Annotated in this window: 31 protein-coding genes and 7 pseudogenes; 12 read left to right on the top strand and 26 right to left on the bottom strand. The window is 46.1% G+C overall.

The window, feature by feature from the left end; translation table 11 throughout:
* Positions 1–657, bottom strand: a pseudogene (locus tag TZ48_RS22655) (hypothetical protein); the annotation flags it as partial.
* A gap of 203 nt (positions 658–860) precedes the next feature.
* On the opposite strand from TZ48_RS22655, the gene TZ48_RS22650 reads away from it, so the two are divergent.
* Positions 861–1,310, top strand: a complete 450-nt coding sequence (locus tag TZ48_RS22650; protein WP_112480921.1) for a hypothetical protein — start codon at positions 861–863, stop codon at positions 1,308–1,310.
* Between the two features lie 80 nt (positions 1,311–1,390).
* Here TZ48_RS22650 and TZ48_RS22645 read toward each other — a convergent pair whose 3' ends face one another.
* From TZ48_RS22645 to TZ48_RS22605, 10 genes and pseudogenes are all read right to left on the bottom strand, one after another.
* The gene (locus TZ48_RS22645; protein ID WP_112480919.1) at positions 1,391–2,377 is read right to left on the bottom strand and encodes a glycoside hydrolase family 16 protein; all 987 of its coding nucleotides are present in this window, start codon (positions 2,375–2,377) and stop codon (positions 1,391–1,393) included.
* Between the two features lie 221 nt (positions 2,378–2,598).
* On the bottom strand, positions 2,599–3,888 hold the full coding sequence (locus TZ48_RS25605) for a glycoside hydrolase family 17 protein (RefSeq protein WP_239671042.1): 1,290 nt from the start codon (positions 3,886–3,888) through the stop codon (positions 2,599–2,601).
* Positions 3,840–4,697: a glycoside hydrolase family 17 protein gene (locus TZ48_RS25600; RefSeq protein WP_239671041.1), complete on the bottom strand. Its 858-nt coding sequence runs from the start codon at positions 4,695–4,697 to the stop codon at positions 3,840–3,842. Before TZ48_RS25600 ends, TZ48_RS25605 begins: the two co-directional genes overlap by 49 nt.
* Positions 4,655–4,993 carry a hypothetical protein gene (locus TZ48_RS22635; protein ID WP_112480917.1) on the bottom strand — a complete coding sequence of 113 codons (339 nt, stop codon included), beginning with the start codon at positions 4,991–4,993 and terminating at the stop codon, positions 4,655–4,657. Before TZ48_RS22635 ends, TZ48_RS25600 begins: the two co-directional genes overlap by 43 nt.
* Positions 4,994–5,465: 472 nt before the next feature.
* Positions 5,466–7,063 (bottom strand): annotated as a pseudogene (locus TZ48_RS22630) (glycoside hydrolase family 16 protein).
* Between the two features lie 335 nt (positions 7,064–7,398).
* A pseudogene (locus tag TZ48_RS22625) lies at positions 7,399–9,001 on the bottom strand (ABC transporter ATP-binding protein).
* A gap of 10 nt (positions 9,002–9,011) precedes the next feature.
* A pseudogene (locus tag TZ48_RS22620) lies at positions 9,012–10,033 on the bottom strand (ABC transporter permease).
* Positions 10,034–11,121: pseudogene (locus tag TZ48_RS22615) on the bottom strand (microcin C ABC transporter permease YejB).
* A 9-nt stretch (positions 11,122–11,130) separates the two neighbouring features.
* Positions 11,131–12,921 (bottom strand): extracellular solute-binding protein, encoded by a 1,791-nt coding sequence (locus TZ48_RS22610; protein WP_112480923.1) that lies wholly within the window; start codon positions 12,919–12,921, stop codon positions 11,131–11,133.
* Between the two features lie 226 nt (positions 12,922–13,147).
* Entirely contained in the window at positions 13,148–14,092 is a 945-nt protein-coding gene (locus TZ48_RS22605) for a sensor domain-containing diguanylate cyclase (RefSeq protein WP_112480915.1), read from the bottom strand.
* 368 nt (positions 14,093–14,460) lie between these two features.
* Here TZ48_RS22605 and TZ48_RS22600 point away from each other — a divergent pair, with 368 nt between their 5' ends.
* Positions 14,461–14,652, top strand: coding sequence for a hypothetical protein (locus TZ48_RS22600; protein WP_112480914.1), 192 nt, complete (start codon positions 14,461–14,463; stop codon positions 14,650–14,652).
* A 42-nt stretch (positions 14,653–14,694) separates the two neighbouring features.
* Here TZ48_RS22600 and TZ48_RS22595 read toward each other — a convergent pair whose 3' ends face one another.
* Positions 14,695–15,582 carry a MalM family protein gene (locus tag TZ48_RS22595; RefSeq protein WP_112480913.1) on the bottom strand — a complete coding sequence of 296 codons (888 nt, stop codon included), beginning with the start codon at positions 15,580–15,582 and terminating at the stop codon, positions 14,695–14,697.
* Positions 15,583–15,858: 276 nt separating this feature from the next.
* Positions 15,859–17,142 (bottom strand): carbohydrate porin, encoded by a 1,284-nt coding sequence (locus TZ48_RS22590; protein WP_112480911.1) that lies wholly within the window; start codon positions 17,140–17,142, stop codon positions 15,859–15,861.
* A gap of 788 nt (positions 17,143–17,930) precedes the next feature.
* Between TZ48_RS22590 and TZ48_RS22580 the strand changes: the two genes are divergently transcribed.
* The gene (locus tag TZ48_RS22580) at positions 17,931–18,938 is read left to right on the top strand and encodes a LacI family DNA-binding transcriptional regulator (protein WP_112480907.1); all 1,008 of its coding nucleotides are present in this window, start codon (positions 17,931–17,933) and stop codon (positions 18,936–18,938) included.
* Positions 18,939–19,057: 119 nt separating this feature from the next.
* Here TZ48_RS22580 and TZ48_RS22575 read toward each other — a convergent pair whose 3' ends face one another.
* The 6 genes and pseudogenes from TZ48_RS22575 to TZ48_RS22550 form a co-directional block, all read right to left on the bottom strand.
* Positions 19,058–22,513 (bottom strand): hypothetical protein, encoded by a 3,456-nt coding sequence (locus TZ48_RS22575; protein WP_112480905.1) that lies wholly within the window; start codon positions 22,511–22,513, stop codon positions 19,058–19,060.
* A gap of 64 nt (positions 22,514–22,577) precedes the next feature.
* Positions 22,578–23,552 carry an ABC transporter ATP-binding protein gene (locus tag TZ48_RS22570; RefSeq protein ID WP_112480903.1) on the bottom strand — a complete coding sequence of 325 codons (975 nt, stop codon included), beginning with the start codon at positions 23,550–23,552 and terminating at the stop codon, positions 22,578–22,580.
* A 7-nt stretch (positions 23,553–23,559) separates the two neighbouring features.
* Positions 23,560–24,513 (bottom strand): ABC transporter ATP-binding protein, encoded by a 954-nt coding sequence (locus TZ48_RS22565; RefSeq protein WP_112480901.1) that lies wholly within the window; start codon positions 24,511–24,513, stop codon positions 23,560–23,562.
* Positions 24,510–25,502 carry an ABC transporter permease gene (locus TZ48_RS22560; protein ID WP_112480899.1) on the bottom strand — a complete coding sequence of 331 codons (993 nt, stop codon included), beginning with the start codon at positions 25,500–25,502 and terminating at the stop codon, positions 24,510–24,512. Before TZ48_RS22560 ends, TZ48_RS22565 begins: the two co-directional genes overlap by 4 nt.
* 8 nt (positions 25,503–25,510) lie before the next feature.
* On the bottom strand, positions 25,511–26,485 hold the full coding sequence (locus TZ48_RS22555) for an ABC transporter permease (protein WP_042497360.1): 975 nt from the start codon (positions 26,483–26,485) through the stop codon (positions 25,511–25,513).
* Between the two features lie 50 nt (positions 26,486–26,535).
* Positions 26,536–28,178 (bottom strand): annotated as a pseudogene (locus TZ48_RS22550) (ABC transporter substrate-binding protein).
* Positions 28,179–28,705: 527 nt separating this feature from the next.
* Here TZ48_RS22550 and TZ48_RS22545 point away from each other — a divergent pair.
* Together TZ48_RS22545 and TZ48_RS22540 are read left to right on the top strand one after the other, a co-directional pair.
* The gene (locus tag TZ48_RS22545) at positions 28,706–29,461 is read left to right on the top strand and encodes a type 2 periplasmic-binding domain-containing protein (protein WP_162674697.1); all 756 of its coding nucleotides are present in this window, start codon (positions 28,706–28,708) and stop codon (positions 29,459–29,461) included.
* 58 nt (positions 29,462–29,519) lie between these two features.
* Entirely contained in the window at positions 29,520–32,294 is a 2,775-nt protein-coding gene (locus tag TZ48_RS22540) for a glycoside hydrolase family 3 protein (RefSeq protein ID WP_112480895.1), read from the top strand.
* A 90-nt stretch (positions 32,295–32,384) separates the two neighbouring features.
* On the opposite strand, the gene TZ48_RS22535 is transcribed toward TZ48_RS22540, so the two are convergent.
* A complete protein-coding gene (locus tag TZ48_RS22535) occupies positions 32,385–32,810 on the bottom strand; it encodes a PACE efflux transporter (protein WP_112462884.1) in 426 nt (141 codons plus the stop codon).
* A gap of 134 nt (positions 32,811–32,944) precedes the next feature.
* Here TZ48_RS22535 and TZ48_RS22530 point away from each other — a divergent pair.
* Positions 32,945–33,840 (top strand): annotated as a pseudogene (locus TZ48_RS22530) (LysR family transcriptional regulator).
* 126 nt (positions 33,841–33,966) lie between these two features.
* Positions 33,967–35,745: an ABC transporter ATP-binding protein/permease gene (locus tag TZ48_RS22525; RefSeq protein WP_112480893.1), complete on the top strand. Its 1,779-nt coding sequence runs from the start codon at positions 33,967–33,969 to the stop codon at positions 35,743–35,745.
* On the opposite strand, the gene TZ48_RS22520 is transcribed toward TZ48_RS22525, so the two are convergent.
* The 4 genes from TZ48_RS22520 to TZ48_RS22505 all read right to left on the bottom strand — a co-directional run bounded on the left by TZ48_RS22520 (position 35,742) and on the right by TZ48_RS22505 (position 38,037).
* Positions 35,742–36,293 carry a GNAT family N-acetyltransferase gene (locus tag TZ48_RS22520; RefSeq protein WP_112480890.1) on the bottom strand — a complete coding sequence of 184 codons (552 nt, stop codon included), beginning with the start codon at positions 36,291–36,293 and terminating at the stop codon, positions 35,742–35,744. The two genes, TZ48_RS22525 and TZ48_RS22520, sit on opposite strands and share 4 nt — an antisense overlap.
* Before the next feature lie 67 nt (positions 36,294–36,360).
* Positions 36,361–36,957, bottom strand: coding sequence for a class I SAM-dependent methyltransferase (locus TZ48_RS22515; protein ID WP_112480888.1), 597 nt, complete (start codon positions 36,955–36,957; stop codon positions 36,361–36,363).
* A 215-nt stretch (positions 36,958–37,172) separates the two neighbouring features.
* Positions 37,173–37,442, bottom strand: a complete 270-nt coding sequence (locus TZ48_RS22510) for a hypothetical protein (RefSeq protein ID WP_112462887.1) — start codon at positions 37,440–37,442, stop codon at positions 37,173–37,175.
* A 163-nt stretch (positions 37,443–37,605) separates the two neighbouring features.
* Positions 37,606–38,037: a MarR family winged helix-turn-helix transcriptional regulator gene (locus TZ48_RS22505; protein WP_112480886.1), complete on the bottom strand. Its 432-nt coding sequence runs from the start codon at positions 38,035–38,037 to the stop codon at positions 37,606–37,608.
* A gap of 100 nt (positions 38,038–38,137) precedes the next feature.
* Between TZ48_RS22505 and TZ48_RS22500 the strand changes: the two genes are divergently transcribed.
* On the top strand, positions 38,138–38,497 hold the full coding sequence (locus tag TZ48_RS22500) for a DUF3861 domain-containing protein (RefSeq protein ID WP_112480884.1): 360 nt from the start codon (positions 38,138–38,140) through the stop codon (positions 38,495–38,497).
* Positions 38,498–38,671: 174 nt separating this feature from the next.
* Entirely contained in the window at positions 38,672–38,938 is a 267-nt protein-coding gene (locus tag TZ48_RS22495; RefSeq protein ID WP_042470062.1) for a DUF5062 family protein, read from the top strand.
* 249 nt (positions 38,939–39,187) lie between these two features.
* Here TZ48_RS22495 and TZ48_RS22490 read toward each other — a convergent pair whose 3' ends face one another.
* Positions 39,188–40,714 carry an SgrR family transcriptional regulator gene (locus TZ48_RS22490; protein WP_112480882.1) on the bottom strand — a complete coding sequence of 509 codons (1,527 nt, stop codon included), beginning with the start codon at positions 40,712–40,714 and terminating at the stop codon, positions 39,188–39,190.
* A gap of 218 nt (positions 40,715–40,932) precedes the next feature.
* Here TZ48_RS22490 and TZ48_RS22485 point away from each other — a divergent pair, with 218 nt between their 5' ends.
* Positions 40,933–42,324, top strand: a complete 1,392-nt coding sequence (locus TZ48_RS22485) for a glycoside hydrolase family 1 protein (RefSeq protein ID WP_112480880.1) — start codon at positions 40,933–40,935, stop codon at positions 42,322–42,324.
* Positions 42,325–42,443: 119 nt separating this feature from the next.
* Positions 42,444–42,623 (top strand): hypothetical protein, encoded by a 180-nt coding sequence (locus tag TZ48_RS22480; RefSeq protein WP_112480879.1) that lies wholly within the window; start codon positions 42,444–42,446, stop codon positions 42,621–42,623.
* 46 nt (positions 42,624–42,669) lie between these two features.
* Here the strand turns inward: TZ48_RS22480 and cra are convergent, their stop codons facing one another.
* Positions 42,670–43,650: a catabolite repressor/activator gene (gene cra, locus TZ48_RS22475; RefSeq protein ID WP_112480877.1), complete on the bottom strand. Its 981-nt coding sequence runs from the start codon at positions 43,648–43,650 to the stop codon at positions 42,670–42,672.
* 352 nt (positions 43,651–44,002) lie between these two features.
* On the opposite strand from cra, the gene TZ48_RS22470 reads away from it, so the two are divergent.
* On the top strand, positions 44,003–44,164 hold a 162-nt coding region (locus TZ48_RS22470), incomplete at its 3' end, for a PTS sugar transporter subunit IIA (protein ID WP_162674696.1).

Raw genomic sequence — 44,164 nt, 5'->3', positions numbered from 1 at the left:
GTCAATGATGTGGACTTCACCGTTAATGATTGTAACGGTGAAGTCACGCTCTTCCATCTCTGGACGGTCATCGCCAAACTCTGGAGCTTCAACTTCAGGATGCTCTACTTGGTCTACCCAATATATAGTGTCACCATTGACACCAACTGTAACTCTTTTGTCATCAACGGTAATCGTCGCTGTGCCGTTGCCATTGTCTACAACATTCTTAGCGCTAACATAGATGTTCTCTCCGGCAACAGTCACAACATAACCGCTATCGTTGCTGTCAGTTTCCCACGTGCCTAAATGGTCCATTGCAAGCAGATCTGATGACAGTGTTGGTGGGACGTCTTTATCCCCGTTGCTGCCTGAAGAAGATGATGAACTCAACAAACCAGCCACTAATGCAGCAGACACAGCACCCAGTGTAGCCCAAGTGCCGTTCGATTGTTTCTCGTACGCTACGTCATCGACAACCCCGATAGTACCTGTAGTCGCGTTTGTATACTGAGCGTCTAGCTGAGCTTGGACGGAAGCATCAATACCATCCATTTGCTCTTTGATTATTTGGCTCGTGTGAAAATTTGCTAGTTCAACATCTACTTTCGGTGTTGAAGCAAAAACTTGTGCTGAGAGGAGCGAAGAGATAGTAACGGCTAAAATAGAAGCTTTCATTTATGAGTTCTCTTAATGTAAACATGGCATCTTGCGAGGGTATGCCTCTTGGCTAGTCATTACATTATGGTTATTGAAAGCTATCCGAACAATGCAGCATGCTAGTGTTCGAGTATAAATTTGATTTATGGATATCTGTTTGGCCAGTGATTACTTGATTTCCTATAGTGTGTTCTTAGCCGCTAAACTGCCAGATTACGTGAATGTCCTTTTCCCAAGCATTTGCAACCTACGGCAGAGCAGACTTAGTCGACATTTATAATCTTGGTGCGTTTGCAGGTCGTATGCTTAGCCACAATATTTTAGTCTTTGCTTCAACATCCTATGAGTGGCGGAAAAATGTCTTTCAAAGCGACGACTTCCCTATTCTGAGTCCAAATTTCAGCACGCACCGTGAATGGAAAGCTAGCTTAGGCGCCAGCTACACCCCAGTGACTTGGCTAACCTATAGCTACGCGCTCAACCACGACCGAATCATGTCCGACACCCATTTGGAGCCGAGTATCTTTCATGCCGACTTTACCCTGACCTTTAAACCCAAATATGTAGAGCCTTACGTGAAATACCGATATGGCCAGCACCGCGTCCGTCCGGGAGAGCCAAGAACGACAGAAGGGACGTTTGAATTTGGCTTTAACCTGAATTTCCGATAGCAAAAAGAGATTACGGCCAAATGCATTCAGCATTTGACCTATTGGCGGCGATCTTTGAGTGATTGCTAGCAGCAACCGACTTACCTTCGTGCTCTCGACTTGTGTTTTTTAATTGAGGCTAGGGTTAACAAAGCGAAGAACGTCAACATCGAAGCAGAGCCACCGTTGTTTTCCGCAGTAGCTGGTGCTGTTGGTAACTCTGGAGTCTCAATATTGGGGTCGATGCGGGGCGTAGATTCATCACAGCGATCATCGTCGCTGGTGTCTGCTAGCTGACAATGGGCGATGTAGTCCACTTCCATGGTGGCACGTTGCAAGTTAGGATCGATTTGCCCACCTAACATGCCTCCCATGGCGACATTAAGTAGAACGAACATTGGTTCTTTGTAGCGTGGACACTGGCTCACATCGTGACGAATGACTTCGTGATCATCGATGAAAAAAGCAATGGAGTCGCTATCCCATTCAATGGCGTATCGATGCCAATCCAAGACATCTTGAGCACCATTCGTGTATGGGTGACGATATTCAGCACCGCACCCTGCAGTATTGAAGAAATTGGTGATATAACTTTGCGGCTGATTAGAAAACCACTCCCAAACATCAATTTCGCTCGCACCAGAGTTTGGCCAGCCAACATTGTCGTTGTCACCTTTTATCGGCTGCTCCGCGATTCTATTTTCTAGCATCCAAAAAGCTGGCCATGTGCCGCCTTCTAAATCGTGAAAACGAATACGAGCTTCAATCCGGCCGTACAAAAACTCCCGTTTGTCTTTGCTATTAAGACGACCCGATGTCCACGTTTTGGTTTGCCCACCCAACGTCATACATTGGGTGGTTTGCTTTCTCGCGATGATTTTCAAAGTGCCTTCGGATACATCATAGTTACGCAACTCGCTAACATCATCGTCGGTGTAACACTGCACTTCGTTGTTATAGTTTGCTTGTGTTTGCGCCGTCCAGTTGTCCCAATTGACACCTTCCCCTTCAAAGGTATCAATCCAATGAACCTCCCATCCAGCATGCGCTTTAGGGGCGATAACGCCGGCAACTAAAACGCCAAACATCAAACCAAGCTGTAAAGCCTTTTGTTAACCATTTCATTTCTCCTGCATTTCAGGCAGCACAAAAACCACTTGCGACACGATGATCGAAGCAGAATTGTGCGTAGAGATTATTGAAAGTGGTGATGGCATGACTGCCATCACCTATCGGTAGTTAAGTTCTACTGTTCATTGAAGTAGGACTTATGTGACCGCTCCTAATAAGCGGCACTCATACTAGGCAATTATTCAAACCAAGAGATATTACGAACCTGAATATCTGCATCAGTCAGGCCTACTTTGGTGGTACCGTGTACAATAAACGGCTGAGTGACTTGGTTTAAGTTTGGATCGCTTGAGAACTCACTGATATCAACTTCAAACGATTGCCACTCGGTTGTGAGCTGGCGCTCGCCTTCGTTAAAGCGAATCGTGTGATTGGTTGACCATTGCTCCCCCTTATCCGATTGGAAACCAACGCCAAATCCAAATTCAGCAAGTGCCTTACCACCGTCCGTAGAGCCACGAATTTCAAACTTAAGCGTTTTCACCGAGGTAAAATCACGGCGACTGTCGTCACCAATGTGCGCTCCCCAGCCCCAATCTTTCGCAGAGTTCGGTGAAGTTGCGACCGTTAACACGCCTTCCTCGTCTACGCCAGCCCAAGCAGTGTCTTCCCAAGCATAGGCTCCAGCACCGCTGAATAGACCCGCACCAAGAACTTTGAATTCTCCTTCTACTGGCGGCTGTTCAACGGGAGCAAATGGTGGCGGTAGAACATCATCAAGAAGCGACGCATAGATCCCGCCGTAACTGGCAGTAAAGCCATTACAGTCACGAGTCAGACCTAGCGCATTGAGTGTGTCGACTTTGTCCCAAGCGACATACTTAACGTTGCAGTCGATATCGATAAGGCCAAAGTTCTTCTCTGAGTGACCAGGGTTGTCACCACCTTTCCATGGCTCGTCAAACGCTTGGAAGAAGAACAGCGATACGCCTTCGTTGTTAGCGAAATCACGCATGTCGTCATGGAACATCTTCTGTTTGTACTCATCAGCGGCTTGTGTGCCACCCTCGCCGTAGCCGTCGTTTGAGTTGGTAGACCAACCTGTCTCACCGATATGAATTGGTTTTGTTGGATCCACACTATTCACGAACTGCTGCGCCGCAGCATATTGTTCAAGTGAATGCTTGTACGCTTTCTGCATAGAAATGGCGATTTGTTGTTCTTTAGTCAGTGTTTGATCCGCTTCAGCCACCTTCCAGTCTTCCTTAAACTCTGGATGATAATGCGTATCGTGGTGGGCATAAGTGTGCAAAGATACATAGTCCACGGCCTGTATCAGTGCTTTCAGATCCGCTTGGTCACCGTAGTTACCATTGGCATCAATACCCGCCCAGACTGCCCAGTTATCGGAGGTGGTGATCCAAAGGTCTTCAGTATCACTGTTTTCCAGCTTCCAGTTTTGTAGGTCGTTGACGTGATTTAAGATGATTGAAGGATGAACCTTATACGAGGCAGCCCAATCAACCATGCTTCATTACCCACCGCAATTACTTTGACGATATCTGGGTAAGCCAATGCTAACTCTTTTGCTTTGGCAAGTTCTAACGCATTATTTGGCGAGTCCACAGATGAGTCGATAGGCTCACCCGTCCACGCGTTGTTTGCATCTATCCAAACGCCAAGCATGACATACATTTCAAAACTATTACCATCCGCGGCCGCTTCATCTTTAAGCTGGCGAATCGCTTCTAGCAAGTTCTCTGTATTGCTCTTGCCATCAGTGCCAATAAATCCTTGCGTGTTGTAGGTGCGAACCACTTTAATACCCATAGCATTAAGGATTTTCATGTCTTCTACATGATCAGAGACTGAAGGAACAAGGTCACCAGAGGCACGGGTATCGCTACGCCATGCGCCATAAGAGATGGCTTGATACTGAGGGTTACCCAAAAGCGGCTGACCCGTATCAGATACCGGGTAGCTCTCTGGCATCGGTTGCTCTGCTAGGCCATCCCCTTCAAGGCGAACATTGTCCCAATAAAACACTTTGTCGCTGCCCACGTTTCCAAAGTCGAAAAACAGACTCTTCTTGTCGTAGGTAATAGCCTCGCTCAACTCACCTTGATTCAAGTCGGTAAAGTCAAAAGTAAGCATCTCCCATTCATTCGCCTTAGTCGTTGTCACTAGCACTTCGGCAAACTGAGTACCATCGTTAGAATTTTCAACTTTAAGTAGAACTGGTACATCGACCTCTGGTGAATAAACCCATGCAGTGACAATGCTTCTTTCAGCGCTCAGATCCAGGCTAGTGCTGTCTGCAATCGTACTACCAGCCAAGTTTCTGCCCCAGCCACTTTCGTCGTTTTAAGTACTGAGCCTGTGACAGACATAGACGTTGGGTCTGGGTTAATCGCGTTCGTTTCTGTGAACGCATTACCAAAGTCGATTGGCGCTTGGGATTTCACATCCATTTGATAATCGGGCGTGACAGAAACGGTAATTTCGCTACCGCCACCGTTATCTCCACCCTGGTTACCACCATCCGTTGTCGTATCTGTAGAGTCTGAACCACAAGCCGCGAGCATCGCTGCAGCAGTGGCGAGGACAAGAGGTTTCAAACTGCTTTTGATCATTGTAACTTCCTTGCGTATTGGAATTTCTTATTGTTTAAGGCGCGTGGCACCATCATTGAACAGCTCAAAAAGATAGCACTATCTAGGTAAGCGCTTTCTTTTGGAAACAAAGAAAACACCGATAAAGCCTCTTTTAATTTCACCAACTTTGGCGAACTCACTATTGGCGAAAGCTTGTATAACTAGTATTAATCAACATTTTCTGAGTGTATAGCGGTTAAAAAAAGTTGTTTCCGTAAACAAGAAAACCATCACCACAAAGAAAGCGCTTACTTTTATGAGAAGTAAATCGAGGCTCTCTTCTAACGCGTAGTCATCTGCAAATTAACGATATGTGTTTTGCGTTTAGATAGGGAGCACGCTGCAGAAGTTCTCCTTTTTAAGGGGATTACTGGATTTAAACTGCATTTCTAAAACCAAAAAAGGAGCATACAAATATGCTCCTTTGATTCAGCTAAAATACTTCTATCAGCTATCTTTCGAATCGAATATTGTCCAGCTTAAACGTCATTGCACCTTGCGGTTCAAAGACTAAAAGATTATTCACCGCTTTAGGATCCGCCTGTGAGCCAGGAGCAAAGCTGTTATCACTGTCTAAGATATCAGCGATGGCTATCTTCACTTGTCCCCATTCGCCTTCTGCCGGCGTTGGTACGACATAGTCACTCGTATTTGGCCAGCCACTGTCCATCTTGATAAGTAGCTCAGTATCAGAGCCCTGCTCTACTTTGATATCAAAAATTAAGGTGCCGTTTTTCTTCCAATCTGTCATGTCAGTCACTGGAGAGCGGAAGTAAAGGTTACCCGCACCGTTTTGCTTGGTGATTTCGAGTACCGAGCCACGTCCGGCTTCTTCAACAACCGCATGTTCCACTAGGTTAACCGGGTCGTAACTTGCAAACGCCAGTGCTGCATTTAACGTGTCCGTGAAAACATCCAGCGTTGGGCCGTCGGCGTAGCTATCGTCTGCTGCCAAAATGGCTGGCGCAGCATGACCTTCTACAAGCTTCGCAAGTTCAGAGCGACTAGAGCAACCCTTGCCTTTCCAGCGGTCGACGCCACATCGGTATACTTTGACATAATCCACCAGCATGGTTTTCGGATAATCACTATCATCAACACCCTGTTGGTTCGCATTTGCAGACCATGAGCCGCCAATGGCAAGGTTTAACAGTAGATGAAACTTCTCATCAAACGGGGCTGCACCTTTTGCATTGACCAATAGGCCTTTTTCTTTTTCATACTGGCTATACCAACCATCTTGGGTCTGCGTGGCATAATGTAAGTTGTCTACGTACCAGCGGATTTCGCCTTCTTCCCATTCAATTGCGTAGGTGTGGAATCCGTCAGCCGGGTTCACGCCCTCTGGTAAGGTTGCGCCTTGACCACTGTACACATTGTCTGGCCACTTCTTACCATAGTGCAAGCTGCCATAAATACGGTTTTCCTGATCGCCAGGTTTAGCATTTGGGGCATCTGATTGAGTCTTGAGGTTCACGGCCTCCATGATGTCAATTTCACCAGATGCTGCCCACGTGCCGTATTTGTTTTCTGTCGGAAGCATCCAGATTGCCGGCCATGTACCTTGACCTGTAGGCAGTTTGGCACGGATTTCAAAACGACCGTATTTTTGGTCGCGTTTATCTTTGGTGCGAAGCCTCGCTGAGGTGTAAGGTAAGGTTTTTTCAGGTCCAGCTTTACCCTCTGGATTGTCAGGCCCCGTGTAGCGCTCTTTGTGCGCGACGATGTGCAGCAGACCATCTTGCACAAACGCGTTTTTACTTCGGTTGGTGTAGCACTGCTGCTCATTATTACCCCACCCCAGCAGTTTTGCTCCAAGCTCCAGTTGCGTTTGCTGATGCTGTCACCTTCAAACTGATCTTCCCAAACCAACTGCCAATCACCACTCACCTCGACCGGTGCATTAGTTAGCATCACGGGCGCTTTAGTCTGAACCAAAGTGGTGTCTGCTTCTTGTTCTTTATCTGTGTTTGCACAACCAGACAGTAACGCAACTGATATCACTGACCCCAATAGCGTTGGGCTTAAATTTGCTGTTCGCTTTTCCATTCGCATCACTACTCCTTGAATACGAGTATGCCTAAACCGATTAAAACTGATGACTCTACACACTCATCTAACTGAACGCTCAAAATGAAAGCGCTTACTTTTAAAGTGAAAACACAAGCGTTGTTTTTGACGCCAATATCGATGAGTTTTATGTATTTTTGCTGCCCATTTAGCGCTTGCAGCCCGTACTACTTAGTTCACTACAATTCAGGCATCTTGTACACAGCGTTAAAAATCCCGTTTGCGAAAACTAGTGGGTCGTCACCAAAAAGAAAGCGCTTTCTATTGCAAATCCAAAACCATGCCCAATTAGTGAACTAGCCGCGCTGGCGCGGCTAAAATGCAGAAAGAGAGACGAGTGTCTTAGTGTATTCTTGTTCTGGACTAGCAAACAGTTGCTGAGTATTGCCTTGTTCAACAATCTGACCGTCTTTCATCACTATCGTGTAATGACATAGCGACTTAACTACATTCAGGTCATGACTAATAAACAGATAAGTAAGCCCGTGCTTTACCTGAAGCGCTTTGAGCAAATCCAGCACCTGAGCCTGAACCGTGCGATCCAGTGAAGAGGTAGGTTCATCGAGCAGAATAAACTCAGGTTTTAAAATCAGCGCCCTTGCGATTGCAATACGTTGGCGCTGACCACCGGAGAACTCATTTGGATAACGATGACGGGTTTCTGGGTCTAAATCGACTTCACGCATCACATCGCAAATCATTGAATCCAAAGTTTGTTCATCATGCTCAAAGTGTACACGAAGGCCTTCACCAATGACTTGTGCTACTGACATTCGTGGGTTAAGTGCAGAAAACGGGTCTTGAAACACCACTTGCATTCGACTTCGATAAGGCAGCATTCCTTTCCTGTCTAAGGTTTGAATATCTTGCCCGTCAAACTCAATCAGCCCTTCACTTTGAACCAACTTGAGTATAGCCATTCCAGTCGTCGATTTACCCGAACCACTCTCTCCCACCAGACCAATTGAATGCCCCTGCCTTAATTCAAAGTTCATGTTGGTCACTGCTTTCACGTGATCAAGAACCCGCTTAAACAGTCCTCCCTTAATTGGGAACCATACCTTGAGATCTTCTACTGAGAGCAATGGTTTTGCGCTTGAGCTGACTTCAACCGGTAAACCACGAGGATCTGAATCGATAAGCTTCTGAGTATAAGGATGAGAAGCTCATTGAACACCTGCTGACATTCGCCGACTTCTACTAATCTGCCTTGCTGCATCACGCTACGCGATCAGCAATACGCCTTACGATACTTAAATCATGGGTGATGAATAGCATCGCCATACCCATCTCTTCTTGAAGCTCTTTAAGCAAGTCAAGAATTTGTGCCTGAACCGACACATCAAGCGCCGTGGTTGGCTCATCCGCGATTAACAGCTCCGGTTCATTAATCAGCGCCATAGCAATCATCACACGCTGACGTTCTCCACCGGACAGCTCATGCGGATACGCAGTAATTTTCTGCTCTGGGTTGCGAATACCCACTTTCTTAAGCCAGGTAATCGCGTGTTGTTCCGCTTTATTGGTGCGCATACCTCGATGAATAGACAGGGTTTCTACCAACTGCCTACCCACTTTATGAAGCGGATTGAGCGACACCATCGGCTCTTGGAAGATCATCCCAATCCGACCACCACGAATACCTCGAAGCTGTCGCTCAGAGCAGTTCAACATATCTATGTCATCGAACCTAATATGACCATTTAAGTAGTGGCTCGAGCCCTTTGGCAAAAGTTTAAGTATGGAATTAGCGGTGACTGACTTACCAGAACCACTTTCACCTACCAATGCCAACGTCTCGCCTTTTCGGATATCCAGTGAGACGTCGAAGGTCACTTGTTCAACGTTTTTGCCTCTGCCAAAGCCGACGGACAAACTGTCGATTGAGAGCACATGTCTTGGATCGTCTTTCGTCATAGCGCTCTCCTTAGCCTTGTTGATGTGGGTCGAATGCATCGCGTACCGCTTCACCAGCAAAAACCAGCAAAGTCAGCATCAGCGATAACACAGCAAACGCAGATAAACCAAGCCAAGGCGCTTGCAAGTTGGCTTTACCTTGCGCTAAAAGTTCACCTAGTGACGGAGAGCCCGCAGGTAAACCAAATCCTAAAAAGTCGAGTGAGGTCAGTGTGGTTACCGAGCCAGACAGAATGAAGGGCATCATAGTTAATGAAGCACCATAGCATTAGGCAACATATGCCGCAGCATAATGCGCTTATCGTCGACCCCCATAGCATGAGCCGCCTTAACATAGTCGAAATTTCGACAGCGTAAAAACTCTGCACGTACCACGCCAACTAAGCTCATCCAACTAAACAGCACCATGATCCCGAGTAGCCACCAAAAGTTGGGCTCCACAAAACTAGATAAGATAATAAGTAAGAACAGCGTCGGCATACCCGACCACACTTCAATAAATCGCTGGCCAAATAGGTCAACCCAACCACCGTAGTAGCCTTGAGTAGCACCAACGCCAACGCCAATCACGCTGGAAACAATGGTTAGAATAAAGCCAAACAGTACCGAAATACGGAAACCGTAAATCACTCGCGCCAATACATCGCGCCCTTTGTCGTCGGTACCCAACCAGTTCACGTTATCGGGTGCAGACGGCACTGAGGCAACGATATCGTAGTTAATGGTGTCATAGCTAAAGCGGATAAGTGGCCAAATCAGATACCCCTTCTCCTCGATCAGCTCAATGACATACGGGTCGGTATAATCCGCTTCGGTTTCAAATTCACCACCAAATTCGGTTTCGGCGTATTGTTCAAAAATCGGGTAATACCACTGATTGTCATACTCCACCAAGAGCGGTTTATCATTGGCAATAAACTCAGCAAATAGGCTGAGGACAAACAGCAACATGAAGATCCATGTAGACCAGTAGCCACGTTTATTGGCTTTAAATCGCTGCCAGCGCGCTTTTGTAAGAGGGTTCATTGCCATTTATCGCGCCTCGAAATCGATACGAGGATCTACCCACGTATAAGTTAAGTCAGAAATAATGCTCAAAATCAGACCCAATAACGTCATGATGTACAAGGAGCTAAACACCACTGGATAATCACGTTGAATCGTGGACTCAAAACCCAGTAAACCAATGCCCTCTAGCGAGAACATCACCTCAATCAACATTGAACCAGTAAAGAAGATGCTAATGAATGCCCCTGGGAAGCCGGCAATGATAATCAACATGGCATTACGGAACACATGCTTATAGAGGATGCTGCTTTCATCCAGACCTTTCGCACGCGCCGTCACCACATATTGCTTGTTAATTTCATCTAAGAATGAGTTTTTAGTCAGCATACTAAGCGTGGCAAAACCACCAATCACCATTGCAAGGATGGGTAGCGTTAAATGCCAGAAGTAATCAATAATCTGCTGATACCAGGTTAACTGGTCGAAGTTACTTGATACCAACCCTCGCAGCGGGAACCAACTGAAATAGTTACCGCTCGCAAAAAAGATAATAAGAATGATGGCAAACAAAAAGCCGGGGATGGCGTAACCGACAATCACCACGGCACTCGACCAGATATCAAAACGAGAACCATGATGAATCGCTTTTAAGATCCCAAGAGGTATGGAGATCAAGTAGATAATAAGCGTGCTCCACAGACCAAGCGATATCGAAACGGGTAACCGCTCTTTGATCAAGTCAATCACATTGCCGCCACGAAACAAGCTATCGCCAAAGTTAAACATGGCGTAGTTTTTCAGCATATCGAAGTAGCGTTCGTGAAGCGGTTTATCGAAACCAAACTGAACCTTAATCGCTTCCACGACTTCAGGATCAAGACCACGAGAGCCCTTGTAGCCTGTAGCGACATCCCCCTGCCCTGCATCAAGCTCTACTTCGGTACCACCACCGCTGAATCGTTCCATGATGCCAGAGTCCAAGCCTTGCATCTGAGCCAAGGCTTGTTCGACAGGCCCACCAGGGCAATCTGAATGATGAAGAAGTTAATGGTTATAATCGCCCACAGTGTTGGTATCACCAACAACAAGCGTCGGAAAATATAGGCCGCCATGCAATCCTCTTATCGACGTTTTTCAGGAAGCTTTTGTGCCTTCTGCTCTGAAATCCACCAAGTATCCACACCTAAATCATAAGTAGGCAGAACATCCGGACGCTCAAACTTATCCCAAGTCGCGACACGGTACTTTTTGATGTGCCACTGAGGAATGATGTAGTAATTCCATTGCAGCACTCGATCTAATGACCGTCCGAGAACCTTTAATCTTTCCGGGTCGTCTTGGCTGTCTGCAATCATATCGGTGAGCGCGTCAATAACGGGATCTTTTACGCCCGCTTGGTTATAGGTGGAGTCGATAAAATTCGAATTCCAAACAATTTTTAGGTTTGAACTTGGATAGCGATGTGCTGAGTAGCTAGAAGACACCATGTCATAATCACGGTCTCGCCAGCGTTTGAGGTATTGAGTGGTGTCAACGGTGCGGATGCGCATATCGATACCCATAGCTCGCATGTTCTTTTGAACAGGTATCGCGATACGCTCTGTGGTCGGACTGTAGATAAGAAGCTCAAAACTCAGAGGTTCACCCGTTTTAACATTGGTCATGACCTTATTTTTAAGCTCCCAACCCGCTTCTTTAAGTAGGGCAAACGCTTTACGCATTTGTGGACGAATCCGGCCAGATCCATCCGTCACAGGAGGATTGTATTCGTCAGTAAACACTCGCGCTGGAATTTTATCTTTAAACTTATTCAGTACTTCTAGCTCTTCTGACGAAGGTAGCCCTTTCGCCTCGTAATCCGTGTTTTGGAAGTAGCTACGCGTTCGCGTGTACTGATCATAGAACATGTTGCGATTCATCCACTCAAAATCCATGGCATAGCTTAACGCCTCACGGACTTTCGAGTCGCTAAATACTGGTCGCTCCGTGTTAAACACAAACCCTTGAGTACTCATAGGCTTATGGTGTTCGATCTCTTCTTTCTTGATATAGCCACGGTCAAAATTACTGCCCGTGTAAGAGCTCGCCCAAAACTTAGCGCTCGACTCTTGCCTAAAATCAAACTCACCCGCTTTGAACGCTTCTAGCATCACCGTATCGTCACGGTAGTAGTCGTATTGAATGATTTTGAAGTTGTTGCGGCCTACGTTAACCGGAAGCTCTTTAGCCCAGTAGTCGTCGTTAAGCTGATAAGTCAATGTCTGACCCATTTTATAGTCCACGATTTGGTACGCACCGCTGCCAACTGGGGGCTCATTAAGAGGTTCAGAAAAGTTCTTATCTTTCCAGTAGTGTTCTGGAAGAACTTGGGTACCTTGAGCAAGACCGAACAGTTTCTCTTTATTGGGTACTGTCATTTCAATTCTAGCGGTCAGCTTGTCTATCGCCTTAACGCTTTTTACGTCTTTGTAATAGGCCCTGTATTGAGGTACACCTTCTGCCATAAATTTGTTAAAGGTAAACTCAACATCCCTAGCGGTAATTGGGACGCCATCACTAAAGCGCGCTTTAGGGTTAATATCAATTTCTAACCAGGAGTAATCATCGGAATAACGTATCTTTTCTGCGATAAGCGGATAGTAAGAATCGACCTCATCCCCGGAAGGAAGCATCAATGGATCATATAGCTCGCCAGTCGCAGCAGCGGGTTGACCGCGAGATGCATAGCGATTGAAGTTGTCGAAGGTACCCATCTGCCCAAACGTGACTTTACCGTACTTTGGTGCATCGGGATTAACATAATCGAAGTGTTTGAAATTTTCTGGATACTTAGCGCTACCGAATCCGGTCAATGAAGTGGTCTCAACCACGTTAGCTGCCAGTACCGCCGATGAAAACAGCCCTACTCCCATCGCGACTACTGCGTGTTTTATTACCGCGTGTTTAATTAACGTCATCCTTTCCCCCGAAATGAAGAAAGGGCGTCTAAGGCGTCCTTTCTTCGCTAGCGTAATTTTTGCTTATTTTCTTAAGTATATAATTATAAATAGCTGTATTTGACGGGGTTTTCAAGGGTTCGAAGGAGGAGTTATTTCAATATTGGGTTAAACCTTTGCGGTGATGAGACCAAGCGATGAATTAATCGCCACATTGACTACTTTGTTGGATCCTGTGTGTTTCTGGGCAGTACATGTGTACTCGACCTGAGTTACCTTTTTTCGATTTGTAGAGTGCCTTGTCAGCTCGCTCGATAATGTTGCTGTCATCAGAGGTATGTGTGGCCACACCAATTGAACAGGAGACCTTAAATCGAATACCGCTGCTGCTCTCAAATTCCAGCGCATCAATCTTACGGGATAATCGAGTTGCCAGCGTATACGCTTGATGGACGTCACTGCCTGGCAGCAACAGTACAAACTCATCGCCGCCGTAACGGCACAGCTTGTCTTCCGAACGCGTGCATTGATCGATCACTGTCACCACATCTACTAAGACGCGATCACCAATAGAGTGGCCATACTTGTCATTAATCGGCTTGAATCGGTCGACATCAATAATCAGCAAAGAGCTTGATACACCGAGATCTCGATATTTGGTTTTCTCTTCTTCTAACGCCAAGTGCAGGTAACGGCGATTGAAACAACCCGTTAGGCCATCGGTGTTTGCTTCCTCTAGCAGCACTTGTCTCTCGGCCATATCTTTTGACACATCAACAGCAAAACCGATAACACCTAATACTTGATTGTTCTTTACGATAGGCGATGACACGGTGAGATGGTAAAGCTCGCTATCATCAATCGAAAAAGGAATCTTTTGCTGGCTAGGCTTTCGCCTCTCAACCACTTGCTTGTCATTCAAACGCATCATTTTAGCGGTACGAAAACTAAACAAATGCCAATCCGTTTTACCTTTTATACCCTCAAGGGTTACACCAAAGGTATCGAGCACTTTTCTATTCACGTACTGATAGTGACCGTCTACATCTTTAATAAAAATGTAGGCATCGACCGCATCGAATACCTCGGATAGACCAAGTAGTTCTTCGCTGGATTCATGTTGAGTCGATAAAATCAGATCAAGCATACATTAACGCTTTGAGTGCACCGTGTTGAATATAATAGCCTTAGAGTTTATACCCAACTTTCTGAGTTTGCAGAAGAAGGTGGCTATTTTGTCGCCGCAAATCCTAATTTTGATAGCTAGAACACATTTTGAACAAGGGTCACACAGTCACCCTACAAAATCTTATCTAACAGATTGACAGAGCGAAAATTTAACTTGAAATGCATCACCAAAAGAGATGACAACGGGTGTTTTAAATGCCGATACAAAGGGAAATAGCCTTGCGCCACAGGCTTGATAAATAGCCGATAACCGCTAGTCTTAGTACGACAAGTGTGATTTAAATCACATTAATTGAGTCGTTGAATCTTTCACTACAGGATTGAGTTATGAGAGCACTACTTATTGCGACGCTAGCATTGGGCTTTTCCCTCTCAGCAAATGCCGCGCAACTAGAGCCTGCCGGAGTAGCAACTGGACAAGGTGGCGCGAATGTTTGCCTCTATAAAGCTGCGGGCTCTGAAACGATTGTTTATGCCTTATATAGCAACACACCTTGCCCTACCCTTACCAGCAAGTAAGGCAATGACAGAGTAGCGTATGTTCTACTCTGTCACTTACGTCTAGTACTTCTTCATTGCGTCTACAAAAGCCTTCTCCGCACTTTGCGAACCCAGCGCTTCTGCTTCTTTAGATAGCCTTAATGCCTTCTCAAATTGTCCTTTCTCGACGGCACGCTCAATCGCGGCATTAAATGCTTGTTCTTTTTCCGCTGTAAGTGCGTCCCCTGGCTCTACTTCAACATACTTCTCCGCGACTTGCTGACGCTCTTGCTGCTGAGCTTCTGTTTCCAGGCGTGGCCCGGTCGGCTGATAATCTAGCTCGAGTGTGACAAGACCGATCGCGGCGTGAGGTATCTCGTTGGTGGAATAAAAGGGATCACTCGCCGACACTTGTCCTGATTGCAGAGCAAACTCACTCGGTGGCATTGGCTCTGAACTTGTTGCCATAGCCTTATCAGTGGTGACGATTACCAAATAGCTTGGCGCGCTCCCATCAGGATAGCGGTTTGGAACCGAATACTCACCAATAAAACCCGATTTGTACAATAGCGAACTTTCGCGATGCTGAATGACTTTATCGTCAATCACATCAATGACTTGATAGTTACTGTCTAATATAAGCACGGTAGGCACTAAGACTTGTTTGTCGATCACTGAGTATACAGTGAGATCGATGTTGCCCAGCGCGTTAGGCAATTTTATTCCTTGAGCAAAACTGCGCCCAGTCTTTAGTGCCACTTTTGCAGACTGAGGGGTAAGCAAAACGTCCAACGAACCAGGCTCTGTGACATGTTGATAATTGAGATTTGCCAGTGATTGGCAGCACCCCTGAGCCGAAGCAAGCTGCTCATACCCGAGCACATCATCACCGCTTGGTACGATTTGATCTTGTTTTGCACAACCAAATGTCGTCGCGAGTGCTATCGCGAGAATGGTTTGACGTAACATGGCAACACTCCTTACTGCTTATGGCTACGTTATGAAATAAACTATCTTAACCAAAAAGTAACCGCTTTCACGATATATTGTCGGAAAGTTAGAGCTCAAACAAAAAAAGCCACTCTAGAATAGAGTGGCAAGACGAAATTAGCGTTGATAAAGCGAGAACCAAAACCCTTTATCTTTAGCATAAACACAATATAAATCATGAATATTGTGAAAAATACGGATATGCTCTCTCCCCGTGATATACATATCCGTCCCCTCTATAGACAGTGGCTTACATTACCACCACATATCCGCTTGGATACCGACTAGTAGGTCTGCCTTGTCGCGGTTTGAACCATCCAGGTAGGTCGCTAGGAAGCGAATTTCTGGAGCAGGGCCAAAGCCTGTACCTACTGTTACTGTTGGTGCGACAGTTAGTTTGTAGTCGTAGCCACTGCCACCATTACCATTCGCGTCAGAGTAGTCGCCATATTGGTAACCCGCTTCTGTAGCAATTGACCAGTTCTTAGAAATCGGGAATGTTGGACGTACCATCGCCGATGCCCATGAATCTTTACCACGTTTTTCTAGGTCGTTATATTGACCTTGAATTGAGTGGAAAATACTTACGCCGTTTTCGAAGAAGTAACCGCCCCAAATTAGCGCACGAGTCGATACGTCACCAGAGTCTACTTTCTTCATATTTGCAGGCCCCATAGCACCGCCGTAACCAGGCTTCCATGCATTATAGGTAGTAATCGTACCACCTAATAGCTGACCAGAGCCTAAGCCTTTACCTGCTTGAGCAATATATTTCGTAAAGCCCTTTTCAGACAAACCAAATACTGTATCAGAATGATAGATACCGGTAATTTCCATACCTGTATCTGCGTATTCTACGTCATCAACGAAGTTGTCAGGAAGGTATTTACCCATAGCGTGAACTTCGAATGAACCAAAATTAACACCAACATGAGCAGAATGCATTGGATTATTATCATCGAGTCCCCAGTAACCACCCTCTGCATTGTCACTTGCGATATAAGCAAAATCCCACTTATTGCCACCAAGTTCAATACCTTCTACACCGACACCAGTACCAGACATATCGGTATAGAAAAAGTCTGTCATAAAGATGTAGTTGTCTTTACCATAGAAACGTTTACCACCCCACATTGTGCCCGTTTCAGTCACACCATCAAATTCAACGAATGTCTCAATCAAGCCAATGCTGCCGTTCGCTGCATCCGCGTTGGTACCTAATTGGTTTTTACCTGCGGATTGTGCGTTGTCTGCGCCAGCACGAGTCTTAATACGAATAGCTTGACCGTCTGCAGTATCAAAGTTCTTTTGTAGAGCAAGCTCAAAGTGGTTGTCTGATTCGATACCTAGACGACCTAATTTTTCTTTTGTCGCAGGGAATTTTGAACGTTTAAAATCATCGTTCTTACTATACAATGCACCTGCACGGAAATAACCATGGAATTCGAAACCTTGTGTATTTTCAGCGGCGATCACGTTTGAACTAGCAACACTTAGACCAGCCATTAGGCAGGCAAGCGAGATTTGTGATAATTTCATTATCAGCTCCTGATTTATTATAAATTGTTTTCCGTTTTTTAAGTGCTAAAAAAATAAATTGGCAACCACTGCTTTTATTTAATTGGCACTAATATTTAGAAAGAGAATGAAATCAGACCCCACCTGAATTCACACTACTTCTAGTTTTCACCCCTCCCTTTAATAAAGGAAGAAAATAATTCATTGTTGCTTTATCTATTACTAATCAAAATTTTGGTCGCAAGATACCCCCAGCTATTAGCCGAAAATAATCATTTTTTATAGCGTCATTTACATGTAAGCGCTTACTTTAATGCGCTAACACTATTTTCGTTTGATCAGCTCTATCCTACGCAATACTCTTTCAATTACCCGATATGACGACACTTTCATGTGCCATTGGTTTGTCAGCCACTCTCATTGAATAGAAAGCGCTTTCAAAATAGGTGAAATATTATGAGGAACAGTGACGATTGAAGCGCTGGTTCCTCATTGCTTGATAACCATATTAATGGCAGGTAAACACTATGTACACAGCATCCAATTCAACGAATGAACAAAACATGAAGCCCATCACCAGAAAGAAAGCGCTTACTTCTACTAATGTGGCGTCTATCACTAAACGTGAGAAAGCAATTCGATATGATGCTTTCAAGCCTACAAATCGCAAGCCAGATCACAGAATGCCGTCGTGGATTATGCGTTCCACGCTCGAATTACCAATGACCTGTCTATTTGTAGTATAGTTAAAAGGGGTTATTGAATAAATTTCTAATAATTTCAATAAGATTGAATGATAGGATCGAAAATTGATTACGATAAAAGAAGTCGCGGAACTTGCCCAAGTATCCCAAGCGACGGTGTCGAGGACACTCAATGGCCACTCTTCTGTAAAAGAAGCCAACAAACAAAAAGTGTTTGCTGCAATGGAAGAACTGGGCTATCAGCCTAATACCTTTGCGCAAGCGCTTGCATCAAATCGCTCATGCAGTATTGGTATGCTCGTGGGGACTTTAGACGGCCCTTTCTATGGCCCAATGATGCATGAAGTTGAGAAAGTGGTTCGTTCAGAAAATTACCATCTGATCATCACCAGCGGTCATGAAGAGTATGACGAAGAACATGAGTCAATTCGCTTTCTACGTTCAAAGAAAGTTGACGGGTTGGTACTCACTGTCGATACCCTTTCCGATAGTGAGCTGCTTGAGATTTCTCGTCAAAATGAAGCGACAGTACTGATTAACCGCTACATTCCAGAAATGGCCGATCGCTGTATTTGGTTAGATAACGAAAAAGGCGGCTTTCTTGCCACTGAGTATCTAATTAAAAAGGGTCACACACAAATCGGTTGTATCAGCGGTCAGTTGAGTAAAGTGGACAGTCGCGATCGTCTTCAAGGCTATCGCAATGCGCTTAGTCACTATGGTGTTGCTTATAATCCGAATGGTGTCGTTGAAGGTCGATTCGACAATCAATGCAATCACGATGCGATTCGTCGTCTTTTGGATCGTGACATTCCACTCACCGCCATTTTCTGTATGAACGACAACATCGCAATGACGGCATACACACTTTGCTTAGAGCGCGGTATCAAAGTTGGTGAAGATATTTCAATTATTGGTTTCGATAACGTACCTTTTGGTCAACATATGACACCAGGTCTCACCACCGTTGACTTTCCTATTCAAAAAATGGCCACCGCCGCTGCCAAGAAAGTCATGGCCATTGTTAAAGGTAAGAGTACCGCATCGCAGCCTATCGAACCCATTGAACCGAGTATTATCAGCCGTGGTTCAGTTAAGACATTGAGTAGCTAATACACTTAGTCATTAATAAATAGCACCGCTAGCTCAAGTCTTAACACGTTTTTCTCCCATTCATTCATAAAAAAAGGCAGGACAATTCAATGTCCTGCCTTTTTCTTTACGCTTTGTTTCTAGATAACCAGTTTTTCCGCTGGAATCGTCACGTATACCGCTTTCACCTGACCACTGCGATCAAAAATGTGTTTGCTTAGATTCTCAGGAATCATATTCGACACTTTTTCAATCTTAGGACCATTGACTAACTCCACGGTAAGAGACACTTCGTTTTGCTCTTCACTCAATGTGTACACAAATGGTACCTGACACAATGTGAATGCAAGACTACCTACTTCTACATCAATTTGATGCTCCTGACCATTAAGGTCGAAGTAGTCAAACGTAACTGCCTCAGTTAAGAACTCAGACTTATCAAGCAAGTTCGGAGTGATTTGAATCTCACCATCCGTGATTGCAATACCTAGCTCACCGAAGCGTGTGATCACTTCTTCTTTCACCTGACCTGTCATACCTGGTTGCTGTGCACCGGCTTGTTTTGGTGTGTGTGAGTATGGGTCAGTTGGGAACGCACCATAGACTAGAGGCGTTTTATTGAAACCAATACCTTCACGGACTCGGTAGTAGAACTCAGCCAATTGCTTCGTTTTCTCTGTATTACCCAGCTCTACCCATGCTTGCTGATAGTTCTCTTGAACCGCTAGCAATAGCTTTGAAACCATGTGCCAGTAAATACAGCCCAAGCCCTCGTAGCCAAACATGGTGCCAGAACGTCCCGTAAACGCTTTGTGATTGAAGGTCTGTTCGTAGATATCAGCGACTTTCTCCCAATCCTGGCGTCCAAAACGCGGATAGTCTGCCGCAACTTGTTCGATGCGTGCTTCCAGTACACCGGCATTTTCGAAATCAGCGTTGAAGTGAACTCGGTTTTCAATATCTTGGTTCACAATACGCTTGTCACCGTTCTCTAGCATCGCTTGAAGCAGCGCGCTATTGTCCACGAGGTTCTTAGTAATGTGGTTCTTCTTTAAGAAAGCCGTTAAGTCACGGTCAGGATAGAGCATAAAGCTCAGTTGATCTTCACGGAACATCTCGCTATCGAATAGCTTAGTGAGCAAATCAACCGCTTGTGTCGCATCTAAGATGCCCGCACTTAGAATAGCAACTTGACCTTCAAGCATCGGGTACAAGTACTCAACATTGGCACCATCACCTTGCAAATCAAGAATGTTGTATGCGTTATACAAGCCGTCTTCACGCTTGTTACTGTGGATCGTATGGTCAAGTAGCGTCTTGGACACGCGAAGTAGCTCTTCCACTTCCGTCATCTCAACCGTTGACTTACCTGAGAAACCATTGGCGTACACACCCACACGGTATTCTTCTGCCACTTTTGCAAGCTTAGTCAGTAACGCTTTACGTGACTGAGGCGTGATCTTCTCAACACGCAATGACGCCGCTGCTTCTGACAGTACTTCACTGGTTTTGGCCAGCCAAGTTGCGACTTCACTTGATAGCGCAACGTTAATTGGCGCACGGCAAATGAGTTTTTGCATGAAGGTAACGTAGCGGCGCATGTAGTACAGCGTCACCATAGACAAGCCATTACCAACAATCGCGTTGTTCGCATCATTCCACTCTGGGCGTTGCGTATTGAGCCAAATACCACCGTCGATCACGAAGTTACTCAGCTTAGAAAGTAGCGGCACCAACAGTTTCTCTAGCAGGTTAACTTGGTAAACTTCACCATTGCCACTCATCACTAAGCGACCATCACTGCCGATGGTTTCCGTCAGTTCTTCCGTTGTCGCCTGCTTTTGCTCGTTGAACGTAACGGTGTCTTTCGGGTTAGCAAACAACTGCTCGACGCCAGAGATCTCATAAGGAACGTTAGCGTAGCTGTATGTCTCTTCACTTAGCCATTCGATAAGGTCGTTGCTTTGGTACTTATCCGCCAATTCAAGGAATTTAAGCAAGTAGATGATCTGGTGGTCACCCCAGTAGCCAATGTTGCTCCATGGATCATCTAGGTCTAACAGTTCCCAATCGACACCCTCTTTTGTAATGCGGTAAGGGTTGTAACCATCAATGGTCGATGCGTTAACAAACTTCGCCACAAACGAGCCGATGAAGTTTGGATAGCTGAGTGCCATCGCTTCCCAGTTTTGGAAAATATCGCGCCAGTTACCCTGGTACGCAAGCAAACGCTGACCTTCTTCATCACGTACTTTGATTTCAAAATGGTTCCAAGGACGGCTTGGATCACCATGGCGACGACCGAATGTAAGTGGTAAATACTCGTAAGCCATGCGCAGTAACTGCTGATCACCGGTATCTTTCGCCATAGACACCAATTGCGGGTGAGATAGGTTCTCTGGCAGCGTACGCAGCAGTGCTGAGTGCTTCTCTACCACCTTCTTGTTGATACGAGTGAACGTTGCTAGTACATCGTTGCTGTCAAGCTTATAGCCATCAACAAATACGCCACCACGCATGTTGTTAAACAACACGTTAGCGTAGTGGTGTACCGCGGTCTCTTCTGATGACGTCAGCTGCCATGCATCCGCACCGGCCATCAGTAACTTGAGTTCATCACGATTGGCTTTCACATCTTTTTCAACAGTTGCTGCGATTTCATCGTCTAGGACAAGCTGGTTTTTCAACACAGCAACGTCAGCGTGTGACTTATCAATATCCGCGATGATAGTCCAAGATTCACTGTCACCAGCAGAAAGCGATAGCGACTGAGTGATAAGGAAAGCACCACGCTCACCACGGGTTAGGGATTCAGCATTCAGCGGCAATCCTTTACGGAAATTCGCCACATCTTTGGCACTCAGCGTCACTTGCTGAGCATTAGGCGCGATACCGAATACCGTTGTTGCACGCAGTGATTCTGCAGGCTCAGCACGGTCACTCAGCTTGGCGTACATGCTGTAAGTCGCCATTGGCAAATCTTCGATGCGCTCGTTCCATTTGTACGCGTCGACCAGTGCGCTGCGCGTTTGCAAAGCTTGCAGTGGTGCACCGGAAGGTAGCAAGTTTTGAATACCATCAATGATGTCAAACTCAACCGCGCTCTCACCTAAGTTAGTCACATGCGTTTCACGAACGAAACCAAACTTGTCTGACGTAGACCAACTGTATTGATAGCCCAGCCCCAACGTATGGTTTAGCTCTTCAAAGATGATTTTATCGCCGACCGCGTTTTTATAAAGATTACGCTGCACGTCATATAAACCGTCGTGGTGCGGGTTAAACGGTTCCCAAAGCGCAGGTTTGCCCTCACCTTTTTTAACACGCAGTACCGCTTTTGAGCCTGTGTTGTCAGCATTCTCATGAATATGATCGACTGAACGATATGGGAATAACGCGTTTTCAGGGCGAGTACGACCTGCGGATAGGCTTCCCGTTGAAGAGATAAATAGCCAATGGTTGCTGGCAGAGACGACACTGATAAAAAACGGTGCCATCTGATCGACGTTAGAAATCTGATAAAAACGTTCGTCGTTGATAGTGATAAATTTTCCGTGTACTTCAAACGCTTGATTAGCTTGTAATTGTTCCGTCATATTGGTCACTTCTGATTTTTGTAAGCGCTTTCTTCAAGGCGCAAAATTTTTGGGATTCTTTAAGTTACATGTTGTGGCAACGAACAAAGTGTTGCTCGGAGATCTGTGTCGTTTCAGGCATCTCTTTGGTGCAAATCTCAGTTGCGTTCGGGCAACGTGTCGCAAATGGACAACCTACGCTCGATGGTTTCCAAAGTGGGATCTCACCTTTCTTCACGGCTAGATCGCGACGACCTGCATTGCCCACTTCTGGTACCGCTGACAGTAGCAGTTTCGAATATGGGTGCTGAGGATTCTGAGTCACGCTGTCGCTCTCGCCCCACTCCACCATATGGCCGACATACATCACCGCTGTTTTCTCAGCAAAGTAACGTGCTGTCGCGATATCGTGAGTGATATACATGAACGAGATACCATGCTTATCTTTTAGATCCGCCATCAGGTTCAAGATACCCAGACGTACCGACACATCGAGCATTGAAATCGGCTCATCCGCCAAGATCACTTCTGGATCAACGGCAATAGCACGCGCAATCGCTACACGCTGTCTTTGACCACCACTTAGCTCGTGAGGGAACTTCTCTGCGGTTTCTTTTACCGGTGTCAAACCCACCAGCTCAAGCAAGTCATACACCAATTGTGGGATGGCTTTCTTGTCTGCACGGTTGTGAATCATCAACGGACGTGCGATGTGGTGATAAATTGTGTGCACTGGGTTTAGTGAGCCAAACGGGTCTTGGAAAATCATCTGCACCTGACGTGCGTATTCCAACTGGCCATTGTTTTCGATGTACTCATCGATTGGCACGCCTTTGAAGTGGATATCACCTGCGGTCTTGTCATAGATTTGAGTCAAGATTCGCGCACCCGTACTTTTACCAGAGCCTGATTCACCTACAATCGCCAGCGCTTCACCCTTACGAAGTTCAAACGACACATCGTTTACCGCTCGCATTAGGTTTGATTTAACCGATTGACCTAGAGGGAAATCTTTAACCAGGTTTTTCACCGATAGGATGACTTCGTTACTTTGCATCATTAATTCCTTAAACCAAATGACAAGAGACTTGACGGCCGTTCGCTAGCGTTGAAAGCGCAGGTTCTACTTTCTGACACTTCTCAATACACTCGTGACAGCGAGCTTGGAAATTACAACCTGTTGGGATATCAAGCAGGTTCACTGGGTTGCCTGGAATACCAAACAGTCTTTCTTTAGGACCATGAATCGTCGGGAAAGACGCCACCAAACCTTTAGTGTATGGATGCACCGGAGCACCAAATACTTGCTGAGCCTCACCTAGTTCAATCAAGTTACCGGCGTACATAACACCAATACGGTCTGCAATCTCACCCATTAGGCTCAAATCGTGACTGATGAACAGAATCGAGAAGCCAAATTTGGTCTTTAAGTCATACAGTTCGTTAAGGATTTCACGCTCAACTACAACGTCCAGCGCCGTTGTTGGCTCATCCATGATGATCAGCTTTGGCTCAAGCGCTAACGCTACCGCAATGACCACACGCTGACGCATACCACCACTCAATTGGTGTGGGAAGCTCCCCATTCGGTCACCGTGAATACCAACGATAGACAGCAGTTCCACCGCCTTTTCGTGAGCTTGTTTATACGGGATTTTCTTATGTGCCAAGATAACGTCAGTCAGTTGCTCACCAATGGTAATCACCGGGTTTAATGAGTTCATTGCACTTTGAAATACCACTGACACGTCGTTCCAACGGAACTGGCGCAGCTTACGGTCGTTCATTTTTAGTACATCTTCACCCTTGTACAGGATCTCACCTTCTGAGATAAGCGCTGGCGCTTTGTGCAAGCGAGAGATAGCAAACGCAAGCGTACTTTTGCCACAACCTGATTCACCCGCAATGCCTAACGTTTCACCTTCATTGATGGTCAAACTCACATTGTTTACGGCACGAGCGACACCGTTTGGCGATACGTAATCGACACAAAGGTTATTGATTTCAAGTAAAGCGCTCATCGTAGGCCTCTCTTTTTATCTGCTTCTTTTTTCAGTTTGTGCCACAGCTTGATGTGTGGGCCAGTACGAAGTTTCGGGTTACTCACTTGGTCAATCGACATGTTAATCAGTGCCAATGCACCACCAGTAATCGCCAGTGCCATAGCTGGAACCATCATTTCCCACCATGCTCCGGTGTAGAGTGAAGACGACGTTTGTGCCCAGTAAAGCATTGAGCCCCAGCTCACTTCCGTTGCATCACCTAGACCAAGAATACCAAGACCAGCTTCTGCACCCATTGCGTAGATAACGGTACCAAGGAAGCCACCAAATACGATTGAGATAAGGTTTGGCAGAATCTCTACCAGGATAATGCGAATTTTTGATTCACCCATTACTTCAGAAGAAATAATGAACTCTTTGTTACGGATTGCCATTGTTTGAGAACGTATCACCCTCGCGCCCCACGGCCAGGAGGTGATACCGAGCAACACCGTAATAACGAGGGACCCCACCTGCCCTAAGAATGCTGCGAGTACAATCAGTAATGGTAACTGCGGGAATACCAAAAATACGTTAGTTAAGAAGTTCAAGCGTTCATCAATCTTGCCACCAAAGTAGCCAGACGATACACCCACCAGCACAGCAATACTCATCGCGATCACACCAGCAGTCAGTGCCACTGTCAGTGATTTGCGTGCTCCGTAAAGCACTTGGCTGTAGACATCACGACCACTACGAGTAGAACCAAGTACATGCTCTGCGTTCGGTGCCACGTGGGGGCGAGCAACGCGGCGCTCTGGATCGTGTGTTGCCAATGCAGGAGCAAAGATGGCACCCGCTAAGACGATAGACAGTAATAAACCGCCAATGATTGCAGGTGGGTTACCATAGAAGAAGGCGTACACCTTACCCAGTTTTGATTTGATATTCTTCCACGAGAAAGCAGATTCTCTCACCGCTAATTTGCTCTCGCGGTCATATTTATGAGCGTCAATTAACTTTTCCATAATACGGCCTAGTTGGAAATTCGTGGGTCAAGCCAAACGTAAAGAAGATCGGCGATAAAGTTAGCAGTGAGTACTGCGGTCACTAAGATAAGCAGAATGGCTTGGATTAGCGGGTAATCACGAGCAACGATACCTTTAAGAAGAATGTTGCCTAGACCTTGGTAGTTAAACACCACTTCCGTCATGATTGAGCCTGCGAACGAGAAGCCAATCGCCATCGCAATAGCGGTTGCAACCGGCAAGATAGCGTTACGACCCGCATAGCGATACATGACTCTAAAGCTACTTAGCCCTTTGGCTTCGGCCATAGTGACGTAGTCTTCACCTAACACGTTAATCATCGCGTTACGCATGTTGAATACCCAAGTGGCAATACCCACCACAACCATTGAGCCCACAGGTAGCACAGCGTGCTTAGCAACACTTGCAATGAACTCCCAAGTCCAACCTGGTTCTAGAGAAGGATCGTAAGTGTATGCGAGCGGTAGCAGCTCCATTTTCAAACCGAAGAAGTAGAACAAAAGCAGAGCGGTTACGATGTATGGAAAATTACTGATGAAAGCCAATACTGGCGGCACGACCTGACCAAAGAACCCTTCGCGGCGGTAAGAGGCATAAGTACCGATGCTCACACCAATGATCAGAGCCACAATCAGTGAGCCCAGCGCAAGGAACATAGTCCAAGGCAGCGCCATAGCAATCACCTCAGATACGTTGATTGGGAACATCAACACTGAAGGACCAAGATCCAAAGTGAACACACTTTTAATGTAGTGAATGTATTGAACAAATACGTTGCCATCAACGAAGCCGTACATTTCACGAACCGCATCCATTTGAGCGGGATCCATACGACCCTGAGCAGCAGCAAACAGTGCGTCGACTGGGTCACCTGGCATCAGGCGTGGCAACATAAAGTTGAATGAGATTGCGATTAAAAACGCAGTAAAGTAAAAGCCAAAGCGGCGAGCTAAAAACGACATAGCAATACCTTTTAATGTGGGGTCTCAGGCGAGACCCCAAATGTTACGAGTTACTTAAGGTGCAAGTTATTTAGGATAATGACTCGCTTACCACCATCGTAAAATACAGGTTGAATGTATGGGTTTTCTTCACTTGGCCAACCAACAATTTTCTTAGTGTTGTACTGGAACCAAGTCGCGTTAGAGAACAGCGGGATAAACGGTAAGTTTTGCGCTGTGAACTCTTGCAGCTGCGAGATGATCTCTTGCTGCTTCACTTTGTCACCCGTCTTACCGAAGCTGTTAATTAGCGCATCGATTTCTGGGCTATTTACACCGTGACCAGCATGCCAAATCTTACCTACATACGCAGATGAGAAGTAAGCTTGATACGCTAGGATTGGGTTAGTCGATACCATCGACCAGTTGATAGACATCTTGTAGTTGCTGTCTTTTAGGTTCTTGTCGTAAACCGCCCAGTCAACCGTTTTAACGTTCGCTTTTACGCCAACTTCGTCAAAGAACTCAGTCGCCATTTGAACCACTTGGATCCAGTCTGTCCAACCGTTAACCACTTCAATGTCAAAGGTGAACTTGTCACCGTTTGGCATATCACGGTAGCCGTCACCATCCACGTCTTTCAGACCCGCTTCATCGAGTAGCTTTTTCGCTTCTTCTGGGCTGTATGTCGTTAGGTTACGGTACTTGTCAGTCACACCTTGGTCGATGTTTGCTTTGTAAAGCTCAGCAATACCACCCGCATTGTAGTTCACTGTTGGGTAGCCGTAAGCCGCGATATCAACGATCATTTCACGGTCAAGTGCCATAGAAAGAGCCTGACGAACACGGATGTCATCAAATGGTGCTTCTTTTGTGTTCACATATAGGTGAATCGCATCGTTCGCTGGGTACCAGAAGTGGTGGTTTTCAGGGTTTTGCTTCACGAAAGTACTTTCGATATCAGCAATAAAGTTTGAACCCCAGTCGATTTCGCCTTTGATAAGTGCAGGTTGAATTTGCGAGTTATCATTGTACGAACGGAACGTCATACAATCTAGGTAAGGACGGTTATCTAGGTAGTAGTTCTCGTTGCGGCAAAGCTCCATTTGTTGAGGCTTCAGATACTTCACCGTTGTCATTGGACGCTACCAATTGGATTTGGGTTAGTAAAGGTCGTTAGGTCTTCTGCCTTGCTCCAAACTTTCTTAGGAACAATATGGTAATCCGCAAGGTTCCATAGGAACGTAGAGTCGGCTTCTGCTAGGTTTAGCTTAACTGTACGAGCATCAACAACGTCGATACCTTGTAGGTTGCCGCCAGACCAAATACCTTTAAGGTCGAATGCCGGCGCTTTCTTCGTCATTTCGAAACTAAATGCCACGTCTTCAGCCGTTAGCGGGCTACCGTCTGACCATTTAAGGCCCTCTCGCAGTTTAATAGTGATGGTTTTTAGATCATCTGAGTAGTCTGCCGACTCCGCCAAACGCCAGTGCGTCTCACCTGTCATGTTGTTGAAAACCATTAACGGCTCAAACATCGTACCGTTATAAATGTCTTTCACTGTGTATGGGTTAAAGTTATCAACGAAGCCTGTGTTGATGATTGGCACCGTCAGTGTGCCCCCTTGTTTAATCTCTTCCGCTTGTGCAGTCACTGCACTACCAGCAAACAATGCACCACAAATCACTGAGGCGATAAATGTTTTCTTTTGCATCACTTTGTCCTTTAGTTTTGTTTTTGGGTCGAGCGATTTTCAATTTAAGTGGAACTGAATCAGTTCGGGGGTAACACTTCATGAAAGCGCTTTCTCAAGATGCTAAGCAATCCATTGCTCGATAACAAAAACGTTCCCTAAAAAGCCCGCGTCGATCACAATAAATAAAACCTATAAAAAACAATAAGTTATTGGCAATTGTTAATAATACACCGAACGGAGGTCAAAGATATTACTCTTAAAATTCAATGAATTAGCGCACATCAAGCTGTTAAAATTGTCTCTTTCTAGAAATGTGATCTCAGCAACTTTGTAACTCAGATTAACATTCGGATCACGGCATTATCGCTAACAAACACCATGCATAAGTGGGTGAATTTTAAACTCATAATGATTCATTATTATTTTAATAACAGTAACTTATGATACTAAAACAAACTATTAATCCGTTATGTGATCTGCTCACTATCACCATTTTTCCAAACTGATATCATCCAAAAGAAACCGCTTACTTTTTGGTGATCAATGTGACAACGATTAATTCGGTACGTTTTTGGAACGGAAACAAGTCTGCGTATCGTCAACAATTTGAGCTTGATGTGCTCAATCTACTGCTCTCTGTGACCGCAGAAAGCCATGGCGACGTCAGTATCATTGACGATCGCACCGACTTACCTTCAGCTAAGGATGAAGGCGCTGTTCTCGATAACGGTAGCGATGTACTCGTCACAGTAAAAGGCAATGCTAAATTTGCTGGCAAGCGCTTTATCGAGCTTGCGCTGTCAGTCACCAAGCAACTTTTGGGGCAGCGTATTCTATTTGCACGTGATGATAAGCTGAATGAATTCTCATCTGCAGAAACGATTAAAAATAAAAGCGTAGGCGTACCCGAAACATGGGTTGATGCCGAGCTGTTTCGACGCAACGGCTTTACTGTTGTAGAGCGCGGCAACTTTGATGGCTTATTTCAGCGCTTAACTAACGGCGAGTTCGACTTTGTTTGTTTTGGCGCGAATGAAGCACTTGAAGTATTTGAGAGTCGCGTTGCCAACCAATACCCAGTAAGCCTAGTGGGTGGGGTGATGATCGAATATCCCTTCCCTTTGGTGTTCTACGTCAATGCAGACAACCCAGAGCTAGCGAAACGTCTCCAACTTGGCTGTGAAATCGTACTTGAAACGGGCGACTATGAAACGCTCTATCAGCGATACTTTTCAGACATCGAGAGCACCTTGAAGATTGAGCAGCGAGAGCGACTTGAACTGAACAACCCATTTATCTAATTCTTAGTCATCTAAGCTCCCAAAAACGATAGAAAATAACAGGAACTGGAACCCAATTATGCCCTTCACAAGCATTGAATTAGCAAGGCAAGCCCTTGCGCCTGTCAGCCGCCAAGCCGCCGCTGAAGGCATTGTTTTATTGGAAAACATCGACAACACGCTACCCCTGCACACTGGCAGTCGTGTCTCGCTTTTTGGCCGTTGCCAAATCGATACCGTACGCAGCGGAACAGGCTCAGGAGGAGCAGTAAACGTCCCGTACTCAGTCAATGCGCTTGAAGGGCTAGACGCTCACCCAAGTATTGAAGTGAACCACGAGTTGGTGAGCGTCTATCAAAACTGGCTAGAACAGCACCCATTTGATGATGGTGGTGGCGGTTGGGCGGCGGAACCTTGGTTCCAAAAAGAAATGCCGCTAGACGGTGAAACCGTCAAACAAGCCAGTCAGAAAAGCGACCATGCGCTTGTGTTTATCGGCCGCACGGCAGGTGAAGACCAAGATAACGCAGATGAGGCAGGCAGCTATCGACTCACAGATACTGAGCATCGAATGCTTTGCCAAGTTTGTGAGCAGTTCGACTCCGTGGTTGTGATCCTCAACGTGACTAACATTGTTGACATGTCTTGGATGGAGTCCGTCAGCAAACCAGAATCCATTAAGGCCGTTCTATACAGCTGGGCAGCCGGGATGGAAGGTGGCCACGCCCTTGCCGATGTTCTTTCTGGCGACCTGTCACCAAGCGGAAAGCTGGCAGACACTATCGCTTATGAGCTTAGTGATTACCCGTCTCATGCTAACTTTGGCAACAAAGACAAAAACCTCTATCAAGAAGATATCTATTTAGGTTATCGCTACTTCGCTACTTTCAAACCAGAAGCTGTTCGTTATGCGTTTGGTGAAGGTTTAAGCTATACCCAGTTTGAACGCAAACTCATTTCTCACTCTATCGAAGGGCACGGCAACACCCGTGCCGTGCACTTTCACATAGAAGTCACCAACACTGGTAAACAATACAGTGGCAAAGAAGTTGTGCAGTTGTATGTCGAAGCGCCGCAAGGCAAGCTTGGCAAACCAGCCCGTAGCCTAGCTGGTTTTGGTAAAACTCGCATGCTTGCGCCCAATGAGTCTGAGCTCGTTCGTGTCGTTGTACCACTCGAGGTGCTGGCTTCTTATGATGACTCAGGGGTTACGGGTTATAAGTCTTGCTACGTGCTTGAAGCCGGCCGTTATGATTTCTATCTCGGCGGCAGTGTGCGAGAGGCCACATTAATTGATGCGCCATTGAACATCGATACACTGCAAGTCATTGAGCAACTCTCTGAATCGGCAGCGCCAGTTGAGTCATTCCAGCGTATTAAACCTGCCCAAACTTCACAAGATGGCCGTTTCTCTATTGAGCACGAATCGGTACCAACTCGAAGCGTCGATATGCAAGCGCGCATTGAATCTCGCCTACCAGAGACAATTGAGCTTACCGGTGATAAAGGGATTAAATTACAGCACGTAGCAAACGGCCAAGCCTCACTGAGAGAGTTTGTTGCCCAGTTTAGCCCATCCATGCTGGCAACTATCGTGCGTGGCGAAGGTATGTGTAGCCCCAAAGTGACTCCAGGTACCGCAGCGGCATTTGGTGGTGTGAGTGATGCTTTGTTTGATCTTGGTATTCCTGTTGCCGCAGCAGCAGATGGCCCGTCGGGCATTCGCATGGACAGCGGCCATAAAGCGACGCAGGTGCCTATTGGTACACTGCTTGGCTGTACCTGGAACACAGAGCTTAATGAGCATTTATTCTACTTAGTGGGTGGTGAGTTACAGAGCTACCAAATTGATACATTGCTTGGTCCAGGTATCAATATTCACCGCCACCCACTCAACGGACGCAACTTCGAGTACTTCTCTGAGGATCCGCTACTAACCGGTTTAATGGCAGCAGCACAAGTTGGCGGCCTCAAGAGCGCTGGCGTATCAGGCACGATAAAGCACTTTGCGGCCAACGATCAGGAAACCTCACGCTTCTTTGTCGATGCCGTCATGTCTGAACGTGCTCTTCGCGAAGTACACATTAAGCCATTTGAGCTTGCGGTGAAAAAAGGTGGCGCGACAACAATAATGACCTCTTACAACCCAATCAATGGTCATTGGGGCGCATCAAATTACGACCTTAATACCACCATTCTTCGCGGCGAGTGGGGATTTGATGGTATTGTCATGTCTGACTGGTGGGCGAAAATGAACCACCCAGTCACCGGCGGTGAAGAGTCTAAAACCTATACCTCCTACATGGTTCGCGCCCAGAACGACCTATATATGGTGGTCGACAATGATGGTGCCGAGCGCAACGCGATGGATGATGACACACTTAGCTCACTAGAAGCGGGTCGGCTGACGCTTGGCGAATTACAGCGCAGCGCTATGAACATCTGCCGATTTATCTTGAATACACCGGCGATGCAACGTCCGCTAGTTCGCTATAACCCTATTAAGCCGTTCAACGCGCATGAAGAGCAACCAATGGGTTGTGCTCTTGCCATTGAGGAACCAGTGATTCTTGAGACTAAGGTTGATACTAATGTCACCCTTCACGTTACAAAAGCTGGCCAATACCAAGTCAGTATGAACGCCAGTTATGACCGCAATGAGCTCGCTCAATCATCCTGTAGCTTGCACCTCAATGGCGAATACAGTATGTCACTGTCTACGAATGGTACAGAAGGCAAGGCTGTCGACGTTGAAGGCCTCATTGTCGAGCTTCAAACTGGCTGGTACGAGTTGGACGTGTCGTTTGTGAAGCCAGGCCTCACCCTGCACCGCCTAACCTTCAAGCAGGTTTAAGCCTTAAGAACGACAGTATTCACTAAGAAATAGACAAGGGCAGACGATAACGTCTGCCCTTTTTATTTGTTTTAATCAGCTCAATCTTAATTACGCCGCTGCCTGACGCTGATTCACTACCCACACTCGAACATGGTCGTAAGTCAGGTTGTAGACAAACGCATAAACGGTCACGAAGATCGTCACGCCGATATCCATAATAAAGGCTTGCCATAAATTCACTTCAAGCATCACAGCCATCACAGGTACCGTTGCCAATAACAGTCCTGCTTCGAACAGTAGCACGTGAACCACGCGAACCATCACGGTTCGTTCTACTCGTTCACCTTTGACAAAATAATCGAAAATCAGATTGAAGAGATAATTCCAACACATGGCCATAGTCGCTATGACTATCATAGTTCCTGACAGTCTCGCCACGTCATGGTCGGTAAATATTGCTAATCCCGCGATTGATAGGCTCACGGCTAATACTTCAAACAATACTGAATGAAAGACTCTCTCAAGCACTCCCATTGTTAACTCCTCACTGGTTTTTATTTGGTTTGTTGATAATTCGCCTCTAATTATCCCACCAGCAATAGATAGAAAGTTAACAACCATCACATTTCGTGATACCTTGGGTGCAATTTTGTGACTAAGGATTGACGATGTACAGTTTCGAACAACTCAAAGTTTTTGTCGCAGTCTGTGAGTACGGTTCGTTTTCGGCCGCAGCGCGCAAACTTAATCGCGCCCAATCTGGCGTAAGCCAAGCCATCTCAAATCTAGAAATTGCCATCAATCAAACCTTATTCAGTCGTGAGAAAAACACGCCGGAGTTGACGGAGAGTGGTGAAGCTTTGCTGCCTATTGCTCGCTCTATTCTTCATCAGCAGCAGTATTTCGATCAAAAAGTAGATTCATTGGCCAATGACTATGAGCACGAGCTCGTCATTGCCGTGGACGAAAGCCTGGTGAGCGCCGCTTTATTGTCGATTCTTACGCCGCTCGCTACCCAATACCCCATTACCAACTTTGAAATCATCACGGCTTCTACGTTTGATGTGGAAAAACTGGTGAGAGAAGAGGTGGCGCAGATAGCATTGTATATGCCGATGGAGAACTGCGTGTCGATATGGATTTTTTTGTCATGGGGCAAGCCCGTTTTCTGACCGTTGTCGCACCCGATCACGCCCTCGCGACGCTTCCCATCGTTAAAGACTCGGATCTCAAAGCGTATCGCCAATGTGTACATCGTAGCTCCGACAAACAAGAGCTATGGTTTACCTATGGAATAAGCACCAATGTTTGGTACGCGAATACTCATCAGAACCTAGTCGATATGGTATTGCAGGGTATCGGCTGGTCAAACTTACCTGAAATGTTGGTCAAACAACCCATACAAGAACAGCGCATGGTTGCCCTTCCTGTCGCACATGAAAAAAGTGGCTGGGTGACTACAGTCGGCTGCTTAGTCTCTCGGCGTCATGCCAACGGGCCGGTACTTAGTGAGCTGGTCAATGTTTTACAGAAGCACCAGTTTGTCAATGACCATTGGCAATAGCAAAAGGTGACAGCGTCACTGCATGTTGATCAAAAACTGTGACCGTAGATCGAAGTGAAGGTTACTGAAGTATCTATAATTTACAAAGTGTTATACCCAAACTTATTTCAATAAAAGGTCTAAGCCATGCAAATACCCTCCCAATCAAAACAACAACGAAAAAACTTGGGGATTTTAGTTGAGCTTTTGGCCTTTATTCGTCCTTATCGAATGAAAGTGTTCGCCGCACTGCTGGCTCTCATTGTCACGGCTGGATTAACCCTTTCGGTTGGCCACGGCGTACGCATTCTCATTGATCAGGGTTTCACTCAACAATCACTCGCCGATCTTCAAAGCGCGATTCAGTTTATTCTCCTCATCACCTTGTGCATCTCTATCGGCACGTTTTTCCGTTTCTACTTAGTCTCTTCTGTTGGTGAACGTGTCAGCGCCGACATTCGCCAAGCGGTGTTTGACCACATCATTACTCTGCACCCAAGCTATTTTGAAACCAATGGCAGCGGCGACATCATGTCTCGCATCACAACCGACACCACTTTGCTGCAAAGCATTATTGGTTCTTCGTTTTCCATGGCGATGCGCAGCGCATTAATGTGCATTGGTGCTATCGTTATGCTTTTTGCTACCAATATTAAACTGACGCTAATCGTGCTCGCATCGGTGCCATTTATTCTAGTACCGATCCTATTTTACGGCAGACGCGTTAGGGCGCTATCGAGACAGAGCCAAGACTCAATGGCAGATGTAGGCAGCTACGCTGGCGAAGCCATTGAGCACATCAAGACGGTGCAAAGCTATAGTTTCGAAGCGGAAGAACGCGCTTCATTTTCTCACGAAGTTGAGCGAGCTTACGACATAGGTCGCCGCCGAGTTAAACAGCGCGCAATCTTAATCTCGGGCGTGATTGTGATCGTGTTTAGTGCTATCGCAGGCATGCTCTGGGTGGGCGGCAGTGATGTGATTAACGGTGTGATGTCGGCAGGCGATCTTGGTGCGTTTGTGTTTTACGCCATCATGGTGGCTTCATCCCTTGCCACCATTTCAGAAGTGATGGGTGAGTTGCAACGTGCAGCGGGCGCCACGGAAAGATTGGTCGAGATTTTACAAGTCGAAAGTCGTATTACCGCCCCAACCGAAGACTTAGTCTCACCAAACGAACTAAAACCAGAAGTCGCGTTTTGCAATGTCATGTTCCACTACCCTTCTAGGCCCTCACAGGCAGCAGTGCAGTCACTGGATTTGGTGGCCGAAGAAGGCAAGGTTTTGGCTCTGGTGGGGCCTTCTGGCGCAGGTAAAACCACCTTGTTCGAGCTGATGCAGCGATTTTACGACCCTGAAGCAGGGCAAATTACCCTAGGTGGTATCGATATTCGACGCTTTGATCCTCATGAACTTCGCAAGCAAATGGCATTGGTTCCTCAGCAGCCCGCTCTTTTCAGTAATGACGTGTTCCACAACATTCGCTACGGCAATCCGAACGCCACTGATGTAGAAGTGATTGAAGCAGCAAAGAAAGCTCATGCTCACGATTTTATTATGAATTTACCCGAAGGTTATCAAAGCTTTCTAGGAGAGCGCGGTGTACGCCTATCTGGCGGCCAGCGACAGCGCATTGCCATTGCAAGAGCGATACTAAAAGATCCTAAGATCTTATTACTCGATGAAGCCACCAGCGCCCTAGACAGTGAAAGCGAACACCATGTTCAGCAAGCGCTTGAGGAACTCATGCAAGGCAGAACAACCATCATCATCGCGCATCGCCTTTCTACCATCCAACACGCCGATCAAATCGCTGTATTGGATCACGGCCGTTTAGTCGACAAAGGCAATCATCATGCGTTGCTGCAAACCTGTGAGCTTTATCGACGCTTGGTTGACTTACAGTTTAAACATCTTGCGAGCTAGCGACTTTGCTGGCTCCACGTCTCTCGAGATAAACCATAAATGGCATGATCCACTACTCGCCCATTAAGATTTTCAGCTCGAGTGATAATTCCCTCAAGTGTGAATCCAAGCCGCTCACATACGCGGCGGCTTGGGTCATTTTGTTCCGCTGCTGAGATTTGTACTTTTTCCATATCGAGCTGGGTAAAGGCAATCTCTATCATTTTCGCCACGGCTTTAGTCACAATACCCTTGCCTTGCTCGGGTCGCGCTAGCCAATACCCTATCTCTACTTTTTTCAAAGAATGATTGATGGTGTTAAAGCTAATGTTCCCAACTAGCTGACCCTGAAAGATGATTCCGCAGGTCATCGACTTACCAAGCGCGTAGTCATGCAAAGATTGCTCAATAAAGCGCGTAAAGAACTCTTGGTTTTTACCGTGCTCAGGCCACGCCAACCACTCGGCGAGATAGGCTCTGTCTCGTGAGACAATCGCAAGGTACTCAGCGGCAAAACTAGGTTGTACTAGAGCCAATGAAAGCGTGTCGTCGATATCTAGTTTAAACATAACATCCTTATTTTTGATATTTAATGCAAAATGATGGTAAGCAAGGCGAGTTGTAAGCCAAGCTTAGCTAACCACGTTTAACTGCTATCACCGAATAGATATGCCAATGTTTCTCAATCCCAATCGCCGTTGTACCTGGTTCATTCCGCTCGTGAAATCGAATCACGTCAAAGTCTTCAAACAAGGATTCTACTGCTAGTTTTGTAAGCGGTGTGGTTTGTGAAGGATACTCAGACGCCCAGCTATCACTCTGCCCTAAGAAGTCACCGACAAAAACGCCGCCTTCCGCAACAGAACCGCTGATACGCTGCCAAGTTTGTTTAAACTCGGCGGGATTGGCGAAAAACAGACTAGCACCTGCAATAACAACACCAGCATTTGGGTAGGAGAAATTCTCAAAAGTATCTTGTGATACCTCAACCAAGTCATCTTTAGCGAATCGGTCATGACAAATGGCGACGGCTTCCGCATTAATGTCGAACCCAAAGACACGATATCCCTGCGAAGACAAATAAGCGATATCACTACCGGTACCACAACCACAATCTACCGCAATCTGAAGTCCAGATTCATTCAGAGACAGCGCGAACTCTGTGCGCTTAGCATGAGGTTTGGCGAGTGATTTTTCGTAGTAACGTTTCCATTTTTCAGCGTGGTTATCCATACCTAAATATCCATTCTTAAAAAACCATTCTTCAATAACTACCGCGACAGGCTGGCCACCACGATATCAAGATTGATACTACAAGGTATAGATAGGATTGTGTGATAACCGTCTAATTTATATCCAAGAAACATTACAGCACACCTGAACTTAAAAGATAAGACGAACAAAAAAGCCAAAGCAAATGCTTTGGCTAGACATTGAGCGAGGTGAATTTACCAATGCACATCCAAATCCTGATCAATGCCGTTTTGTATGGCTTGCCATTGTTCCATTAACGAACTGGCTTTTTCAGCGCTGATCGGTTTTTCGAGTGACGCGTTTTTATGGTCGTTTACCGAAAGCATATACGATTGTGCATTTAGGTCAGCCGGGATGTTGTGATAGTCCTTGATGCATTGATCTGTCGTTTGGTTAGGTCCCCAGGCAAGAACCAGTTTGCTACCGTTTATATCCATTGTGATGGCTAGTGAGCTGCAGTCCATGTCATTCTCCTTATCGCTTTTAGAGCTGTTATACCAAAAGCATAGTAGAGCCATTGAAATGGGTCGATATTAATACTTATTCCGTGATCGCCACCGACATCAACTGACTTTGCATGTACCGAGCTTGCAGTACACTGGATGGTTTCTTGCTCCAGCCTTTATGTTACTCGCTCGCTTCGAGGTTCTTAGCCATTTTCTCAGCGGTTGTATTGAAGCTATCGAGCTCTTCTTCACTTAGCCCCTGAGCCATCGTTGCGAGTACCTGTTTATCAATAGCTGCCAAACTGGCCATGACCTTCTGTCCCGCTTCTGTAAGCTCCAAGAAATGACTTCGCTTGTCACTTGGGTTTGGTGCTTTAATCAATAGAGACTGCGCTATCAGCGTATTGATCAACCTTGTGACCTGCGCCTTGTCCCTGTCTAAATAATGCGCAACGTCGATAGACGTACAAGGTGACTTTTTGGTGATGATCTTCATGACTCGCATATGCATGGGAGCAATATCGTAGTCGAGACTTTCTATCTGTTCCGCCATCTGACGCTTCAGCGAGTGAACCAAACGAAAGACAGATTCCAAAGACGTGTTTTCAGGCATGATCGATCCTTTCTAAAACATAGTTGACACCATCAACTAATGGATTTATAGTTGACATTATCAACTTAAATCAAACTTATTTCAAGACTGGAGAAACGAAATGACGACACAAGCAACACTGAGTCCATTGGAGTCAAACGCCTCTCTAAGGAATAACAAGAAGCACAATCAATACCGTATTACTATTGAAGAAGTAAACACCAAGGCAGACCGCGAACTTAAAACGCTGACGTTAGAGATAGAAGATCGTGAGGACATGTTCGAAATCATTGAGAAAATGAAGCAAGGTAGCGGCCTCGATGAGCAATCAGCAAAACGCCTAGGAGTAAGCATTCGCTTGCTTGGGCCAATGATGATGCAAGACAGAAAGCACCCATTATTTGCAGGCTTTATGCCTCATTTCAAAGAGTTCATGCAAAACCTTAAGAAGGCAATCAAAGATCAAATTAAGGGTCACTAAACCTATCTAGCCTCGGATCCGCGAGGCTTTTCCTTTTTTTCTTCCCCTGCTCGACATACCTCGAATTTTTACAAACAGTAACGTCATTTCTATCAAACAATGAATGACTTAACGGCGAACATGGCTCTTAACTGCTAGTGTTTAATCTCACCCATAGATGAATCTAGGCGATGTATGTCAAAGACAGCGAAATTAGAAAACGAAGACAAGTTGTTCAAAAAGGCGCTTGAAGTGGGTTGTAAGATGGCGGCAATGCAGGGCTACCCTATTCATGATCCTTCAGCGAGTCAATCAATGAAAGCCAGGGCGCTGTATCTCTTTTTAGTGGAAGTTCGCCAAATCGTTCCACTACCGGAAGATAAAGTCGATGGGCAAAACATTAAGAAACGTCTTGCGCTTTGGTTGCACAGTGCGTTGCCGGATGGGGATCCGCTTAAATAACAGCTACAGCCACAAAACTATCTCATTACAGTCGCGTTAATCATTAACGCGACGCTTCTTCTGTCCATACGCTTCTAAAGTCAGGCCAAGACCAATCGGTAATCTTTACCCCTTGTAGAACACTCCCCCAGCGCAAAGTTTGTCTGTGGTGGAACAAAGGCACCAGTCTGTTTTCTATCAGCAGATTCGTCGCGACAGATTCTAGCTCTTTGAGGTAGATATCTGCGCTATGCTGCTCTCTGATTTCTGCTAGTTGCTATCTAACCACTCTACGTCTGCGTCATTGAGCCCCTGCCTTAAAATCACATCCGAACACAACCAACGGAATACAGAAACGGGGAGGTTGTCATCGACGATAAAACTGGCAATGGTGATGTCTTCATCGAGCTTTCTCTCACAGGCTTTACTGTGCAGCATCTCGAGCGTATATACATTGATTTCGCACGCGACGCCTAACAACGCTAACTGAGCTCTAATGCCATTAGCACAATCTCGTATAACTTGGTGGTCATACACGGCAATGGTTAGCTTCTCTGGGAGTGCGACTTTATCGGCAATCCGGCGTGTGATCTTGGTCCAGCTTGGCAAGATATTGTGCGCGGAAACAGAGGCTCTTGAGAGTGGGTTGAGGTCTGGCGTCTCAAGTATCGAATACGGAGAGAAAACACTGCATAGATAAGCTCGCTGCGAAGCGTTTAAAGAGTGCAAAGAATCATTGGCGTTGAGAAGCAAGTAGATGCATCCGTTTTCAATACGACTTTGAGTGTATGCTTGCCCGTCACTCATTCCATGTTTTTCAGATACCCCCTCTTTTTGCGAGTGCGCTAGCTCTATCCGTTCGGTTGGCGTTTTGTCGAGCTGCCAAATCGTGACGGTATCGGTTAGTGCTGGAAGATCAAAGAATCTATCGTTAGCTTCTAGACGAAGACGCTCATCCGAGTGTTCGATGACCCGAAATGCCCCGCATCCATCCACAACTCGCCCCGCTACTACATCTAGCTGCTCTGGAGGCTGAATCGAGTACCTTAAATCTGATATCAACGCATCAAAGCCGCGATCTGGACGCTCCAGCTCAAAGGTGATGGTTTGGTGCCCGAAATTTACCGCTTTCAAGTGCGCCAGTTCGGTGTCATATTCCGGTCGTGTTTTGAGTTTTAAGAACAGCTGCGCGATGAGTTCTGGGTTTAGTGTCAAGCCTGAATGGAACTCCAATCTCGGTCTTAAATAAAAGCGCCACTGGGTGTAGTCCTTGTTTGTCGTCCAGTGGTGAGCAAGTTGCGGTGATACCTTTCCTTCATGATCGCATGCTGTCAAACATGAATAGATCTGGCGAACCAAAAACCGCTCACTGTTTCTGAGTGGCTTATGCGGCAAGATAGGCTGAAAAGCACGTTGATAGGTGAGCTGAATATGGAGCTGCCCTTCTCGGACCATGGTTCCTGAGGTTTGTTGTAACAATTGCGAGAACTGTTCTTGATCACCATGTAACAACGAAAATGCAGACTCATATTGCCCCTGTTCAATCATAGCTTTGCCCAGTCGCTGACGAAGAGTCTTCACATCAAAATGTAATGTAAGTTGTGAACGTTGGTTTCTGCCCACCTTGGGTTCCCAAGTAACCCAGCCGCGCTGTTGGAGAGCTTGCAGAACGGTTCTTGCGTGACGTGCCGTGGTAAACAAAACCTCTGCAACTTCAGCTAATGGCAGATGGTGTTCTTTTTTGGGTCCAAGACTCAGTAGTCTCTCGTAATAGTGCAGCGCTCTTTCGTCTTTCATAAGATGACAATATAAGGAAGTTATTTAAGTATCAATTTCCTAATAATAACCAATTAGCCTCATTATGGCCTAATTTACGCAGACACACCCTCTTTTGGGGAAAACAGTATGCAAAATCCATCTCTTTTTATCTTCCCATTTAAATCACATACTAGGTCTATATTGAACAAGCGCAGAATCACCAAGCGCGCCCTTATCTCATCAATTTAGAGGTTTCTATGACTCAGTTTCCAGACAATTTCCTATGGGGTGGCGCTATTGCCGCAAACCAAGTTGAAGGTTCGTATATCCTTGATGGTAAAGGACTCTCAACCTCCGACATGTTGCCTTCTGGTATTCTAAGCCCACACCAAACTCGTGACGAGCGCACACCGGGCATCAAAGATATTGCCATCGATTTTTACAATCGCTACCCAGAAGACATTGCTCTGTTTGATGAGATGGGCTTTAACTGTCTGAGACTGTCCATAGCTTGGACCCGCATCTTCCCTAATGGCGATGATGCTCAGCCGAACGAGGCGGGTCTCGCCTACTATGACCGCATATTCGACGAACTGGCAAAATACAATATGACGCCATTTGTGACCCTATCGCATTACGAAATGCCTTACGCGCTGGTCGAAAACTATGGTGGCTGGGGTGATCGTCGTTTGATTGACCTATTTGAACGCTACGTTACAACCGTGTTTGAACGCTACAAAAACAAGGTCAAACTTTGGCTCACATTTAACGAGATCAACATGTCTTTGCATGCCCCATTCACAGGTGTTGGTCTGCAAGAGAACGCGACAGAGCAAGAGATCTACCAAGCTATCCACCATCAATTGGTGGCGAATGCCAAAGCGGTACAAGCCTGTAAGCGTATTATCCCGGATGGCCGGATCGGTAATATGCTGCTTGGGGCGCTAAACTACCCGTACACCTGCAACCCAGATGATGTCATTGCCGCCATGCACGAAAACAATAAATGGCTGTTCTTTGGCGATGTGCAAACTCGTGGTAAGTACCCAGGCTACATGCTGCGCTACTTCCGTGAAAATGACATCGAACTCACGATGGAAGATGGCGATTTGGAGACCATTGCTCGTGCTTCTGTCGACTTCATCTCATTTAGCTACTACGCCAGCGGCTGCGCAAGTGCCGATCCAAAAGCAAAAGAAGTGGGTAATATCGTCGATAGCGTGCCAAACCCATACCTAGAGAAAAGTCAGTGGGGCTGGCTGATCGACCCTAAAGGGCTGCGCGTGCTGCTTAACTTCTTGTATGACCGCTACCAAAAACCACTATTTATTGTTGAAAGTGGTTTAGGTGCGCGAGATGAGCTCGATGCAAATGGAGAAATCCAAGATGACTACCGTATCGCTTATTTGAACGATCATTTAGTTCAAGCAAGAGAAGCCGTTGCAGATGGTGTCGAGCTCATGGGCTTTACAAGCTGGGGACCGATTGACCTAGTTGCCAACTCCACTGCCGAAATGAGTAAGCGCTATGGTTTTATTTACGTCGATCGTCATGACGATGGAAGGGGCACACTAGAGCGAAAACGCAAAAAGAGCTTCTACTGGTATCAAGGAGTGATTTCAAGTAACGGTCAGTCGCTATCAGAATAATTTCTGCCGACATTACAACTGGTAAAGAATTCATCGATCGCGTTCAAACATAAGATAAATCTCTAGTTTCGGCGCGAGTTCAGTGTTAAATTTATGAAAAAATTAACAAGGAGTTCACGATGAATTCGAAAATCGCAGTGGTAATGGGCTTAGCGTTGGCAGCTGTACTAGCAGGTTGTGCCCCATCAAACGAATATCGTAACAACCAAGAAATTGGTACTAAGATGGAAGAAGACGCGAAGCGCGAGAAAGAAATTTGTACGGCGCTTGGAGATATTAACTGCGCGCAGCAGCTTTAGTCCGAACGAATGAACGTTAGAAAGGGAGCCTTGGCTCCCTTTTTGGTTAGTTTCTTAGCTTAATTCTTCTTGGAATCAACTCAACACCGGGGTTGTAGCGTTTGGCGGACGCGTTGAGTGCTAGCTCAAGCGCACTATCACAGATGAGTTCAAATTGCTGAGGAAGCGAATTGACGCGCAGTGGCAGAAAATCCAGCAGTCTATTATCACCAAAGGTTCCAATCTTCACTCTCCCCATCAGATCCGGTTTATCAATCAGAACGTCAAGCACACCTTCAAGTAAGGTATAAGAGGTAGTAACCACGGCATCAGGTACGTTGCCCTGCTCTATCCATTCCATGAAAACTCGCTTGCCTTCATCACTATTAAAGTGGTCGCCATAGGCAACAACAGATTTGAGCTGCTTTTCTTTTATTGCGGTTTCAAAGCCCAATTGACGCTCTCGAGAGATGTTCAACTCTGGTATCGCCCCAATCAAGCCAACGGTATTGACCTTGTTATCTAACACTGATTGAGTCAGCTCATACGCCGCCCCATGATCTTCACTAATCACGCAGCTAAAATGCTCATCATCCAAGCTTCGGTCAATCGCAATAACTGGCGTACCGCGCTGCTGAATGGGCAGGTAGTACTCGCTGGCATCGGTAATGGCACTTGCAACAAACAACGCATCAATGCGACGAGAAATCAGCGCATCCGCCACCAGCTTCTCGGTTTGTGCATCGTCATCGGAACAGCCAATCAATATTTGAAATCCGGCCTTACGAGAGTTCTGCTCAAGCAACTTAGCAATACGGGCGTAACTGGTGTTTTCGAGATCTGGAATGATCAAACCAAAGGAACGACTCTGTCCCGCACGCAGTGATGATGCGGCGTGATCCGGACGGTAGTTGTGCTCCTCTACCACGGCCATGACTTTGCGCTGGGTCTTTTCTGAAATTCTGTATTTTTGCGCCTTGCCATTGATAACGTAACTGGCGGTGGTTTTCGATACCCCGGCCAGTTTGGCGATTTCGTCGAGTGTCATGTTTCGATCCTTTTCTGTGCGATGGATCATATAAATGAATCCCAAGCCAACTGATGAATTGAATTATAAGCTGAATCGGTTCAGTATAAAAGCTGAAAGGATTCAGCAAAGTTCACAATTTTGGAACTTGGTCCATACTAACAGTGGACATAGATAAGAGTGGCGATGTGTCCGATGCGATTATTTGAGCATCATTACAGGCAAGTCTTGTAATAACACCCACTGAAACAACAGCAATGGACTTGCTGACTTTTTTTGAGATTTTTGCTGAATCGATTCAGTTAACCTTAAAGCACTATGCAAAAGGCAAACATGAATCGCTTCTTAAATAGAATTAAACAGGTGAGCGACTATGCTTCAACTCGACACGAACACGATTACTCTGAATCAATCCTCCGATAACAAACTGAGCGCTATCAAAGCGATCGCTGCAGACCTTACCGCTAAGGGTTTGGTACAAGACGGTTACGTGGACGGCATGCTCAATCGCGAGGGTCAAAACTCAACGTTTCTT

This window comes from Vibrio variabilis (genome assembly GCF_003263785.1).
Lineage (GTDB): Bacteria > Pseudomonadota > Gammaproteobacteria > Enterobacterales > Vibrionaceae > Vibrio > Vibrio variabilis.
This window is presented reverse-complemented; position numbering and strand designations above follow the sequence as displayed.

Bases quoted from the DNA above. Each gene is read 5' to 3' on its own strand.
- TZ48_RS22650 (WP_112480921.1), top strand. From the start codon at position 861: ATGTCCTTTTCCCAAGCATTTGCAACCTACGGCAGAGCAGACTTAGTC.
- TZ48_RS22645 (WP_112480919.1), bottom strand. From the start codon at position 2,377: ATGTTTGGCGTTTTAGTTGCCGGCGTTATCGCCCCTAAAGCGCATGCT.
- TZ48_RS25605 (WP_239671042.1), bottom strand. From the start codon at position 3,888: ATGGTTGATTGGGCTGCCTCGTATAAGGTTCATCCTTCAATCATCTTA.
- TZ48_RS22635 (WP_112480917.1), bottom strand. From the start codon at position 4,993: ATGATCAAAAGCAGTTTGAAACCTCTTGTCCTCGCCACTGCTGCAGCG.
- TZ48_RS22610 (WP_112480923.1), bottom strand. From the start codon at position 12,921: ATGGGAGTAGGGCTGTTTTCATCGGCGGTACTGGCAGCTAACGTGGTT.
- TZ48_RS22605 (WP_112480915.1), bottom strand. From the start codon at position 14,092: ATGCTTGATCTGATTTTATCGACTCAACATGAATCCAGCGAAGAACTA.
- TZ48_RS22600 (WP_112480914.1), top strand. From the start codon at position 14,461: ATGAGAGCACTACTTATTGCGACGCTAGCATTGGGCTTTTCCCTCTCA.
- TZ48_RS22595 (WP_112480913.1), bottom strand. From the start codon at position 15,582: ATGTTACGTCAAACCATTCTCGCGATAGCACTCGCGACGACATTTGGT.
- TZ48_RS22590 (WP_112480911.1), bottom strand. From the start codon at position 17,142: ATGAAATTATCACAAATCTCGCTTGCCTGCCTAATGGCTGGTCTAAGT.
- TZ48_RS22575 (WP_112480905.1), bottom strand. From the start codon at position 22,513: ATGACGGAACAATTACAAGCTAATCAAGCGTTTGAAGTACACGGAAAA.
- TZ48_RS22570 (WP_112480903.1), bottom strand. From the start codon at position 23,552: ATGATGCAAAGTAACGAAGTCATCCTATCGGTGAAAAACCTGGTTAAA.
- TZ48_RS22565 (WP_112480901.1), bottom strand. From the start codon at position 24,513: ATGAGCGCTTTACTTGAAATCAATAACCTTTGTGTCGATTACGTATCG.
- TZ48_RS22560 (WP_112480899.1), bottom strand. From the start codon at position 25,502: ATGGAAAAGTTAATTGACGCTCATAAATATGACCGCGAGAGCAAATTA.
- TZ48_RS22555 (WP_042497360.1), bottom strand. From the start codon at position 26,485: ATGTCGTTTTTAGCTCGCCGCTTTGGCTTTTACTTTACTGCGTTTTTA.
- TZ48_RS22540 (WP_112480895.1), top strand. From the start codon at position 29,520: ATGCCCTTCACAAGCATTGAATTAGCAAGGCAAGCCCTTGCGCCTGTC.
- TZ48_RS22535 (WP_112462884.1), bottom strand. From the start codon at position 32,810: ATGGGAGTGCTTGAGAGAGTCTTTCATTCAGTATTGTTTGAAGTATTA.
- TZ48_RS22525 (WP_112480893.1), top strand. From the start codon at position 33,967: ATGCAAATACCCTCCCAATCAAAACAACAACGAAAAAACTTGGGGATT.
- TZ48_RS22520 (WP_112480890.1), bottom strand. From the start codon at position 36,293: ATGTTTAAACTAGATATCGACGACACGCTTTCATTGGCTCTAGTACAA.
- TZ48_RS22515 (WP_112480888.1), bottom strand. From the start codon at position 36,957: ATGGATAACCACGCTGAAAAATGGAAACGTTACTACGAAAAATCACTC.
- TZ48_RS22510 (WP_112462887.1), bottom strand. From the start codon at position 37,442: ATGGACTGCAGCTCACTAGCCATCACAATGGATATAAACGGTAGCAAA.
- TZ48_RS22505 (WP_112480886.1), bottom strand. From the start codon at position 38,037: ATGCCTGAAAACACGTCTTTGGAATCTGTCTTTCGTTTGGTTCACTCG.
- TZ48_RS22500 (WP_112480884.1), top strand. From the start codon at position 38,138: ATGACGACACAAGCAACACTGAGTCCATTGGAGTCAAACGCCTCTCTA.
- TZ48_RS22495 (WP_042470062.1), top strand. From the start codon at position 38,672: ATGTCAAAGACAGCGAAATTAGAAAACGAAGACAAGTTGTTCAAAAAG.
- TZ48_RS22490 (WP_112480882.1), bottom strand. From the start codon at position 40,714: ATGAAAGACGAAAGAGCGCTGCACTATTACGAGAGACTACTGAGTCTT.
- TZ48_RS22485 (WP_112480880.1), top strand. From the start codon at position 40,933: ATGACTCAGTTTCCAGACAATTTCCTATGGGGTGGCGCTATTGCCGCA.
- TZ48_RS22480 (WP_112480879.1), top strand. From the start codon at position 42,444: ATGAATTCGAAAATCGCAGTGGTAATGGGCTTAGCGTTGGCAGCTGTA.
- cra (WP_112480877.1), bottom strand. From the start codon at position 43,650: ATGACACTCGACGAAATCGCCAAACTGGCCGGGGTATCGAAAACCACC.